Raw genomic sequence first — 57,353 nt, forward strand, 5'->3', positions numbered from 1 at the left:
GCCGTGGGTGGGGGGATTTACGCCTGATAAGCTGGGGTACTATTTCACTAAAGATATGTACATCAAAAAACATTAACCACAGCCAGCCCGATTGACGTTGATTTTTTGCGCGAACTGACTGAATTTCAGACGAATAACACGGTTTTGTTTATTTTTAAGGCGGTTGAACAAATTCGTGCTTTACAGCCTGAACAGAGGTGTTTATAGTGCGCCCCATACCGGAAGCGTGGCCGAGCGGTTGAAGGCACCGGTCTTGAAAACCGGCGACCCGAAAGGGTTCTAGAGTTCGAATCTCTACGCTTCCGCCAAATAAAAAAAGGGGTTACCGAAAGGTAGCCCCTTTTTGCTTTGGGCTCCTGGTATAGTGTTGGTATATTCGCTTGGTATATTTCCCGCTTTGGCACTCCTGATCACTCGTCTTTCTGCAGCGGTGGAACGTTGAGAGTCGGAGAAATTTTCACCTTCCTGTCATATGTTGCCACCTGCAGTTCGGTCTTGTGTCCACTAAATAACTGCTTATCTTTGCTGCTCCCTTCAAAGTCTGATATCGCCTTTGCCTTGATGTCGTGTAAGGTGCCGGGGATCTTTAGCCCACTTCCCGCTTTGCATCATGCCACCGTTTGCCTGATAAGCCTGCTAGTCGCTGAGGTTGTCGCGACAGGACACTCTTCTCCCGCGCGGCAGAGGCCATTCCAGCGGTGGCATTCACTTCTGCCATTGAGATAAGCTTTGAGACAGGGATTCGGCGCTTTTACTGGCAGGGCGGTTTGTCTGGTACAATTTCGATACTGGAGCATCCGTAGCCGATCCAACCGCTTATCCCACGAGAAACCGCGGCTCTGCGTACCAGCAGTCACCTACGAGGAGAACATTGCGCGACCTTGAAACAAGCTGAGGTTGTGACTAATTTCTAAAATGGTTACGCGTTGTCAATCAATGGTTATCACGCTAAGCTGAAAACATGACTAAGAATATGAACGTCCCACCATCACGTGGTCCACTTGATCACAGCGTGCGAGAGCAAATTGTCGAAGCTGCTTTTGCGCATTTCGGCCATTACGGCTATGAAAAAACCACCGTGGCAGAACTTGCTAAATCTATAGGTTTTTCAAAGTCCTATATCTATAAATTTTTTGATTCCAAACAGGCTATCGGCGAGGTGATCTGTGCTAACCGCCTGTCGTTGATCATGGAGGTGGTCGATTCCGCAATCGCCGATGCGCCGTCAGCCAGCGAGAAACTCCGTCGTCTCTTCGGGGCACTCACCGAGGCGGGGAGTGAACTGTTTTTCCACGATCGCAAGCTTTACGACATAGCCGCCGTAGCCGCGCGGGAAAAGTGGCCTTCAACGGAAAAGTATGCAGCGCATCTGCTGAAACTGATTGAGAGCATTCTGGCTGAAGGCAGGAAGAACGGGGAGTTTGAAAGGAAAACGCCGCTGGATGAGGCCACCAATGCGGTATATCTGGTGATGTGTCCTTTCGTTAACCCCGTGCAGCTGCAGTTCAATCTCGAAGCGGCTCCCAAAGCAGCGGTACTGCTTTCCTCACTGATTTTAAGAAGCCTCGCCCCCTGATTTGTGACCATTGACTTTATTGGTCACTAGTCTGAGAATGCGGATCCCATCCTGATAATTCACAAAGGTTCCCATGCTCAGGCTTAATTCAGCCCGTTTTGCCGTTTGCCTCCTGCCGTTCATCCTGGGGGCCTGCGGCGACAATTCCGCGAATGACGATCCGCGCACGCGGCCGCCGCTCGTCAGAGTCGCGGCCGTAGAACTTGCAAACAAGACTTCTCGTACCTTTACCGGCGTGGTCGTCGCAAGAACGCAAAGCGATCTTGGTTTCAGGGTGCAGGGTAAGATCCTCGAACGCGTTGTTGATACCGGCCAGACCGTTAAACGCGGTCAGCCGCTGATGCGGCTGGACCCTGCCGACCTGAAGCTGCAGGCACTGGCTCAGCGCCAGGCCGTTGATGCCGCCAGGGCGCGCGCAAGAAAAGCCACCAGCGATGAGGCACGCTATCGCGGCCTCGTTGCCTCCGGCGCCGTCTCCGCAGCTGAGTATGACCAGATTAAAGCGACGGCCGATTCTGCTACAGCGGATCTCAGCGCCGCCCAGGCTCAGGCAAACGTGGCGCAAAACGCGACGGGCTATGCTGTACTGCTGGCCGATTCCGACGGCGTGGTAATGGAGACGCTCGGCGAACCCGGCCAGGTGGTCAGCGCCGGGCAGGCGGTGATCCGGCTGGCGAGAGCGGGGCAGCGCGAAGCGCTGGTGCAACTGCCGGAAACGTTGCGTCCCGCCATCGGTAGCGAAGCGCAGGCCACGCGCTATGGCAACGAAACACAGCCTGTCGTCGCCAGGCTGCGGCTGCTGTCCGATTCGGCCGATGCGGCGACCCGCACATTCGAGGCGCGATATGTGCTGGAGGGCCCTCTGGCGAACGCCCCGCTGGGAGCCACCGTGACGCTGCAAATCCCAAAAAATAGCGAGGAACGCCCGGTGATGCAGGTGCCGCTGGCTGCGCTTTACGATGCGGGCAAAGGGCCCGGCATCTGGCGAATTACCGCGCCGCCGACAACGGTCGTCTGGCAGCCCGTCAAGGTGCTTAGCGTGGGTGAGGAAGCGGTGCAGGTGACCGGCGATGTGCAGCCGGGCGAGCAGATTGTGGCGTTAGGGGCACATCTGCTGCACGAAGGCGAAGCCGTCCGCCTGGCTGAACAACACGATGCTGTTCAGGCCGGGAGCAAACCATGAGCGAAAAACGCTTCAATCTGTCAGCGCTGGCGGTACGCGAGCGCTCGATCACCCTGTTTTTGATTATTCTGCTGACGATTGCCGGTATTTACGCGTTTTTTGGTCTCGGGCGAGCGGAAGATCCGCCCTTTACGGTCAAGCAGATGACCATTATCAGCGTCTGGCCCGGAGCGACGGCGCAGGAAATCCAGGATCAGGTTGCCGAGCCGCTGGAAAAACGCCTGCAGGAGCTCAAGTGGTATGACCGCACGGAAACCTATACCCGCCCCGGCATGGCGTTTATCACGCTGTCATTACAGGACAGCACGCCGCCGTCTCAGGTGCAGGAAGAGTTCTATCAGGCGCGAAAAAAGCTGGGCGATGAAGCCAAAAATCTCCCCGCCGGCGTGCTGGGGCCGATGATCAACGATGAATTCTCCGACGTGACCTTCGCGCTCTTTGCGCTGAAAGCGAAAGGAGAGCCGCAGCGTCTGTTAGTTCGTGATGCCGAACGATTACGCCAGCAGTTTCTGCACGTCCCTGGCGTGAAGAAAGTGAATATTATCGGCGAGCAGGCTGAACGGATTTATATCTCCTTCTCGCATCAGCGTCTGGCGACGCTGGGGCTCTCTGCGCAGGATATTTTCAATGCGCTGAACAGCCAGAACACCTTAACCCCGGCGGGTTCCATTGAGACTCGCGGCGCGCAAATTTTTATCCGCCTCGATGGCGCTTTCGATGAATTGCAGAAGATCCGCGATACGCCATTGATCGCTCAGGGTAAGACGCTCAAGTTGTCCGATGTGGCAACGGTTGAGCGAGGTTACGAAGACCCTCCCACTTTGCAGATTCGTAACCAGGATCAGCCGGCGCTGCTGCTGGGGATTGTCATGCGCGAAGGCTGGAATGGCCTGGCGTTAGGGAAAGCGCTGGATGGCGAAGCGGCAAAAATCAATGCCAGTATGCCGCTGGGGATGACCCTGACGAAAGTCACCGATCAGGCGGTGAATATCAGCGCGTCGGTCGACGAATTCATGATCAAGTTCTTCGCCGCCCTGCTGGTTGTGATGATGGTCTGTTTTGTCAGCATGGGCTGGCGCGTGGGCGTCGTGGTTGCGGCGGCGGTCCCCCTGACGCTGGCGATTGTTTTTGTGGTGATGGAAGCCGCCGGGATCAACTTTGACCGCGTCACCCTCGGCTCGCTCATTCTGGCGCTGGGGCTGCTGGTCGATGACGCCATTATCGCCATCGAAATGATGGTGGTGAAAATGGAGGAGGGCTACGACAGAATTAACGCTTCGGCCTACGCCTGGAGCCATACTGCCGCGCCGATGCTGGCCGGAACGCTGGTGACGGCCATTGGCTTTATGCCTAATGGCTTTGCCCAGTCCACCGCCGGGGAATACACCAGCAATATGTTCTGGATTGTCGGCCTCGCCCTGATCGCCTCGTGGCTGGTTGCCGTTGTTTTCACGCCGTATCTGGGGGTGAAGATGCTGGCGGATATTGCCAAAGTGGAAGGCGGCCATAGCACCATCTATGACACGCCGCGCTACAACCGCTTCCGCCGTATGCTGGCCCGCGTTATCGCAAGGAAATGGGGCGTGGCCGGTTCCGTCGTCGCTATTTTCGTTCTGGCCATCCTCGGAATGGGGCTGGTGAAAAAACAATTTTTCCCCACCTCTGACCGGCCGGAAGTTCTGGTCGAAGTGCAGATGCCCTACGGTACCTCTATTGGCCAGACCAGCGCCGCAGCGGCCAAAATAGAGGCGTTTTTGCAAAAACAGCCGGAAGCGAAAATGGTTACCGCCTATATTGGCCAGGGCTCGCCGCGTTTTTATCTGGCGATGGCGCCCGAGCTACCCGACCCGTCGTTTGCAAAGATAGTGGTGTTGACGGACAGTCAGCAATCACGCGATGCGCTCAAACTCCGACTGCGGGAAGCCGTGGCCAACGGGCTGGCGCCTGAAGCGCGCGTGCGCGTGACGCAACTGGTGTTTGGCCCCTATTCACCGTTCCCGGTGGCATGGCGAGTGATGGGGCCCGATAGCGATAAATTGCGCGATATCGCCGATAAGGTTAAGGCCGTGCTGCAGGCAAGCCCGATGATGAGGACCGTCAACACCGACTGGGGGTCGAAGGTCCCGGTCTTACATTTCACCCTCGATCAGGACCGTCTGCAGGCAACCGGTTTAACCTCCAATGCCGTGGCCCAGCAGCTCCAGTTCCTGTTATCGGGTATTCCCGTGACCTCGGTACGGGAAGATATTCGTTCGGTTCAGGTGATGGGGCGCGCCGCGGGCGATATCCGTCTGGATCCGGAGAAAATTGCGGGTTTGACCCTGGCAGGCAATGCCGGACAGCGCATTCCTCTGGCTCAAATCGGGGAGGTTGAGGTCACAATGGAAGACCCGTTGCTGCGCCGTCGCGATCGCACGCCCACCATTACCGTGCGGGGCGACATTGCCGATAATCTTCAGCCGCCGGACGTTTCCGCCGCCATCATGAAGCAGCTTCAGCCGATTGTGGATTCGCTCCCGCCCGGATACCGCATCGACATGGCGGGCTCGATTGAGGAGTCGGGCAAAGCCACTCAGGCGATGATGCCGTTGTTCCCCATAATGGTCGCCCTGACGCTGCTGATCATCATTTTGCAGGTACGTTCCATGTCGGCCATGGTGATGGTGTTTCTTACCGCTCCGCTCGGGCTGATCGGCGTGGTTCCTGCGCTGCTGCTGTTCAATCAGCCGTTTGGCATCAATGCTCTTGTCGGTCTGATCGCGCTTTCGGGCATCCTTATGCGTAATACGCTGATTCTTATCGGCCAAATCCATCATAACGAGCGGGAAGGTCTCGATCCGTATCATGCGGTGATAGAAGCTACGGTACAGCGGGCAAGACCCGTACTCCTGACGGCAATGGCCGCGGTGCTGGCGTTTATTCCCCTGACCCATTCGGTGTTCTGGGGAACCCTTGCCTATACGCTGATTGGCGGAACGTTAGGAGGCACCATCATGACGCTGGTCTTCTTGCCGGCGATGTATGCGATCTGGTTCCGGATCCGCCCTGAGATTCAGCCCCATGCGGAACAACGGGCATAACTTCGTAGCGCGCGGGATGAACAACGCGAGCAGAGTTCCCCCCCGAACTGGGGGGTGACGTTTTTGTGATGGACGTCATAAAATAACGCCCGGTTATTGTGATGTTATTTGCACGCAATGGATTTGTATTTGAATCAACCCGCCCTATCTCTGCGGGTTTTTTTTCGTTCCGCGCTTGCTGAGTGGTGACCGGCTGCGCCGCAGGCGGAGTCAATCAACAGGAGGACACGACACCGAATCCATACATCTTTCAGCCAAAGCGTTCATGCCGGTGGCAGCGGGGATTCACTCACCCATCGCCGGGCTATCGCTGACAGGTCTGACTGGGTAAAACCCGTTGGGCTGCCTCTCCACACCCTGCAACGCCTGGTCGATTCCCCTGATGAAAACCGCATATCTTGAACAAACCAGTTTGAACGGCCTGAACATATCCGTCACTCAAAACAAGCGCTGCGCTCCCAACACTCGTCACAGCTTGGCGAGCGGCAGGTAACTTCTCCTTGCTGCAGCAGACAGCGTTGACGATAAAAGAACTTTTTCCAGCGCATATTGTGTTCGTTCATCACCACCAGCTGCGGAAAACAGTCGCTCATCAGCAGGCGCAATTCGGCGCGCGACGCCAGGCCAAGGTCCTGCCAGAGATGGTTAAACGCCAGCGAAACCTCGGCGATAATCTGCGCCATCGGTCCGGCTCCCTGCTGCATCCAGTCCGCCAGCCATGCGCTCAACTGCTGACGTTCCTCTTCGCGGGTGGCATTCAGTTCCGCCATCAGGCGACGGCGGAGTAGCACCTCGCCATCCAGCGGCGTTTCCTCCTCGCCCAACCGTCGCCTCAGCGCCTGCCAGTCGTGCGCACTCAGCCCCATGCGCAGCGGAAAACTGCCTTTGCCCGCGTGATACAGTAGCCACAGGCGTCTTAGCCAGTCGCGCGGTGCCATCAGGCGACCCCCTTGTGCGGCAACGCGGCAGGCCAGCTCCCGCGGCGCTGTTGCCACCAGTCGGGCAACACCTCGGAGACCGGCCGCCATGCCCCGTCAACGCACGGCTCAATGCCTTGCTGTTCCAGCTTTTGCCACGGCGTGTGGCCGATACGCACGCAAAATACGGCTTTCACGTCCGCCAGCAGGTCGAGGATCGCCGCAAATCTGGCATCGTTATCCTGCGGTTCGCAGTCATCGCGCCCCTGGCAATATTTCGGCGTAAACCGTTCGTTGACCAGCACCATGCCGGCGGCCGACAGGCTGTAAATAGAGAACCGGTCGGCGTGGCCAAAGTGACAATCAATCACATCCCCGCGGCTTGACGCCACGGCGACCAGGCAGGCGTCATCGGCTTCCGATTCGCCGCGGGTCGCAATGCTGGCGTGCAGCTGCGCGCGCTGGTGGAGGATCGGCAGCCAGGCCGGGAGGCTCTCTGGCGCCGGAAGCTGGGTAAACTGCTGGCTGCGGTCTTCGCCGAGCATTCCGATGGCATCGGCGCGGCACTGGTGGCAGTGGGTCATCTGCGGCATCACCTCTGCGCACCGGCTGCGGGTCGCGGCGAGCAGTTCTGCGTCCGGCTCCGGCTGGCCGTTGAGGCCAAACACCGTGCCGTGCTCCGGTCGGGCAATGAGCGGCATAATGTTATGGATAAACGCGCCGCGGCTTCGCAGTTCGCGGCTGACGTCGGCCATGCCGCTATCGTTAATGCCGGGGATCAGCACCGAGTTTATTTTCACCAGCACGCCTTTGGCGGTCAGCCTGCGCACACCCTCAAGCTGACGGGCAATCAGGATTTCTCCCGCTTCGCGCCCGCTGTAGCGTTCGCCGTCCAGCCATAGCCAGGCGTAGATTTGCGCGGCAATCTCCGCGTCGAGGGTATTAATGGTGACCGTGACGTGGTCAACGCCGACATCCAGCAGGCGATCTACCGCGTCAGGCAGCATCAGTCCGTTGGTCGACAGGCATAATTTCAGGTCCGGTAGCTGTTCGCGGATCAGCTCCAGGGTGCGAAAGGTGCGGGTGATGTTGGCGAGCGGATCGCCGGGCCCGGCGATGCCCACCACCGAAAGCTGCGGGATCGCCTGCGCGACCTGACGCACTTTCACGACCGCCTGTTCAGGCGTCAGCAGCGTTGACGATACCCCGGGGCGGGACTCGTTGCTGCAATCAAATTTGCGATTACAGTAGTTGCACTGCAAATTGCAGGCGGGCGCGACCGGCAGATGCATCCGTGCAAAACGGTGATGCCCATGACGAGAGTAGCAGGGATGCGCGGCGACTTTATCGGCAACGATCGGCGTGAGTGCGCCATCGTCCGCTGAGTGGCAGGCTGTGCCGCGAGGAAAAGAAGAGCAGGAAGTCATAGTCGTACCTTCGTGGTTGGGCGATACCTTCCTGCTGCAAATGCTATACCAGCGGTGAATTTTGCAACTCTATGAAACATAAAATCTTTAACCAGTAACCCGTCGCCCTGAATTGTCGTAATTCCGCCGTGCTGGCGACAATGTTCACAACCTCACACAAGGCTCACAGTCGCGGCATGGTGATATCCATTATCTGAATCCGATACGCTACCTGGCGCGGCGTCATCCCCAGCAGTCGCGCCGCTTTGGCCTGCACCCAGCCGGCTTTTTCGAGGGCCGCAATCAACCGCTGGCGCTCGTCAAGGCTGTTATCGAGCCAGCCGTCCTCCGCCGGACCGCTGATGGGTTGCGCTTTCGGCGGATTATCGCGATGGTTGAACAGGATCACGTCACGGTCTATCAGGCCGCTCTCCGACATCACCGCCGAACGCTCAAGGCAGTTTTCCAGTTCGCGGACGTTGCCCGGCCAGCTGTACTCCATCAACAGGCGAATGGCCCCATCGCTGATACGCAGCGTTCTCCCCTGGTGCTGAGCGATTTTACGCACCAGAAAGTGCGCCAGTTCGGCGATATCCTCCTGACGTTCGCGCAGCGGGGGCAGGGCGATGGGCATCACGTTCAGGCGATAGTAAAGATCCTCGCGGAAATGGCCCAGCCGCACCTCTTCTTCCAGATGGCGATTGGTCGCCGCGATGATGCGCACGTTGACGCGCAGGGTTTCATCGCCGCCGACGCGCTCCATTTCTCCCTCTTGCAGAATTCGCAGCAGCTTAGCCTGAAACGAGGCGCTGCTTTCGCCGATCTCATCCAGAAACAGAGTCCCGCCATCCGCCAGTTCAAAGCGGCCTTTCCGCTGGCGCACCGCGCCGGTAAACGCGCCTTTCTCATGACCGAACAGCTCGCTCTCCAGCAGAGTATCCGGCAGCGCCGCGCAGTTGAATTTGACGAAAGCCGCAGCGGCGCGCGGTGAATTATGGTGAATGGCATTGGCGATAAGCTCTTTCCCGGTACCGCTTTCGCCGCGTACCAGTACCGTGGTATCCCAGCGCGAAACCTGACGAATAATCTCCATAATCTGCCGCATCGCCGGGCTTTTACCGACCATATTCTCGAGGCCGAAACCGCGCGATGGCGTACAGGCGCGCGGCCGCTCAATTCTGGCGGCCTGCGGCTGCTGTGAGGCAGAGGCCGGCAGGATCATCAGGCGAATCGTCTGGGCTATCAGATTGGCGACAGTTTCGAGAAACCGGGTACAGGCCGGTAGCCGCTCTTCCTGACGAGCCATCGGTTGCGCCGCCAGTACGCCGATAGGCCGGGAATGGGGGCCCATGAGCGGTACGGCAATAAACGGCAGGTCATAATCGTACAGACTGAGACGGTCGAGAAACCGCTGATCGTCGGCCACGCGCGGTAGTACCAGCGACTGGCCCTGCGCCAGCACGGTACCAACCAGGCCTTCCCCGGGCCGGTAGCGAATTTGCGTACTGCCGGGCAGCGTCTGATTTTCCGTTTGCTGCAGTGCTTCGATGCTCAAAATCTCCTGCTGACTGTCGTACAGGCAAATCATCCCGTGTTGCATAAACGCGTCGTTATGTAACACGCTCAATACCTCCTGCAGCGTTTTACTCGCTTCGGTGGCGCGGCTCAAAATGACGCTTATCCGCTGCATGGCGGTAAATTGCTGGGAGAGATCGAAGCGCCTGACGGTGGTATCCGAATCGAATTTATGGCTCATTGCTCACCTCTGGCCAGGGTATTGAAGAGCGGGAAACGCATGACGAGGCTGGTCCCCCCCTGCGGGCGCGAAGCCAGTTCAATCGCGCCGCGATGGTAGGCGACCAGGGTTTGGATCAGCCGCAGTTCCATCCCTTTGCCGGGAGCGTTCAAGGCATCGGGGGAGTGGGTATAGCGCACCTGTAGCAGCGGCACATTGTCGTTGAGATACAGCGAGAGCCAGCCCTCATCCTCTTCGGCATAAAGCGCTATCTCCAGCGGTACGGAGGGCAGCTCGGCGGCGAGGGCCAGCGTGCGGTCGAGCCATAAACTTAAGCAGGCCAGCAGCTGCGTGCGTTGGCCAAAGCCCACCAGATGCGGCGACGCCATATCAATATGCAGTTTCGCGCGGTGGTCAAAGCGGGTGCGGTATAGGGCGCACAGGTCGTCAAAGAAGGGCTGCAGCGGCCAGACGGCGTTGCTTTCCAGCTCGAGGGAGGGGCGGCAGCGCTGCAGGCGCGCCATGGCCTCTTCGCCTTCACGCCACGCCGCGTCCAGCGCCACGTTGCCGCTGCCTTCACCGTTCAGCCGACGGGCCGCTGCCAGCATATTGATCGGGCAGTTAAGCTGGATCAGCGCGGCGTCCAGCGATTCGCGGATGGCGGCCAGCAGCTTTCCGGCGGTCATCTGCTGTTTCAGTCGGTCGAGGCGGCCCTGCTCCTGCTGCTGACGCTGCTGGGTGCAGTCGGCGATCACCACCAGCGTTCGCGCCGGGGCGCTGTCGACGAAATAGCGGCTGGCTTCTTCGCTGACGCCGGGCAACCCCCAGCAGGTCACTGACAGCCAGCGGACCGCGCCGCGGATAACCACCGGCAGAATTTGCTCTGCGCCGGGCCCCATCGCCTGCGGGGAAACCCGTAGCTCAACCAGCAGCTCTTTCCCGCCGCAGTCCGCGCAGAAGGTTTTGTAGGCGAGGTTATCCATCACCACCCGATCGTGCTCATCCACCACCACCACGGCGGCGGGGATATTATTCAGCACCGCTTCCATCAGCGTCATATGATTGCGCAGCCGCTGTTCCAGGGTATAGCTGACGCTAATATCCCGCTGCATCGCCAGATAATGTTCCAGCTCGCCCTGCGGATTCAGCACCGGGGTGATGTCGATATCCACCAGATACAGGCCGCCGTCGCGGCGCTGGTTAATCAGCTGACCGCGCCATGGCTGGCGCTGAAGCAGGGTGTGCCACATCTCCTGGTAGATTGCTCGCGGCGTCTGGCTGCTGGCCAGCAGGCGCGGGTTTTGGTTTAACAATTGCGCCAGCGAATAGCCGGTCTGACGGCAAAAAGCCGGGTTGGCGTAAATAATATTCGCCCGGGCATCGGTGAGGGAAATCGCCACCGATGCCTGTTCGACCATCGTAAAAAACAGCCCCGGATGTTGTTGAGTCAGCACGCCGGCAATCGCCTCCGGCACGGCGTTATCGCGCATCATATTCAGGGTCATCGCAAACTCCTGTGTCGCAGTTATGACAATTTGTCCGACACCGCGACAGGGATCGCGCGGTTTTATCCGAACCCCGATAACCATGCAAACCGTGCGCCCTTATCGAAGCGACCGGCAGAAACATTGATCCGGCAGGGGTAAAAGCGGCGTTTGCGTCATACTTCCCGGCTTACCAGGCCCGCCGCGCGCGGCGGAACGGCGCTGGAGCGATCGTGATGGGGCAGGGATGAACTGTCGCAGGGCAGTGAAACCTGGCATAGCCTTCGCAATACCCCTGCGAGAACGCGTATTTTCAACCCCCTTTTCCGACAGGAGCGCAACATGGCGAACATTGGTATTTTCTTTGGCACCGATACCGGTAAAACCCGCAAAATCGCGAAAATGATCCACAAGCAGCTCGGCGAGTTGGCGGATGCCCCGGTCAACATTAACCGCACGACGCTGGACGACTTTATGGCCTATCCGGTGCTGCTGCTGGGCACGCCGACGCTCGGCGACGGCCAACTGCCGGGGCTGGAGGCCGGATGCGAAAGCGAATCATGGAGCGAATTTATCAGCGGCCTCGACGACGCCAGCCTGAAAGGGAAAACCGTGGCGCTGTTCGGCCTCGGCGATCAGAGAGGCTATCCGGACAACTTCGTCAGCGGCATGCGCCCGCTCTACGACGCCCTGCGCGCACGCGGCGCGCAGATGATTGGCAGCTGGCCGAATGAGGGTTATGAATTCAGCGCCTCTTTGGCGCTGGAAGGGGAACGCTTCGTTGGGCTGGCACTGGATCAGGATAACCAGTTCGACCAGACCGAAGCGCGGCTGGCGAGCTGGCTTGAGGAGATTAAACGCACCGTGCTGTAGGCGTTAACGGGTAGCCGCCGAGGCTACCCGCACAGTCCCGGTTGACGGGAAATCATCTGTTCCAGCCACTGGCGCTGGCGGCGCTGCTGGCTCTGCTGCCAAAGATAATCGCGCGCGCTCTCCAGCGCCTGCTGCTGCGCCATCGGCGTGGCGGGGCGAATCGCTTCACACCATAAAAGATGCCAGCCCAGTTCGCTGGCGACGGGCGGACTCAGCGCGTTTTCCGCCAGCGCAAACAGCGCACTCTCGAGCTGCGGATAGAGTAAACCCCGGCTAATCCAGCCTAAACGCCCGTCTTCCAGGGCGCTCGGACACTGAGAATGGCGGCGGGCTAGCGGGGCGAAAGCGTCCCGGGAGGCGTTAATTTGCTGATAGAGGCCGAGGATTTTCTGATGAACGGCTTCACGGTCATTCTCGACGGTCAGCAGCAGATGGCGGGTCAGACGCTGTTCCGGGCGCATAAACTGCGTCTGGTGGCGCAAATACCAGGCCTGGACCGTGGCGAGATCCGGCTGCGGCGCCTGACGGGCGATATCGGCAAAGGCGATTTCCAGCCGGGCGTGATGCAGCACGATAGCCGCGCGTTCTGGCGGCGTAAAGTTACCTTCAGCAAGCCAGACGGCAAGGGAGGCGGCGATGTTATCCCTTAACGTCGGCGGAACAGCGCCTTCCGGAACCCGCGCGACTATCGTCTGCTCCATCTGGCACTGGCGTTGCCAGGCCTGCTCAAAGGCCAGCGTATCGGCAGCATTCAATGTTGCCGGATCGCTGTCCCAGCGCGTGCGCGCCAGCCGTTGCCGACCAAAACGTTGCCATGCGTTCACTGTTCTCTCTCCTCTGTAAGGGCGATGGCCTGTGCCGGGACTCTGAACCAGCGGCCGCTAAAATCGACGGTGTAGCAGTCGCCGGACTCACCCCGATCGGTAGCCTCAATGCGTCCCCGCTGGCCTGCGGTCACGACCACATCGCCGTTGACCGAGAGCGCCATCAGGCAGGTGACGCTATCGCCATATTGCAAGTTCCCGGCCAGCCACGGCTGAGCGATGGGGATCAGCTCCTGTTCGCGGCAGCCGATGATCCGATCGCTCTCCGGGAAGTGAATTTGATAGATAATCTGATCCTGCAAAAAAACGCCCCAGTCGCGGACAAATCCGCGGCTACCGCGCCTGACCAGCAGCGCGCCGGGTGCGAAGCCCGCGACGGTACCGTCGTTACGAATCGCGCGTACCACGCGAACCTCTTCACTAAAGGTGAATTTAGGTCTCATGTTCCGCTCTCCTGAAACTGTTGCTGATAGCTCTCCGCGAGCAGTCTTCGCGCCAGCAGCCAGGGGGCGCGGGCGTTTTCTTCCAGTTGGTTTTGCAGCGGTACCGCAGCGCGCAGTTTGCGGTGAAACGTTGCCAGCACCGGCAGGCTGCAGCGGCCAAGCAGATCGGGCTGATAGGGGACGGCGAAAAACTGAAAAAAAGATTCGGCGCAGTGAAGTTCCTCCACGCCGGGAATGTGATAAAACCACTCCATCATTACCCCCTCGCCCGCAGGGCGGATTCAGCGCACAGCTCGTCGTAGATAGCCACCAGCTCGTAATCTTTCGGACTGCGCTTCCAGTTCTCGGCGAAGCGGCGGATGGCGGGCAGCAGCTGGTTAATCTGCGCGGCGTTGAGATGATAGCCCATCTGGTCAAAAACGCCGTTGACCGCCTGACGTCCTGAGTGTTTGCCCAGCACCAGCCGATAGCTACGCCCCATCAGGGAAGGGGCGATGGACTGGTAGCTCTCGCTATCGCGCAGTAGCGCCGCCACATGGACCCCTGATTCATGGGTAAAAACCAGCTCGCCGACCAGCGGCTGCTGTGGGTCAATGGCGCGCTGTGCGGCTTCCGCGACCTTCTGACAAAGCGCGGGCAGCGCGGCAAACTGCACGCCGGTCTCCAGTCCGAGGCAGCGCTCAAGGCCCAGCGCGACGGTTTCCAGCGCCGCGTTGCCCGCCCGTTCGCCGAGGCCGAGGATCGTGGTATTGACGCTGGTGGCTCCGGCGCTGACCGCCGCCAGCGTATTGGCGGTCGCCATGCCCAGATCGTTATGGGCATGCATCTCGATTTCTGCGCCCCAGACTTCACGCAGGGCCGAGATTTGCGTCGCGGTGGTGAAAGGATCGAGTATGCCGAGCGTATCGGCATAGCGCAGGCGAGCTGCACCGCATTGCTGCGCTACCCTGGCGATATCGCGCAGAGTCTGCCCGCTGGCCCGCGAAGCATCCTCGCAGCCGATGCATACCTTCAGGCCGAGGCTATGCGCCAGGTGGATAAATACTGCCAGCCGCTCCAGCAGAACCGCTAACGGTTCACGCAGTTTGTACTGGCGCAGCTTATCCGACGCCGGAATCGAGATATCCACCCAGTCGATGCCCAGATCGGCGCTCTGGCGGATTTCCTGCGCGTTCATCCGACACCAGGTCATCAGCGTCGCGCCAGGCAGCTGGCGGCGTACCAGTTGGATCCGCGCGATCTCCTCATCGCCCATCGCCGGGGTGCCGACTTCCAGCGCCGTAATTCCGGCGGCATAAAGCGCCTCGGCAATGGCGACCTTTTCACTGGTGCGAAAGGCGACGCCGGGGCTCTGCTCGCCGTCGCGCAGGGTGGTATCGTTAATCAACACGCGTCCCATCAGCCACCTCCGCCTTAGCCGTAAACCGGCGCGAAGACGGCATCCGCCGGGCGCGGTTTGCCGTTGTGCCAGTAGGGCGACAGCGCGCGCAGCCGGTCAATAATCGGCGGCAGCATGGTGACGACATAATCGATCTCTTTCTCACGGGTGTAGCGCGAGAGGGAAAAACGGATGGTGCCGTGGGCCGCGGTATAGGGGATATTCATCGCCCGCATGACGTGGGAGGGTTCCAGCGAACCTGACGTACAGGCGCTGCCGCTGGAGGCGGCGATCCCGGCCTGGTTGAGCAGCAGGAGAATGGCTTCGCCTTCAATAAACTCAAAGGCCAGATTCACCGTGCCGGGCACCCGCGGTTGGCTACCGCCCATCACCATCACCGACGGCACGCTGGCCAGCAGGCGCTGCTCGAGGCTATCGCGTAGCTGGCCGATATGCGTCATGCCCGGCAGGTGAAGACTCGCCAGCTCGCAGGCCGCGCCCATACCCACGATTCCGCTGATATTTTCCGTCCCGGCCCGCCGACCGTACTCCTGATGACCGCCGCGCAGCAGCGGGCGAAAGCGCGTTCCCCGCCGTAGATAGAGGCAGCCGACTCCTTTCGGCCCGTGGAACTTATGCGCCGAGCAGGAGAGCATATCGATGCCGGTCTGGCCCACCGCAATCGGTATTTTCCCCGCCGCCTGCACCGCATCGCAGTGAAACAGCGCACCTTGTTCGTGGGCCAGCTCCGCCATTTCGACGACCGGGAAAAGCACCCCGGTTTCGTTATTCGCCCACATGACGCTGACCAGCGCGACGCGCGGGCCGAGCGCCGCGCGGTACTGCGCCATGTCCAGCGCCCCCGCGCTATCCACCGCGATGCGATGAATCAGATAGCCCTGGCGCTCGAGGTGCTCGCAGGCCGCCAGCGTCGCCGGATGTTCGACCGCGCTGGTGATAATTTCGCGCCGTTCCGGCAGCAGGGCGATTGCCGAGGCGATGGCGGTGGCGGAGGCTTCGGTGGCGCAGGAGGTAAAGATTATCTCGCTGGGATACTCCGCGCCCAGCAACGCCGCTGCCTGCTGATGCGCGCGCTCCAGCGCCGCCTGGGCCGGAATGCCGAAATCATGTATCGACGAGGGGTTGCCGTAAAAATCGGTCAAAAAGGGCATCATCGCTTCCAGAACCATCGGGTCCAGACGGGTGGTGGCGTTATTATCGAGATAAACCTGTTTCATCTTGTCCCCCTTGGGTCAGTTAACCGCGGCTCAGGCCGCCACCACTTCCATATAACAGCCGGTACGTTCCATCAGTTTTTGCTGCAGCCAGGCCAGGGTCATATCGGTCATCATGCAGCCGCTACAGCTGCCGGAGAGACTGACGGTCACCTGGTGGTTGGCGACGCTGAGCAGCGACATATCGCCGCCGTCGGCCTGAATATGCGGGCGCAGTTCAGCGATGGTCTCGACGACGCTCTGCCAGTGCGGATCTTTGCCGCTGGCCGCGGCAGGCGGCGTCTGCGGCTGCTGGGCGAGGATCTCCGCCAGTGCCAGCTCGATTTTTTCATGGCAGGAGGTACAGCCGCCGCCCGCTTTGGTGTAGTTGATCACCTCTGTAAGGGTGGTCAGGCCGTTATTCAGTACCGCGCGGCGAATATGCCCTTCATCGACGCCGAAGCATTTGCAGATAAGCTTGCCTTCGTCATGTTCTTCCTCAAGGCTTTCGCCGCGAAAGTTAGCGATCGCCGCGCGCAGAGCCTCCTGGCCCATCACCGAGCAGTGCATCTTCTCCGGCGGCAGTCCGTCAAGATAGTCGGCAATCTGTTGGTTAGTTATCTGCCCGGCTTCGGTCAGGGTATGGCCGATAATCAGCTCCGTCAGCGCGGAAGAGGAGGCGATGGCGCTGCCGCAGCCGAAGGTCTGGAAGCCCGCTTCCTCGATGACTTCGCTTTGCGGGTCAACCCGCAGCATCAGGCGCAGCGCATCGCCGCAGCTTAACGAACCCACATCGCCTACCGCGTTGGCGTTGTCCACCACGCGCGCGTTGCGGGGATTAAAGAAATGGTCTTTCACTTTCTCGGAGTAATTCCACATGCTGTCAGCTCCAGGGATGATGACGGAAAACGCCGGGGCGCGGTTCACCGCAGGAGTGCGGCGGTAATGATGAACTAGCAAATGCAATACCAGGGGGTAAAATTAATTATTTTCAATTGGTTATGTTTTTAACCTGACAAGACTCGCCCGACAGTGTCGCGATGTTTTGTGGGCTTTGTCACAGAAACGACACGACTAATGCCGCGAATCCAGATCCTCATGCCACTCCTGTTCCTGAAGCAGACGGGCAAAGCGATCCGGGTCGCGCTGACGTGTGCTTTTACGCTGCTCTTTGTCGTACCAGTAGAGCTGGATCTCCTGCAGTAAGCCGACGATGGTGGTGTCGGCCGGGACGCGTTCGGCACGCACGCCGACCTGCAACAGCTGGCGAAAAACCGCCTCGCCGATCGCCACGCAAAACAGCGTGACGCAATCCTCAAGGGCGTGGATCCTCCGGGCTATTTTCTCCGCCTGATGGCCGTTTTCGACCGAGAAATCCACCACCCGGATCAGCGTGACCCGATCTGCCCTGACGCCGTACACCACCAGCCGCGGCGTGGCGCCAAAATGCTGATCGACATGACGATAATCGGAACTGGCGAAGGCGACCTTCATAGACCAGTCATCGGAATGGACCATCTCAAACTGACGGTTAATCGGCGGCATATGCGCCTCCTGTGGAGAGTGACGATTCTGTGCTCTGGCGCAGCGGCGATCGGTAGCGGGCGAGGTGGTGATGGCGCTCGCGCAGCAGATTCGCCAGCTCAAACAGCGTATCGCGCATTCCGCAATACCCCTGGCGTACCCGGCGAAATTCGCCGAGCTTGTCAAAGACAGGAAACCCCGCGCGCACCAGCGGCAGCGCGAACTGCTCCGCCAGGTCGCAGGCGTGCGAGTTGGCCACCAGCAGGTCGGCGGGATGGGCGCACAGCAGGGTTTGCAGATCCTCCAGATCCCCAGGCACCACGCGTTCGACCGGCAGCTGGCGCAGGCTGGGGTGGCTGGTGGGAGCGACCAGCGGGCCGGGTTGCATCCCCTGGCTATTGGCGAAATCACACCACGCCGCCAACAGATCACCTTCCGCTGCTATCGCCATGCGCCGGCCCTGGAGCCACATATGGCAATCGATCATCGCATCCTGCAGCTGGCCGCGCTGGCGTTCCAGCCACTCGGGAACGCCGCGACCGGAAATTTTCGCCAGCTGATGGATAAAAGTGTCGCAGCGTTCGAGGGTCATCAGATGCGGCAGGGAAATAACCTCCCCCCGGCAGCGCTGGGCCAGCAGCGTCGACGCGCGATGCACAGAGACGCCAATGGCGACGCTGCACAGACTTTGCCCCATTTGCTCTATCTGGCGCAGCGGCGTTCCGCCCTGGGTCAGCGGCGAAAAATCCCCCGCCGCCAGGTGCCCATCCATCGATTGCGCCAGGTCCGGCAGAATTATCGGCTGCAGGCCAAAGGCTTCAACGCAGCGGCGCAGCCATTCGATATCGCCCGGCGAGCAGAGGTGACTGACCAGCAGGTTGACCCGGCGGTTACGCGCAGCGGGGCGCGGCGCTGGCGCCACCCATTGTTCAATAATGCTCTCCAGCACCGCGCTGAAGCCGTTTTCCATGGAGCCATAAAAATCCGGGGTGTTAACCGTCAATATCGCCACCCCCTTGTGGCGGGGATACTCTTCGCGAAACTGGCGAACCACGCGGGAGAGATCGCTGCCCTGGGCTTCAGACAGCCCGGTGCTGAGCAGTACGATAGCCTGCGGATTAATGCGCTGGCACAGGGTATCCAGGGCGGTAAAAATATTGCCATCCGCGCCCATAATCGTCGAGGTGGGGTCCATCGCCGTCGACTGCAGGGGAACCGGGTCGTGGAAATGTTGAATAAAAAAGACTTTGGCGAAGGCGCTACAACCCTGGGCGCCGTGGACCAGGGGGATACTGTGGGCGATCCCGAGGCTTGCGAGGATCGCGCCGAGCGGCTGGCCGGTTTTGATCGGGCTGACCGCCAGCGGTTTATTGGTGCGGAAGATGTCTGCCATGGTTTACTCCTGGTGCCAGGGGGCGCGGGAATGGGTTTGTGGCCAGATCGGGCTGTTGATGGTCTGACAGAGCTGGCGAGCGAGGGTGACGATGCCCTGATAGCCAGCGTAGGCGTGCTCGCGCTCCTGATTAATATCGAGAAACGGCAGCCGGGCTTTATAGGCGGTGTACATATTGCGTCCGCCGGCGATCAGCAGATCGGCCTGATAGCGATACACCACGTCCAGCAGGATGCGGGCGTTACCTTCCTCCAGCATCACCGCCTCGTCGCCCATCAGCTCGCGGATCCGCTGTTTATCCTCTTCGGTGGATTTACGCGTGCCGGTTGCCACCACGGTCATACCCAAATCCTGCAGCGCCGATACCACCGACCAGGATTTCACCCCGCCGGTATAGAGCAGCGCTTTGCGGCCGCGCAACTGTTCGCGCCACGGTTGTAGCGCCAGTTCAGCCGCCTGCTCCTCCCGCGCAATCAGCGCTTCGGTGCGGTGGCGCAGGTCGTCATCGCCGAGCAGCGCCGCCAGCTGGCGCAGGGCGTCGGAGGTGGCGCGAATCCCGTAAAAGCTGCCCTCGAACCACGGCGTGCCGTAGCGCAGCTCCAGCGCTCTGGCGACGTTAATTAACGCCCGCGAGCAGACCAGCATATTGGCCTGCGCCCGGTGCATGGTCTGGATCTCGGTAAAACGGCCATCGCCGGAGAGGCTGCCGAGCACGCGGATCCCCAGTTCATCGAGCAGCGGCTGAATATGCCAGAACTCGCCGGCAATATTGAACTCGCCAATCAGGCCAATATCGTGACGCTGTTGTGGCGCAAACGGCGAGGTTTCCGGCCAGGGGGCCGGTTCGCGCTGGCCGATGACCCGGTTCACCATGACTTCGCCCGCCAGCCGGTTGCCGAGATTTTTACTGCCGTAAAAACCGGCGGCATCAATAGCGATAACCGGTACGCCGGTAGCGGTCTGCGCGGCCTGGCATACCGCTTCCAGGTCATCGCCCTCCATGGCCGGGACGCAGGTGTTGTAGATAAAGACCGCCGCCGGATGATAGCGGGTGACAATATGGCGCACGGCGTGAAACAGGCGGCGTTCGCCGCGGCCCATGATCACATCCTGTTCGTTGAGATCGGTGGTGAACCCGAGTCGGTTAAGGGTGGGCCCAGAGCTGATGCTGCCGCGGTTATCCCAGGAGCTTCCGGCGCAGCCGATGGGGCCATGGACCAGATGCGCCACGTCGGCAATGGGCAACAGGGTTATCTGCGCGCCGTCGAACGCGCAGCCGCCGGCGGTGGCACCGGGTTTGGGCGCTCTGCAGCCGGATTTTTGTTTATGGTTGTGTTCACAGGCCGGTTCATCCAGCAGCGCCAGAATCTCATTTCCCTTCATAGTGACCTCATTGACGATGGGGGGATGAGGGGAGGATGCAATTCGCGCTCCATAAGCGGAACCTTGATTTTTAAAGAAAAGATGTTGTTGGTTTTGCGACAAAGGTAACAATCGGACAATGTAGCTACTGGGTTAAAAAGGAGGGAGAATGCACGATGTATCGGTCCGTAACGTGTTTTGACGCCATTGCCATTAAGGGGGAGGCGTCGGGCTGCATTCATCCTGGCAACTCCTGTGGCTTTATGCATGGCGCCGCTTAGCTAAAGGCCCGGAGTCATGCCACAAGTCTGGCGCTGATCGCGAAAAGCGCCTGATGAGGTGGCTTCTGTTTGCTTATAATTGAAATGAAAATCGTTCTCAATTAAAGTGTGATAAAAATCACTCAATGTGGAAGCCTGAGAACCTGATATGTCCGCCATCGATGCCTCATTTTCATCGGAAATCGATCAATTATACCTGCATCATCACAGCTGGTTGCGAGGGATTCTGCGTAAACGGTTAGGCAACTTTAGCGATGCCGCCGATCTGGCCCACGATGTCTTTATCCAGCTGCTACTGAAACCCCGAAGTTTTGACAGCAACGAAGGCGCGAGGGCCTATTTGAGCGTGATGGCGCACGGTATGTGCGTCGATCTGTGGCGGCGAAAAGAATTAGAAAAAGCGTGGCTTAACACATTGCAGCTCCATGCGGGCACCATCGTGATTTCCACCGAACATAAAGTGTTGATCCTCGAAACGTTGTATCAGATTGACGCCATGCTGCGCAGCCTGTCGGAAAAAGTGCGCGCCGCTTTTATTATGTCGCAGCTCCAGGGGATGACTTACGCACAAATCGCGTTGGCCTTACAGGTTTCCGAACGAATGGTGAAGAAGTATATGGCGCAAGCGATGCTCCACTGCGTGTTACTGGAAGCGGAACTGAGCGATGCCACGGCATATGATCCCTCTGCGGCTCCCCGTTAACGCCGCTATGCCAAACGCCTTCGTCCATAAACCCGGTTATCAGGCGCTGCAGCAAGCCGCAGACTGGTATGCGCAGCTGCTTGAGGCCGAACCGCAGGCTGAAATCCATCTGCGCTGGCGCGCCTGGCTGGAGGCCAGCGAAGAACACCGCCATGCCTGGCGCTATGTGCAGACCGTCAGCCAGCGTTTTCAGCCGCTAAGTGGCGGACTTGCATCCGCCGCCGCCGATACCCTGTTGCGACCTTCCACGGTTATGGGACGGCGACGCGTACTGAAACTGACCGCGTTGTTTGCTTCCGGCACGCTGCTTTCATGGCTAACTTACCGCCATACGCCACTGCGGGAATCGCTGCTTGCCGCCAGCGCGGACTACCGCAGCACCACCGGCGAAATAAAGCAGCTGACGCTGCAAGATGGTACGCGGCTCTGGCTGAACACCGCCAGTGCCGTTGATGTGCGCTATGATGAACGGCGTCGGCAAATTATCCTGCTGTCAGGTGACCTGTTAATCGATACCGCCCGCGATTCGCGACCCTTTTTTGTCTCAAGCGCTCAGGGCCAGATGCAGGCATTGGGTACCCGTTTCAGTGTCGAGCAACAGGAAGGTCTGACTCATCTGGCGGTTTACAACGGTACGGTGGAAGTTTCTGCGCAACGTGGGCACGTTTTGCGCCGGGTGAATGCCGGTCAGCAACTGGGGTTTGATCGGGACGGCAAGGGCGAGCTGTTAGCCAATGCGTTCCCTGACGCCGATTGGGCGCAAGGCATATTGCAAGCGAATAACGTTCCGCTGGGCGAGATCATCAGGCGTCTGGCGCGCTACCGCCGCGGCTATCTGGCCTGCGATCCGGATGTTGCCGATCTGCGGGTGATGGGCGCTTTCCCGTTGACCGATACCGACAAGTCGCTGGCGATGCTGGCGCGCGTTTTTCCTGTCCGTATCCATCGGCGTTTCTCCTGGTGGGTGACGGTGGAAAAGCGCTGAACACAAATTTTTTTATTTTTCAGGTTCCCTTTTTGCCTTTCTCCTTCGATTCACCAGAAAACCTCCTTGTTTTTCTCTCTGGGTAGAAGGTAAATCGGTATGTCGCTGACATCATTAATCTCATTATCCGGCGCAAGCCGAACCCCCGTCTCACTCGCCGTTGCCATCCGGTTGTTACTGTGTGGTACACCGCTGCTGGTCGCTCCTGGTTTGGTGCAGGCGAATAGTCCTGCATCGCACGCCTACGCCATTCCGGCCGGACCGTTGAACCAGCAGCTTAGCCAGTTTGCCGCCCAGTCAGGGGTGTATCTGGCAGGGGACGCCAGCCTGGCGACCGGCAGCGGCGCGGCATTGACGGGCAACTATGGCGTAGAAGAGGGGTTCGGCATTTTGCTGGCCGGCAGCGGCCTGCAGGCAGTGCGCCAGCCCAACGGCTCCTACCTGTTAGGAGCCGTTCCTGAGGGTGATGAGATGGTGGTGCTGGCGACTGTCGATCAGAATGGCGTCACTGAAGGCTCCGGCTCCTACACCACGCGCAATATGAGTACCGCCACGCCGCTGAATCTGTCGCCACGCGAAACCCCGCAGTCGGTGAGCGTGATGACGCGGCAGCGCATGAACGACCAGAATATGACCTCGCTGGACGAGGCGATGGGGCAGACTACCGGGGTTAACGTCGTCAATCAGAATGGTTTTCAGGTGAAATACGAATCGCGCGCGTTCGTGATGGACAACATCAAGGAAGATGGCGTCAACACCTCCACCCAAAGCAGCGTGATGAACTCTTTTCAGGCGTCGAGCGAATCGCCCGATATGGCGATTTATGATCGAGTGGAGATCCTGCGAGGCGCGTCAGGCCTGACGCAGGGAAGCGGCGAGCCGGGCGGTACGGTTAATCTGGTGCGTAAGAAGCCCACCTATCAATTTCAGGGTTCCGGCAGCGTCAGCGCGGGAAGCTGGGACAACTACCGCGGCGAAATGGACATCTCCGGACCGTTAAATGATGATGCCAGCCTGCGCGGCCGCGTGGTTGGCGTTTATCAGAACAAGCAAAGCTTCGTGGACTATCTTCACAACGAACGCAATGTGCTGTATGGCGTACTGGCCTACGACCTGACACCCGACACCGTTGTGACGACGGGCCTCAACTGGCAGAAGACCCGCTCGGTGCCTGATATCTATGGCGTGCCGTTCGCTAGCGACAAGAGCAGTCTGCATCTGCCGCGAAGTACCTATCTGGGGGCCAGCTGGAACCGCATCAACTTCGAAAAAATCAATCCGTTCGTCGAGTTTGAACACATATTTACCAACGACTGGATGCTGAAAAGCGCCCTCAACTACACCCACTCCCGCTCCGATGGCCGGTACATCAGCGCATGGGGCAACGGTACGACGGGGGTCGATCCGGCCGTCGGCACCGGTAGACTCAACAATAATCTGCGCTACGACAACAAGGGCGAACAGTGGGGCTACAACCTGAGCATGAGCGGCCCGTTCGCGTTACTGGGACGCAGCCACGAACTGGTGTTCGGCGGGGATTACCAGAAAGAGAATTTCGACAACCAGTTTGGCAGGATAGCGAATACCTCCACGGTCGATATCTTCAACTGGCAGCCGAACACCGTGGCTGAACCCGACTGGTCGAATCCCGGTCTTTACAATAGCCGCTACAACGAACGTTACAACGTATATCAGCGCGGGCTGTTCGCCACGACACGCCTGGAGCTGGCGAATGACTGGAAGCTTATCCTGGGTGGCCGTTACAGCGCTTATAGCTATGACTACTACTATGACAACCACCGCAATAGCGCCTCCAGCGAGCATAGCCGCCTGCATGTGCGCGATAAATTCGTGCCCTACGCTGGCCTGCTGTGGGATTTCGCTGACAACTACACCTGGTATGTCAGCTATACGGATATCTACAAGCCGCAAAGCGAACGGGACCGCAATAACACCATTCTGCCCGCCATCACCGGCGTCAACTATGAAACGGGGGTGAAAGGCGAATTCCTGAATGGCAGTCTGAACACTTCGCTGGCGCTGTTTCGCATCATTCAGTCCAACCGCGCGTTTTCCGAGGCGGACAGCTCTGTATGTATCGATTCCGACAGCGGCTGCTACAGCGCTGAAGGCAAGGTTCGCAGTCAGGGCCTGGAACTGGAAATCGCCGGTAAACTCGCCGAAGGCTGGCAGATACAGTCAGGCTATACGCTGACCAACAGCAAATATCTTGAGGCGACAGAAAGTCAGAAAGCCGCTGGATTCAGTCCGCGTACGCCGAAGCATATGTTCAAGCTTTACAGCAGCTACACGCTGCCTGGCGCGTTAAACCAATGGACCATCGGTGCTGGCCTGACGGCGCAGACCGCCACGGCAACCTACATTAACCGGGCTTACGGACTGTCTCAGGGTGGGTACACTCTGCTGAACGCTAACGTGAACTACCGCTATAGCGATAATTTGAGCTTTAACCTGGTGGGCAACAACCTGACTGACAAGGTCTATTACCGCAATCTGATCAACCGCCACCTCGGCGCCAACAACTTTTACGGCGATCCGCGCAACTTTATGCTGACGGCGAAATATACGTTTTGATCGCCGGTTCTCTCTCGACGGAATGCGGTCTGCCATTGGCAGGCCGCTGGTTTGATGCCTGATGCAGACACTTAAACGTTTTTATCAACTGATTTCCCCTTTCTGGTTTGTTCGCAGCGCAGCCCTTCACTGGCTTTTATTCCTGACCATCGTCGGCCTGACGCTATCTGTTGTGGGCATTAGCGTTTTGTATAACAACTGGAGTAAAGATTTTTATGATGCGCTGGCCGATTATTTTCAGCACGCCAGCGTGGCGACATTAGCGCTGCGCTATGCGGGATACACCATGCTATTCGTATTGACTATCGCCTGCGGCAACTGGCTGAAAAAGCTGTTGCTCATTCGTTGTCGTCGGGACATGGCGCAGCGTTTCGAGCAGATGTGGCTGATGGGCAGCGCCCACTATCGGCTCAGTATGACAGGCGAGCCAGATAATCCGGATCAGCGTATTACCGAAGACATTAAGCTGCTGATTGAGCAGAGTCTGGAATTATTGCTTTCCCTGGTAAAAAATATCGCCCGCCTGTTTTCGTTCATCGCGATTCTCTGGCAACTGTCCGGCGTACACACACTGCACATCAGCAACGGTTACGCCGTGACTATCCACGGCTATCTGGTGTGGATAGCGCTGGGCTATGCGGCAGTGAGCAGCGTACTGGCCCATCTGTTTGGCCGCCGTTTACACGGACTCAACGTCGCGCAACAGCGCGCTGAAGCGGACTACCGCGCCACGCTTTTGCGGGTACGGGAACATGGCGAGTCAATCGCTTTCTATCGCGGGGAAGAGACCGAGAAAATGCGAATGCAGCAATGTTTCCTGGCCATCGCCAGAAACTGGCGCCGCCTGATGGGACAGGAGTTCCGGCTGGACACCTTTACCACGCTCTACTTCCGCTTTAGTCTGATGATCCCGGTATTCGCCGTTCTGCCGCTTTATTTGTCGCGTTTGGTCTCTCTGGGAGCGATCATGCAGGCCAGGGCCGCCTTCGGCTACGTGCTGGACGCCTTTGGCTGGTTCATCGACTCCTATCGCCAGTTGGCGCGCTGGTCCGCTACCGTTGAGCGGCTGTGGGAATTCCAGCGCAGCCTGCAATGTTTACCGGCATCGCCGGCAATTCCCTGCGCAGGCGATGCCCTGAACATCTCCAGGCTTACTGTACGCCACTGCGATGGTTCAGCATTATTTCCCCCCTTTACCGCCTCCCTCTCGCCGGGGGAGTGGGCCATACTCTCGGCCCCCAGCGGGAGCGGCAAGACCACGCTGCTGCGTACGCTGGCTGGTCTATGGCCTGCCGCATCGGGCCAATGGAGTCTTCCTGCGGGAGACATACTGTTCCTGCCGCAGAAAGCCTATTTGCCACAGGATACGCTGCGTCGCGTGCTGAGCTACCCGCTGGCGCAAACGCCGGATACGCCGCAGCTACGCCATGTGTTGACGCTGGTCGGTCTGCCAGCACTCTACGTTCGCCTGGATGAGGCACATGACTGGAGTCGGATATTATCAGGCGGCGAGCAGCAGCGTCTGGCGCTGGCCCGGGCCCTTTTATTACGGCCTGCGCTTTTGTGCCTGGACGAGGCGACCAGCCATCTGGACGACGCGGCCGCGATTGACCTGCTCGGGCTGTTGCAACAGGCGCTGCCAGAGACGATAGTACTGGCCATCAGCCACCAACCTGCGGTCTTCGAACTCTTTGAACATCATTGGGTGTTAGCGCCGCGGCACTAGCATCGGGTATGTGCCAGACCAGCCCTCAGACAATGGCATCACGCTAACCCGCGGCGAATGATGTCACGGCCAGAAGCCATCCTCCAGGGAAGGGGGCGAAAAAAAGCCCGCGGGGTCAGCGGGCAACAGGCACAAAACAGGGATTAAAAAACGCGTTCCTCCAGAGGGTTATCCCTGTTAAGCCGCTTCGCCAGCCACGGCGGCAAACGCCCGGCCAACAGCGTACTGAGCGCCTTGCACTGGGCCTGAATGGGAGTGCCAGGCTGCGCCTTCATCGGGTGGATTCGATGACGGATCAGCCGGGCGGCGGCGGGCCCGCCGATCTCCTGGCAGAACAGCAGCTGGCAATCCTCAATAAGCCGGGCCCGCACCTCGTTGGCCTCCTGCGACTGGGGCGCGGACGGATAGCGCCGCAGATCGTACAGCCAATCGCCTTGCTCATCGAATGCATAGATAAAAAACAGCCGCCCCTGGCCAAAATGGCCGTTAATCGCCAGGCCATCCTGGGAGCAAAATGCCGCCAGTAGCTGCGGCGTCCGCTGGGCGGGGCGAATGATGCGTAAATGGTCAGGCAGCATGCCCTGCAGGCTTGCCATCACCCGTGACCAGCGGGCGGGAGACATGACTGCCGTTGTCGAGGGAAAGCTGGCGGCCAGTCGGGACTGCGTCAGGGTAGCCAGCCGCGCCGGGGTCAGGGTCTCGCCGCTCTCCTGCGCCAGCCAGTCTAAGATTTGCGCCGGCTGCAGGTCCGGCAGGGACTGAAACAGCGCCAGCAGACGCCAGAAAAGGGTATCGTTGTCGGACATCTCCTGCTCCTTATATCAGCGTGTCGCGCGTCGCGCGCAGACTTATCGGGAAGACGGGCCGCCCCGGCTGCGGATTCACGTAGTAGCGGCGTCCTCCTTCCAGCGAAATCGCGCCGCCCCAGCGTTCAGTGTCGTTATGCTCAATCTGTATCACTCGCGCTTCCAGATCCTGTTTGGCGATATAGGCGTACAGGTCCGCGCCGCGCTCACGGAAAATCACGATGGGCATACTCCCTCCTGGCCCCGCTTGACGCGGGGCACCTGATGGTTAACGGACAAGATCGAAGCTGTAATCGGTTTTACCCAGCTGGCTGGTATCGCTATCCAGTTTCTCCAGCACGGCGTTCACCAGCGTCGTCACAATGTTCATCGCCCCTTCATAACCCCAGGTGGTCTGGCGGTGGAGATGGTGGCGGTCGAACAGCGGAAAGCCGAGGCGGATAAGCGGTACTTCAAAGGCTTTGCCCTTCGCCAGGGTATCGCGCTGGATAAACTTGCCGTAGGAGTTGCCTATCATAAAGTCCGGTTGACGGGTGAACATCAGCGAACGGAAGTGCCACAAATCGCAGTTGATAAACACTTCGCTGTCGCGCCCGTACGGCGAGGCATCGAGCATTTTCTTCATCGCTTTTTGCCAGCGCTTGTTGGCGTTATGGCTCAGGATCACCGTCGGCTCACAGCCCAGCTCCAGCAGGAAGCGGGTCAGGCCCATCACGAAGTCCGGGTCGCCGTAGAGGCCAAATTTCTTACCATGCAGCCAGGTGTGGGAGTCGAGCATCATGTCAACCAGCCGGCCGCGCTCAAGCGTGAGGGCGTCGGCGATTGGCTTGCCGCTGAGCTCACTGACGGCCATCAGCAGCTCATCGGTGGCGGCCAGACCCAGCGGAACCGCCACCTCGGTGGCGGGCTGGTTCCACATCTCCTGCACCACTTTTTTGCTCTTCAGTAACTGCCACGGCTGCAGAAGCAGCGTATCGATGGCGTCGGGAGCCTCTTTCATCTCCTGCTGCGTTGTGCCGCCGGAATACATCCGATAATGGCCATCGGCGGGGGTGTCGAGAACCTCTGACGGATCGGAGAGCAGGCTGCACGGTACCGCCATCTGTTCCATCATCCGCTTTAATACGCGGAAGTTGCCGAGATAGGTTTCAAAGCCGGTGACCAGATTGAGCTTCTGCAGTTTGCCCGGCTGCCCCTGATAGTCGGCGGTAAAGGTTCTGGCGAACCCTTCAAACATATTGTCCCAGCCGGTGACGTGGCTGCCGATAAAGCTTGGCGTATGGGCGTGCGGCACGGCGATGCTGCCATCGACAAAGCCATCTTTTTTGGCATTGGCGATAAACGCCTGCAGGTCATCGCCGATAACTTCCGCCATGCAGGTGGTGGAAACGGCGATAATCTCCGGTTTATACAGCGCGCTGGCGTTCTGCAGGCCCAGGTTCATGTTGTTGTTGCCGCCGAAGACCGCCGCGTCTTCGGTCATCGAGTCGGAGACGCAGGCGATCGGCTCTTTGAAATGGCGGTTGAAATAGGTGCGAAAGTAGGCCACGCACCCCTGGGAGCCGTGAACATAGGGCAGGGTGTTAGCGAATCCCAGCGAGCAAAGCACTGCGCCAAGCGGCTGGCAGGCTTTCGCCGGATCAACGGTCAGCGCCTCGCGCTGAAAATTCAGCGCTTCATACTCGGCGGTGGTGGTCCAGGCAAAGACCTCCCGCACGCGCTCTGCATCGTGCGCCTCTTCCAGCTGCCGCTTATTGCGGAACAGTTCCTGATATTCATCCTGTTCGAATAGCGGATAACAGCTATTAATTTTATCAATCGTTTGGCTCATGGTGTTCTCCTCCCGCGCCACAAATCGGTGAACAGACGGGACAGTGAGTGGGCAATCACGCAGACTTCAGCCACGGAGCGGTCAGTTCGCCCCACGCCGGGTTGTTGAGGGTCATATCCATATCGCGGGCGAAAATGGCGAAACCATCGTAGCCGTGATACGGGCCGGAATAGTCCCACGAGTGCATCTGGCGGAACGGTACGCCCATTTTCTGGAAGACATATTTTTCCTTGATGCCGGAGCCGATAAGGTCGGGCTTCAGCGCTTTGACGAACGCCTCCAGCTCGTAGCTGCTGGCGTCATCAAACAGCAGGGTCCCCTCTTTGAGATCCGGTAGGGTACGGTCGTAATCATCGTTATGGGCAAACTCATACCCGGCGGCGATGATCTCCATGCCGAGATCTTCATAGGCGCCAATGACGTGGCGTGGTCGCAGGCCGCCCATATAGAGCAGCACTTTGCGCCCCTCCAGGCGCGGGCGATATTTGGCGATAACCGCCGCCATCTGCGCCTCATACCTGGCGATCACCGCTTCGGCGTTAGCGCGAATAGTATCGTCGAACTGGTCGGCGATTTTGCGCAGCGATTCGGCGATTTTGGTCGGCCCGAAGAAGTTGTACTCCATCCACGGAATCTGATGTTTCTCCTCCATGTGACGGGCGATATAGTTCATCGAACGGTAGCAGTGGACCAGGTTCAGCTTGACGAAGGGGGTATTCTCCATCTCCACCAGCGTGCCGTCGCCGGACCACTGCGCCACCACCCGCAGCCCCATCTCTTCAAGCAGAATACGCGAGGCCCAGGCATCGCCGCCGATATTGTAGTCGCCGATGATTGCCACATCGTAAGGGGTGGTTTCAAACGGTTGTCCTTCGCGATTGTTAAGGATCCAGTCGCGGACCACGTCGTTGGCGATATGGTGCCCCAGCGACTGCGATACGCCGCGAAAGCCTTCGCAGCGTACCGGGATCACCGGTTTATCCAGCGCTTTGCTGCTGGCGTTGGCCACCGCGCTGATATCATCGCCAATCAACCCCACCGGGCATTCCGACTGAATGGTGATCCCTTTGGTGAGCGGGAACAGCAGCTCCATCTCTTCAATCAGCTTGCTGAGCTTTTTATCGCCGCCGAAGACGATATCGCGTTCCTGAAAATCAGAGGTGAAGTTCAGGGTGCCGAAGCTATCGACGCCGCTGACTCCGGTGTAGTAGTTGCGGCGTCCGGCGCGCGAATACTGGCCGCAGCCGATCGGCCCGTGCGAGATGTGGGCCATATCCTTGATTGGCCCAAATACCACCCCCTTGGAACCGGCGTAGGCGCAGCCGCGCACGGTCATCACGCCGGGTTGCGATTTGCGGTTAGAGATAATGCACTTGCCGACGCTCTCCATTTCCGGATCGCTGACCATCATGTGCTTTCTGCGCTCTTTTCGCGCGGTTTCCGGGAACACCTCCAGGACTTCCTGGATCAGCGCCAGATTGCGTTCGCCTGTTGCGTTGGTCATCATAATTGTCCTGTGCTCAGGCCGCGTTTTCTTCGGCGGCGGTTTTACCAATGATGCTGGTGTCTTCCTCTTCCATGATACCGAACTCCATCAGCAGCGATTCCAGCTCATCCATGGTGCAGGGCGTCGGCACCACTTTCATGGTGTTGTTGACTATCTTCTGCGCCAGCGTGCGGTATTCGTTGGCCTGTTGGCAGGTGGGATCGTACTCGATAACCGTCATCCGGCGGATCTCCGCGCGCTGCACGATGTTGTCGCGAGGCACAAAGTGAATCATCTGGGTACCGAGCTTTTCCGCCAGCGCCATAATCAGTTCGTCTTCGCGGTCGGTCTGGCGTGAGTTACAGATCAGGCCACCGAGGCGCACCTTGCCGGATTTGGCGTATTTAACGATCCCTTTGGAGATATTGTTGGCGGCATACATCGCCATCATTTCGCCGGAGCAGACGATGTAGATCTCCTGGGCTTTGTTTTCGCGGATAGGCATAGCGAAGCCGCCGCAGACCACGTCGCCGAGCACGTCATAGAAGACGAAGTCGAGATCGTCTTCGTAGGCGCCTTCTTCTTCCAGAAAGTTGATCGCCGTAATCACGCCGCGCCCCGCGCAGCCGACGCCTGGCTCCGGGCCGCCGGATTCGGCGCAGCGCACGTCGCCGTAGCCGATTTGCAGAACGTCTTCAAGTTCGAGGTCCTCTACCGAGCCCACTTCAGCTGCCATCTCCATAATGGTGTTCTGTGCTTTAGCGTGCAGGATCAGACGGGTGGAGTCCGCCTTCGGGTCGCAGCCGACGATCATCACTTTCTTACCCATCTCCGCCAGCGCGGCGACGAGGTTCTGCGTGGTGGTGGATTTGCCGATACCGCCTTTACCGTAAATAGCGCATTGACGCATGGTCATGGTGACTTCTCCTGTTGTTGAGTGTTTGCCAGCAGAGAAGTGCAGGGAATATACCAGCCGTGCCGGTTTGTTTAATGTGTTGATTTATATGTAATTTACTTTGATCTGCTGCGACGGGCGCAAAACAAAACGGCACAATAGGGCGACCAAATGTGGGAAACAGAACAATTCTGCTCGCCGCGGCCATGGTGGCGCTTTGTCGCCTGTTCAACAGCTTGTCGCGCTCAGTGTCTTATTTCACGCAATCTCTCCGCGCGATATGCGGCACATTCCTCTCTAATGTATTGAATTAACGCTAATTATTTTGTGATTCGCGAGCTGGCACAGGCTGTGCTTGAGGCAACAACTGGGTTTGCCGCTTTTTTGTGGCGGCGAAGATGCCTCTCACCTTCGAGGATTGAACAATGTCCGGAACAATGAAAACAATGGATGGCAACGCCGCGGCGGCCTGGATCTCCTATGCCTTTACCGAGGTCGCGGCGATTTATCCCATTACCCCCTCCACGCCGATGGCGGAAAACGTCGATGAGTGGGCGGCGCAGGGGAAAAAGAACCTCTTTGGCCAGCCGGTGCGTTTAATGGAGATGCAGTCGGAAGCCGGGGCGGCAGGCGCGGTACACGGCGCGCTGCAGGCCGGGGCGCTGACCACTACCTATACGGCGTCGCAGGGGCTGCTGCTGATGATCCCCAATCTGTACAAAATCGCCGGTGAACTGCTGCCGGGCGTCTTTCACGTTAGCGCCCGGGCGCTGGCGACCAACTCGCTGAATATTTTTGGCGATCATCAGGACGTGATGGCGGTTCGCCAGACCGGCTGCGCGATGCTGGCGGAGAACAACGTCCAGCAGGTGATGGATTTGTCGGCGGTGGCGCATCTGGCGGCGATTAAGGGGCGCATCCCGTTTGTTAACTTCTTCGACGGTTTTCGTACCTCGCACGAAATTCAAAAAATCGAGGTGCTGGAGTATGACCAGCTGGCGACGCTGCTGGACCGGTCGGCGCTGGACCGTTTCCGTCGTAACGCGCTGCATCCGGATCACCCGGTCATCCGCGGCACGGCGCAAAACCCGGATATCTACTTTCAGGAACGGGAGGCGGGCAACCGTTTTTATCAGGCGCTGCCCGACATGGTCGAAAGCTATATGGCGCAAATCAGCGCGCTCACCGGGCGGGAATATCATCTGTTTAACTACTCCGGCGCGACGGATGCCGAACGGGTGATTATCGCCATGGGGTCGGTCTGCGACACCATCCAGGAAGTGGTAGATACGCTAAACGCGGCGGGAGAGAAGGTTGGGCTACTCAGCGTGCATCTGTTTCGCCCTTTTTCGCTGGCCCACTTCTTTGCTCAGTTGCCGAAAACCGTACAGCGTATTGCGGTCCTCGACCGTACCAAAGAGCCCGGCGCTCAGGCCGAACCGCTGTGCCTGGATGTGAAAAACGCGTTCTACCATCACGACGATGCGCCGCTGATTGTCGGTGGCCGCTATGCGCTGGGCGGCAAGGACGTTCTACCCGACGATATCGCGGCGGTGTTTGACAATCTGAACCAGCCGCTGCCGATGGACGGATTCACGCTGGGAATTGTCGATGATGTGACCTTTACCTCACTACCGCCGCGTCAGCAGACGCTGGCGGTCTCTCATGCCGGGATTACCGCCTGTAAATTCTGGGGCATGGGCTCGGACGGCACCGTCGGGGCCAATAAAAGCGCGATTAAAATTATCGGCGACAAAACCGCGCTCTATGCGCAGGCCTACTTTTCCTATGACTCGAAGAAATCCGGCGGCATTACCGTTTCGCATTTGCGCTTCGGCGACCGACCGATCAATTCGCCCTACCTGATCCATCGCGCCGATTTTATCTCCTGCTCGCAGCAATCCTACGTTGAGCGTTATGACCTGCTGGATGGGTTACAGCATGGCGGGACTTTTCTGCTCAACTGTAGCTGGTCTGATGCCGAGCTGGAGCAGCATCTGCCGGTCAGCTTCAGGCGCTATCTGGCGCGGGAAAATATCCGTTTTTATACCCTCAACGCCGTGGACATCGCCCGCGAGCTCGGGCTGGGCGGGCGGTTTAATATGCTGATGCAGGCGGCGTTCTTTAAACTGGCGGCGATTATCGACCCGCAGACCGCCGCAGATTACCTCAAGCAGGCGGTTGAAAAAAGCTACGGCAGCAAAGGGGCGGGGGTGATCGAGATGAACCAGCGGGCGATTGAGCTGGGCATGGCCTCGCTGCATCAGGTGACGATACCCGCCCACTGGGCGACGCTGGATGAACCCGCGGCGCAGGCTTCAGTCATGATGCCGGATTTCATCCGCGATATTTTGCAGCCGATGAACCGCCAGTGCGGCGATCGGCTGCCGGTGAGTGCCTTTGTCGGTATGGAGGACGGAACCTTTCCCTCGGGAACCGCCGCCTGGGAGAAACGCGGGATCGCGCTGGAAGTGCCGGTCTGGCAGCCCGAGGGTTGCACGCAGTGTAATCAGTGCGCCTTTATCTGCCCGCATGCGGCGATCCGCCCGGCGTTGCTTAATGACGAAGAGCAGGATGCCGCCCCGGTCGGACTGCTGAGCAAGCCCGCGCAGGGGGCGAAGGCGTATCACTATCATCTGGCTATCTCGCCGCTGGATTGTTCCGGCTGTGGCAACTGCGTGGATATCTGTCCTTCGCGCGGAAAGGCGCTAAAAATGCAGCCTCTCGATAGCCAGCGCCAGATGGCGCCGGTCTGGGACTATGCGCTGGCGCTGACGCCGAAGCACAATCCGTTTGCTAAAACGACGGTCAAAGGCAGCCAGTTTGAAACCCCGCTGCTGGAGTTTTCCGGTGCCTGCGCGGGCTGCGGAGAAACGCCTTATGCCCGGCTGATAACCCAGCTGTTTGGCGACCGAATGCTGATCGCTAACGCCACCGGCTGCTCTTCTATCTGGGGGGCCAGCGCGCCGTCGATTCCCTATACCACTAACCACCGCGGTCACGGCCCGGCATGGGCGAACTCGCTGTTTGAGGATAACGCGGAATTTGGACTCGGCATGATGCTGGGCGGCCAGGCAGTGCGTCAACACATTGCCGATGATATCACCGTCGCGATGACGCTGCCGGTAAGCGAGGAACTCCTCGACGCGATGCGCCAGTGGCTGACGCTGCAGGACCAGGGCGAGGGCACCCGCGAACGCGCCGACCGGCTCAGTGAACGGCTGGCGGCGGAAAAAGAGGGCGTGCCGCTGCTGGAGCAGCTGTGGCAGAACCGCGACTATTTTGTCCGCCGTTCGCAGTGGATTTTCGGCGGTGACGGCTGGGCCTACGATATTGGTTTTGGCGGGCTCGACCACGTGCTGGCGAGCGGCGAGGATGTGAATATTCTGGTGTTTGATACCGAGGTTTACTCCAATACCGGCGGGCAGTCGTCTAAATCAACCCCGGTGGCGGCGATCGCGAAGTTTGCCGCCCGGGGTAAACGCACGCGGAAAAAAGACCTTGGCATGATGGCGATGAGCTACGGCAATGTTTATGTGGCCCAGGTCGCCATGGGCGCCGATAAAGATCAGACTCTGCGGGCTATCGCCGAGGCCGAAGCCTGGCCGGGACCGTCGCTGGTGATTGCCTATGCTGCCTGTATTAACCACGGTCTGAAAGCCGGGATGCGCTGTAGCCAACGTGAGGCGAAACGGGCGGTTGAAGCGGGATACTGGCACCTGTGGCGCTATCATCCGCAGCGCGAAGCCGAAGGTAAAACGCCGTTTATGCTGGATTCCGAAGAGCCGGAAGAGAGCTTCCGCGACTTTTTGCTTGGCGAAGTACGCTATGCCTCATTGCACAAAACGACGCCGCATCTTGCGGATGCGCTTTTCAGCCGAACCGAGGAGGATGCGCGGGCCCGCTTTGCGCAGTATCGGCGGTTGGCCGGTGAGGAATAGCCGGAGTAGAGGACCAGATGAGGGTGCCACACTGTCAAATGGCCATGATGCGCTCACGAATAATGACAGGAGCAAAATATGTTTACCGGTATTGTAAGCGGCACCGCTGAGGTCTTGTCTATCGACGAAAAGGACAATTTTCGTACTCATGTGGTGAAGTTACCTGCACAACTGCTCCCTGGGCTGGAAACCGGTGGATCGGTGGCACACAACGGTTGTTGCCTGACCGTTGCCAGGATCGATGGGGCGAGAGTCAGTTTTGACTTAATGCAAGAGACGCTGCGCGTGACCAATCTGGCAACGCTTCGCCTGGGCGAACACGTCAACGTCGAGCGTGCCGTTAAATTCAACGATGAAATAGGCGGCCACCTGATGTCGGGCCACATTATGACCACCGCAGAAGTGGTGCAAATTCGGGTTACGGAAAATAACCACCGGATTGGATTTAAGGTCCGGGAGCCGACATTAATGAAATATATCCTCTACAAAGGATATATCGGCGTTGATGGAATCAGCCTCACCGTCGGGGAGGTCGCGGCGGACGGTTTTTGGGTACACCTGATTCCGGAAACGTTGCAACGCACGACGCTGGGCACCAAAAAACGGGGCGACCGGGTAAATATTGAAATTGATCCGCAGACTCAGGCGGTAGTCGATACCGTAGAACGCGTGCTGGCCCGGAAATAACCGGCGCGCAGCCATGTTCGGGAAATACGCTATCCCCCGTCCTGCGGGGGGTTGCGGTCTGGTAAGAAGGTATTGTCTTTACGCTGTCAGGGGGGGCGTTATCACTCCCGAGGTCAGAAGATCAATCATAGCCCGCGTGGCTGTCGATTGGTGTCGATGGGGGGCATAGATAACGGAGAAAGGTCGGGAGCGCCCACGCAGTTGTGGCAGCACCTCGACTAACTGCCCGCGTTGTATCCGCTGATGGACGATGAACTCATAGCTCTGGCAGATGCCAATACCCTGTTCAGCCAGTGATACTACGCCGAGCACATCATCTGACGTTTCAATATATGAAACGGGAAGCCAGTCGACTTCGCGACCGGCATCACGAAACACCCAGGGCGCGCGACGTCCTGTTCGGGGCATGACAAAAGGCAGACAGACGTGCCGTTGCAGCTCTTCCAGCGTCTGAGGCGTTCCCATTTGCCGAAGATAATCGGGTGATGCCACCAGCAGCAGTCCGGCATCCTCTGGCTTGCGTGCAACCTGGCCACTGTCAGGCATCTGACCCAGGCGGATCGCCAGATCGAACCCTTCAGCGACCAGATCGACATTACGATTGGTGATGTTCAGTTCTACCTGAACCTGCGGGTACTGTCGGGGAAAGCGTGCCAGCAAAGGGGGGAGCCGGTAGTGGCCATAGCTTGTCGGGACGCTCATTCGTACACGCCCCGTCAGTTCTCCTTCCTGGCCCTGAACTTCGCATTCCGCCTCATCGAGTAGGGTAAAGGCTGAGCGTGTCTGCTCGAAATATATCCGTCCGGCTTCCGTCAGACTAATACGCCGCGTGGTTCGCTGTAAGAGCTGTCGGCCAGGACGCGCCTCAAGCCGGGAGACCGCACGACTTAAAACGGATGGGGTGGTTGCAAGAGCGACGGCGCCCGCGGTAAATGAGCCGTGTTCAACAACGGTAATGAAGACCTCAACATCTCCCAGATAATCGAATTTCCGGCTTATTTTGCTCTTCAAGGAACAAATGTTTTTCAGTTTCGCTAATTTATCTCCACTCTGGCGATGAGCAAAGTGACCCGCAGGCATCACCTGGAGGGCGTCGGGAGGCGCGATATTTGCGGCTAAGCGCCTGTCCACGTACTGACAACGCATGGCGCCTGGGGCCGCGATGTGGGATGTCCTCTCCGGGTTTCAATGAGCGCAACGTTATCGCGACTTCACATGAACCGGTTGCCCGCATTCTGCTGGCTTTTAACTTCCCCCTTTAATTAACGGAGCATATTCATGTCCAACTCAATAAATCGCCTGCCCGCCATGGCGATGGCGGCGTTGCTCTCTTTCGCAACGGTGGCTAGCGCGGCAGAGGGTACGCCGCTCGAACGCTGGCGCAGCTATGCTGGCGTGAGCTGGGAGGGCGCGGAGGTCTTTTCTGGATACCACGATTCCGTCAGGGCCGGCGCGTCTGAGCGCATTCCCGTCCCGCCGGGGAAATGCGCTGGATGCGGCCCCCGATAAGAGCCTGCGCAACGTCCTCGGATTCTATATCGATCGCAAAAACGGCTGGCTGTGGGCGCTGGACATGGGCTTTGTCGCAGGTGAAACCGAATCACCAGTCGGGGCGCAGAAACTGATGGTTCTGGACCTGAAGTCTGGCAGCACGATAAAAAGCATCCCCCTGGATGGGGTGGCAGACCGCAAGGCAAGCTTCCTGAATGATGTCGTGGTCGATTTCGCCACCGCGACGGCCCGGCGCGTACTCGACGGCGCCCGGGGCCTGCAAATTGAGCCAGGCGTCAAGGTGGTGGTGCACGGAGCGGAAGTCTGGCCGGGGAAACCGCTGCAGATCGGCATCAACGGTATTGCTCTGTCCCCGAATGCAGACACGCTGTACTGGACGGTGACCACGGGAACACACGCGCATGCGCTGCCTACTGCCATCCTGCGAGAAGCGAGCGCGACCCACCCACAGATTGCCGATCGGATAGAGGATCTGGGGTCGGTAGGAGGTAACACCGACGGCCTTGTCACGGATAGCGCTGGCAATCTCTACATCACGGATGTCACCCATAACGGCATCGTCAAATATGACCCCCAAACCAGGTCGATGACATTGGTGGCCTCCAGTACGCAGGTTCACTGGCCCGATACGCCAGCCATCCGGCCCGACGGGGATCTGGTCTTTACCTCAAGCGGACTCAATGATCACTTCGCGGGAGTGATCAACGCTGGACAAGAGCGCTACGATCTGTGGCGTATGCCATTGCACCGTCAGTCTGAAAACAAGTGACTGACCGACTTCCCACCCTGAAGGACGGGGAGTCTTGTTTTATCGCGTGCGCTTTGCTCCACAAGCCGCTCAGGATTGACTGACCGCGTAGCGTGGCGGAATGGGCTTTCGGCAGCGGGCAGGATATCGGAGCAGAGGTGGGATTTTTGTCGGCGCAGAAATGCAACCGGGATCATATTTTTTATATTCTCAGCGGAAAATGATCTTTTCTTAAGGTTATTTTAACCTTTCATTTTATCTTGTTTTAAATAAAGCATTTTCAGATAAGAAAACTTTTCAAGGCAGTGTTTTTAACTGTTTTCAGTTTATGGTAATTGTTTTCATTATCATTACCATTTCTCTATGCTTTAATCCTTTTCGGCCAGGTTATCGGCGGCCATTTGTCTATCAATACTAAGGATTAGCACATGAATTTTCGCCTGTCGTCATACTGCTCCGCCGCGCTCGTCGCCGCTTCTGTGTTCCTTGCCCCTCAGGCCCTGGCGGCCGAAAGCGCTGAAGGCATCGTGGTCTATAACGCGCAGCATGAAAATCTGGTCAAGTCGTGGGTGGATGGCTTTACCAAAGAAACCGGTATCAAAGTGACTCTGCGTAACGGCGGCGACAGCGAGCTGGGAAATCAGCTGGTGCAGGAAGGCGCGGCTTCGCCGGCTGATGTTTTCCTGACGGAAAACTCCCCGGCAATGGTCCTGGTCGACAATGCGAAATTGTTCGCACCGCTTAACGCCGACACCTTAAGCCAGGTGGCGCCGGAATTTCGTCCTGAGCATGGCCGCTGGATCGGCATCGCCGCGCGCAGTACCGTTTTTGTCTATAACCCGGAAAAGATCAGCGAATCTCAGTTGCCGCATTCTCTGATGGATCTGGCGAAACCGGAATGGAAAGGGCGCTGGGCCGCTTCGCCATCGGGCGCGGATTTCCAGGCCATTGTCAGTGCGATGCTGGCGCTGAAGGGCGAGAAAGCCACGCTGGACTGGCTCAAAGCGATGAAAACCAACTTCGTGGCCTATAAAGGCAACAGCACCGTGATGAAGGCCGTCAACGCCGGGCAAATTGATGGCGGGGTGATTTACCATTACTACCGCTTTGTCGATCAGGCCAAAACCGGCGAGAACAGCAAAAACACCAAACTGTACTACTTCAAACATCAGGATCCGGGTGCCTTTGTCAGCATCTCCGGCGGCGGCGTGCTGGCGTCCAGCAAACATCAGGAGCAGGCTCAGGCCTTCATCAAGTGGATCACCGGCAAACAGGGTCAGGATGATCTGAGAACCAATAATGCCTTTGAATATGCCGTGGGCGTTGGTGCCGCCTCTAACCCGAAACTGACGCCGCTGAAAGAGCTGGATGCGCCGAAAGTGGAACCCTCTTCACTGAACAGTAAAAAAGTTATCGAACTGATGACGCAAGCTGGCCTGCTGTGATCCCTCCGGTGAAGTGAATACCTTATGTCTGGTCTGAGTCTTACACTCGGAAAAAAAGTACGACGCCTGCCTGAGCGCAGGCGTCCTGCATTTCCGATGGTTGCATTAGCGATACTGTTTTCATTATTGGCGCTTCTCCCGCCGGGTTTTGTGATTGCCGTGGGGATTGATACTGGATGGGAGGCCATTAAAGCGCTGGTATTCCGTCCGCGCGTCGGGGAGTTGCTCAGCAATACGCTGTGGCTCAGCGCCCTGACCGTCCCGACGTGCATTGCGCTTGGGGTGACGGTCGCGTGGTTGACCGAACGCACGACCCTGGCGGGGCGACAGATCTGGTCAGCGCTGGCGGTTGCTCCGCTGGCGATTCCGGCGTTTGTCCAGAGCTATGCCTGGGTCAGCGCGGTGCCATCAATGCACGGCCTCTCCTCCGGCGTGTTCCTTTCGGTGCTTGCCTACTATCCCTTTATCTATATGCCGGTCGCGGCGGTGCTTCGCCGCCTGGATCCAACGCTGGAAGACGTTGCCGCCTCGCTGGGCACGCCGCCATGGAAGGTTTTTTTCCACGTGGTATTACCGCAGCTGAAGCTGGCCATTTGTGGCGGCGCGCTGCTGGTGGCGCTGCACCTGCTGGCGGAATACGGCCTGTATGCGATGATCCGCTTCGATACCTTTACGACCGCTATCTATGACCAGTTCCAGTCCACCTTCAGCGGTCCGGCGGCCAATATGTTGGCCGGCGTGCTGGCGCTGTGCTGCCTGGCGTTCCTGCTGCTGGAGAGCATCACCCGGGGGAAAGCGCGCTATGCCCGTATAGGCGCCGGGGCCGCGCGCGAGCAGAAACGCAAACACATGAACGTGATGGCGACCGTTGCTGCGCAGTCGCTGCTGTGCGCGCTGCTGCTGCTGGCGCTGGGAGTACCGCTGATGGTGCTGTGCCGCTGGCTTTGGTTGGGCGGCCTCGGGAGCTGGATGAACGCCGATCTGTGGCTCTCGCTGCGTCAGACGATCATGCTGGGGGCCAGCGGGGCGCTACTGACGACCGCCTGCGGTATCCCCATCGCCTGGCTGGGGATTCGCTATCCGCATCGCCTGTTTCGCCTGCTCGAAGGGTGTAATTACATAACCAGTTCGCTGCCGGGAATCGTGACCGCGCTGGCGCTGGTCACGGTGACCATTCACTACGCCCGCCCTATTTACCAGACCGAAGTGACGCTGTTTCTGGCCTATCTGCTGATGTTTATGCCCCGCGCGCTGATCAATCTTCGCGCCGGGATCGCCCAGGCACCGGTGGAGCTGGAAAATGTCGCGCGGAGTCTGGGAAGAAGCCCGGGGCGGGCGCTATGGAGCATCACACTGCGTCTCGCCGCGCCGGGTGCGACGGCCGGGGCCGCTCTGGTCTTTCTCGGCGTCAGCAACGAACTGACGGCGACGCTGCTGCTTTCACCGCTGGGAACCCGCACGCTGGCCACCGGCTTTTGGGCATTAACCAGCGAGATAGATTATGTCGCTGCGGCGCCTTACGCGATGCTGATGATCGCGATTTCTCTACCGTTGACCGGTGTGCTTTATCACCAGTCGAAAAAAATTGCGGGTTTGTAAATGCTGGAATTAACCTCGATCTCAAAATCTTTTGCCGATGTTCAGGTGCTGGATAACCTTTTTCTGTCGGTAGCCCCCGGCAGCCGCACGGCCATCGTCGGGCCGTCCGGCTCGGGAAAAACAACGCTGCTGCGTATTCTCGCCGGGTTTGAAACGCCGGATGCCGGACGCATCGTGATGCAGGGCAGAACGCTGTTTGATGAGGGGACTTTTATTCCCGCCCATCAGCGCGGCATCGGTTTCGTCCCGCAGGAAGGGGCCTTGTTCCCGCACCTTAATGTCGCCGACAATATTGCCTGGGGTCTGGATGGCTCCCGGCAGGAGAAGCGCCGTCGGGTTGCGGCATTGATGGAGATGGTGTCGCTGGATGGCCAGTTGGCCACGCACTGGCCGCATGAAATTTCCGGCGGCCAGCAGCAGCGCGTGGCCCTCGCCCGGGCGCTGGCGCAGCGGCCATCGCTGATGCTGCTGGATGAACCCTTTTCCGCCCTCGATACCGGGCTTCGCGCCACCACGCGAAAGGCGACGGCAGACCTGCTTGCCCAGGCTGGCGTCGCCTCGATTCTGGTGACCCACGATCAGAATGAAGCGCTGTCGTTTGCCAGCCAGGTCGCGGTGATGCGTCAGGGGCGCTTTACCCAGGTGGGCTCCCCGTTTGAGGTCTATTCGCGGCCCGCCGATGAAGCCACGGCGCTGTTTCTGGGCGATGCGCTGGTGCTGCCCGCTGAGCTTCAAAGCGGACGGGCGCAGTGCGCGATTGGCGCGCTGCTGACCGATAATGACGATGCTACGGGGCTGGGGCGGGTTATGCTGCGCCCGGAACAGCTAATGATTACGCCGTGCCAGAATGAGGAGAGTGCCGTCACCATCCTCGACGTCGATTTTTCCGGCCATCTGTCGACCTTAACGCTGGCGATCGCGCAGCAGACGTTGACCCTGAAAACCGTCAGCCGGGCTGACTGGACGCCGGGACGGCGGGTGCATATTGCGGTCAGCGGTAAAGGGCGGGTGTTTATTCCTTAATACACGGAAATCGCGCCAGGAGGTGCAGGCGCGACGGCGGTATTCTGGCGGCGAAAAAAAGCCAGCCAATGGCTGGCTGGCAAAGTTTCGGATACAACTCCATATTATGGTTGGTGTTTCGGGGGATCCTGGACACCTGTCTGGGCACGGCGCTATACGCTGCAATACCCAGAAAGCTGGCCAGCTATCGTCGCCTCGTACGGCTATTCTCCGGCCAGCAGCTTTTTGCAGCTGTAGATAAACGCACTGGAACGCCGCGTTAACCCTTCAATTTCCCGCGGTTTCAAACCGTGACGCAGATACGTCAGAATGCATTGCCGATCGGCCTCGACATGGGATCGGCAGTGATATTTCGCAGCCTCTTTCTCTACTTTTTGCTGCGCCAGCAGGTCGGCAATCTCCTGTTGCTTGTCCCGGGCTACCGGCATCAGCTCGCTGTCATCGGATCGCGCTATTTCGTTCCACAGCGCCAGGGCGCGGCGCAACAATCCCCGCTCCTGCAGGTTTTGTGCCTGAATCTGTTTCTCTTGCAGTGTCGTTACCATGATATTGGCGCGGCCTGTTGCTGTGAATTAATTTGTCATACAAATATGGCGATGATTGATTCAGAAAGGAAATGAATAATTTTTATCTTAATTATGAATGAATGGCATAATTTTGTATCTTTTTGATTTAAATGAGTTTTATTTGATGAGCAGGAAAGGGGGAAGACCCGGCGTCTGAGATCCTGCTGTGCGCTGTCATCAGACCCCGGAGAGGCAAAAAAATTACAAATCAATCAGTAAGTTGGCCGAGTGGCTGCGGGAGCAGCACAGGGCTATCTGCTGCACGGCAGCAGATTTCTCGGCCTCGGATTGAACCGTATCACGATGATCGGCCTGACCGGCCATCAGCGGGGTCAGACAGGCGCCGCACATCCCCATTTCGCAAGAGAGCGGCACGGCGACGCCATTTTCCTGAAGCACCTGGGCAATGGTTTTATCGCCCGGGACCGGCCACGTCTCGCCCGACGACGCCAGGGTAACGGTAAACGTATCCTGATGTTCGCTCGCGGCGGCCTTCAGCGGCTGGAAGGCTTCGCTGTGAACCTGCGCCTCGGGCCAGTTTTTCTCCGCCGCGATCCGCCGGGCGGTAGCCATAAAACCCGACGGGCCGCAGAGATACAGATGGTGCCCGGCGTGCGCATCGCCCAGCGTATCTGCTAACGACGCGCGCGGACTTTGCCCTTCGTCTGAACAATGGACCACCCAGCTGCCACGGCTGAAAGTTTTTGCCATTTCGCCGACAAAGGCCGCATTTTCCTGCCGTTTAACGTAATAATGCAGCTCAAATGGCGTGCCTGCCGCCGCGAGATGCAGCGCCATGGTATACAGCGGCGTGATGCCAATGCCGGCGGCCAGCAGCGTGACTCGTCGCGCAGGCTGCAGCGTAAACAGATTGCGCGGCGGGGAGATAAGCAGCGTCTGACCCGGACGCAGCGTCTCATGGATATAGCGTGACCCGCCGCGGGAAGCGCTCTCCCGGCTAACGCAGATCAGATAAGCGTCGGCGCCCGCTTCGCCGTGGGGACCGGTCAGCGAATACTGGCGAATGATCCCGCAGGGCAGGTGAACATCAATATGCGCCCCCGGCAGCCAGCCGGGAAGCGGTTTGCCGTCCTGCGCTAACAATCTGATGGCGAGACTTCTGTCCCCCTCGCGCCACAGGCCATCGACAACCACCTTCAGTACGTCACTCATCATTCTTCTCCCTTTACACCAGGAAAAACTCACCAAAGCCCATTTTCTTCAGGCTACGACGATAGGCGATTGAACTGCGATCGGCGGGAATATGCGCCTCCAGCGTTAAGTCCAGCGGCAACCGCTCCGGACGCTGGGTCTCCACCATCAGACGGTCCTCTTCGAACACGCGCAGGTTGAAGGCATGCACCTCTTCGACCGGCACATGCAGGTCAAAATTGCGCGCAATGGGGGCAAACATTCGGGTTACCCGCGATGAGACCGGTGAGGCGGCATTCATGATAACCAACCGGGCCTCGCCGGGGAAATGGATGGTCAGGGTCGCCGTAAAGGGCAGGTGCAACTCAAAATGGCGCAGCCACTGGAAGCCGTCCGGCGCGCGAAATTGAGAACTGGCCGGGTAATTGCCGACCGAACTCCAGTAATCGGCGGTAAAGCCAAAGGGGGTCTCCTGCGGGATATAGTCGGGAACCAGCTGATTATCGGGATCTGCAAAGGTGTCGGTATGGATCCAGGCGAAGTGGGCAACATCGAGAAACCCCTCGACCTGGCGACCGGCAAAGCCGTTGACCTCAAAGGCCGGGCAGTTGATCTGCTGAAAGCCTTCATCGTCCCAGTGGGGAAGGGTGGGCAGCGGCAGCGGGTTTTCCGCATCGAAAGCCAGGCAGGTCCAGATCAGCCCGTAGCGCTCTTCGACCGCGTAGCAGGTGAGGTTAAGCTTCGCCGGCACCGGTCGATCGGGGCTGGAGGGAATGCGGTTGCAGCGGCCATCTTCCCCGAAGCGCAGGCCGTGATAGGGGCAAACGATCCCTTCTTCATCATGGAAGCCCAGCGTCAGCGGCACGCCGCGGTGCGGGCAGACGTCACGCGCGACCACGACCTGGCCCTTAATGCGATAGATAACCAGCGGTTCATCCAGCAGCACCGCTTTCACCGGCGCGGCGCCAATATCTTCGGCGCGGGCGACCGGATGCCAGCAGCGGGCCAGGCGTAGCCAGTCTTCAGGATCGAAAGTGCAATGGGCGGGGGGCGTTGGCGCGGCTCTGGTCATGATTTTCCTTCCTGCTCACAAAATTCATTTGTTTAATTGTTGTGAGTTTATTGTTGTCATATTAGGGTGTTGACATCCATAAGCATTAATTCACTCACCCGTTGCAAAAAAGAGGACAGGGTCGGCATGAGTCCGTTTTCGCGTTTTGCGCTCTATTTCGCCGAAGTCGCCCGCAGCGGCAGCCTGCGTCGGGCCGCTGAAAAGCTGCATATTTCGGCTTCGGCGATCAATCGCCAGATCCTGCAGGCCGAAGAGGAACTGGGGACGCCGCTGTTCGAACGGCTGCCGGAAGGATTACGGATGACGACCGCCGGCGAGTTGCTGTATGACAATCTGCTGCGCTGGCAAAAAGAGTTTCGCCTGACCCGACAAAAGTTTGACGAGCTGCAGGGGCTTAAGCGTGGAACGGTCAGCGTCGGAATGGTGCAGGCGTTGGCGGAGGGGAGTTTTGCCGCGTCGCTGGCCGATATCATCAGCACCTGGGACTGGCTGGAGCTGGTTTTACAGGTGGCTGACAGCCATACGGTCAGTGAAAAAGTCCGCCAGGCCGATCTTGATTTCGGCCTGATTCTCGACCCGGAAGGCCAGGCGGGACTGAGCGTGCTGGCGTTTGTTGAGCTGGAAATGGGCATCGTCATGCGCCCGGATAACCCCCTGGCGAATGCGCCCGCGCTCTCCCTGGGGGAGCTTAGCCAGCAGCGCCATATCGTCCCCGGCGCGCCGTTGATGATTCACGAACGCGTTGGCATGCTCTATCGCCATTATGACTTTAGCCCGGCCAACAGCATCCGCTGTAACGATATCCGGCTGATTAAATCGCTGGCGTTGAAAGGCAGCGGCGTGACCGTTCTGAGCCTGCTGGATGTGCTGGATGAGGTGAAAAGTGGTCAACTGGCGTTTATTCCGCTGCGCAATAAGCTGCTGCGGCCGCTGACGCTGGCGCTGTGTACGGCGCCATCGCGCCAGCTGTCTCGCCCGGCGCAAATGGCGATTCAAAAATTGACGGCGGTAATGGAGGAGATGCAAACCGTCGGCGGAGGTTAGCCCAGCGGGCCGCCCTGGATGGTTTCGCACAGGCCATTGATAATCCGCTCCCCGGTCTCCTCTTTGAGCTCCTGATACCACGCCTGGGTCAGGGCCATATCTTTCCCGTGCGTGATATCGCAGCGCTTGCGCGCCTTCAGTATCAGGTCGCGCACGCGCGCGCAGCGCAGCGCTTCGTACTGGCGCAGCGCGGAAACAATCTCGCGATTTTCCCGGAAGATATCGCCAAGCACCACCGCATCCTCCATCGCCGCGCAGCCGCCCTGACCAATGTCCGGGGTCGTGCTGTGTCCGGCGTCGCCGAGCAGCGCGACCTTGCCGCGAACCAGGGTATCGAAGGGCTCAATGTCATGGATTTCAACGCGATTGGTTGTCTGCGGATCGAGGGCGGCAATCAGTTTTTGTACCGCTGGTGCCCAGCCGCTGAAGTAGCGGCGAAGATCGTCGCGCAGGGTGTGCCGGTCTTCGGCCAGACCGGCGGGCAGCGGAACATCAAAGAAGAAATAGAAACGCCCCTGCGCCACCGGCATCAGCGAGACGCGCTTGCCTTCGCCGACGAAGGTGGTCCATTGATCCGCTGGCGCAATGCTCTCATCGATATCCACCAGTCCGTTCCAGTTGACATAACCGGCATAACGGCGTTCGGGCTTATGGCCAAGTACGTAGGGGCGCAGCGCCGAGCGGCTGCCGTCGGCGGCGATCAGAAAATCACCGTGGGCCGTGGTTCCGTCGCTAAACCAGACGGTGACGCCGTCGGCATTTTCCTGCGCACGGGTTACCCGTTTACCAAACTGCACCGCCTCGCGCCCCCAAAAATTGAGCATCTCCCTTTGCAGTTCGCTGCGTGACACCGGGCAGGGGCGGCCGCCGGTGCGTTCAACCAGCGGAGCAAGGCTAAAGCGGGTCAGGGTTTCTCCGTCCTGGTACTCTTTATAGGCTAAAAAGTGCATCGGGCCGCCGTAGGTTTCGATGATCTCGCCCATGCCGAGATTTTTCATGCACTTCACGCCGTTTGGCCAGATGGAGATCGCCGCGCCGACCGGTTTAATCTCTTTCACCGCCTCAAACACTTCACAGGTGATTCCCGCCTTCTTCAAGGCCACCGCCGCGCTCAGGCCACCGATACCGGCGCCAATCACTAATGCTTTCATGCTGTTCTCCTTACATTGCGTCGTAAAGGAGGCGAGCAATTTACGTACCAGCTTGCGCAAAGCACCAAAATCGGCGTTGCGGCGACAAGAGGGTGACGTTTCGCACCTATCTGGTGCGTCAGAGGGTGGCAACCGCCAGTTTATGAACTAAAAATTTCTTAAGGGTGATGATGGAACCGAATGTTTCATCAGCGGTGGACGGCAGAGGAGCGGGGAAGCAGCAACGATATGAGATGGCTATCATTAATAAACAATCGGTTATTGAACTTAGCGGGCCCCACGGCGCGACTCTGGCCTGCTTTGTGCACTGTGCAGACAACGTTGATGTGAAACGGAGGAATGATGATGTCGCAAAACAAAAACAACCGTCAGTTTGCGGCCCGGCAGCGTGGGGCGACGGCCTGGAGGGACGATGATTCCGCTCAGCCACTTTAATCAACTGCCTCGCGACGAGGCCGCGCGTCTGCTGGAACCGTGCGTGGCGATTGACGACTGGGTGACGGCGCTGGTGCAGGCCCGGCCCTACCCGAACCTTGCGGCGCTGCACGCCATGGCGCAGCAAACCTCGCTGACGTGGGGCGAGCCGGAGCTGGATCTGGCGCTGAGCGCACACCCGCGAATTGGCGAAAAACCCGCCGCCCGGCACGGGCATGCCGCGCTGTCGCGGCAGGAGCAGGCGGCGGTCAACGATCGGGACGCTTCGCTCATCCAGGCGTTAACGGAGGGCAACGCTCGCTACGAGGCGCGCTTTGGCCGGGTGTTTCTGATTCGCGCCAAAGGCCGCAGCGGGGAGGAGATACTGCAGGCGCTGACGCAACGGCTGAACCACAACCCGGCGCAAGAGGTTGCGTCGGCGCTGGCGCAGCTCCGTGAAATTACCTTATTACGACTAACGGGAGTCATTGGCGAATGAATACGTTAAGTACCCATATTCTGGATATTTCCAGCGGCAAGCCTGCGCAGGGGGTGGCGGTCAACCTGCTGCGGGGAGGGCAATCCATCGACAGCGGCATCACCGATGAAAATGGGCGCATTGCGTCGCTGGCGCCGGGCAAACTGGCCGCCGGCCGCTATCGGCTGGTGGCGGAGACGGGCGACTGGTTCACCCGCGGCGGCCTCGAAACGCTGTATCTGTGCGCGCAGATTGATTTTGTTATTGCCGAGGAGGCGGATGAGCATTTCCATCTGCCGTTCCTGATTGCCCCGGGCGGCTGGTCAACCTATCGGGGAAGCTGAGCGCGCCGACGCCCGGCAGCGGGCCGGGCTTACTCACTGCGCCTGTGCCTGCCAGACGCACTCGCCGTTGACCCAGGTCTGGTGAATATTGCGTTCGTCGCCCAGCGTCATCAGGACAAACAGCTGTTCGTAAATATCCTGACAGCGGGAGAGGCGCAGGCGCTGCAACGGCGTCACTCCCAGGGTGATGGCGACAAAGTCGGCCTCTTTTCCCGGCTGGAAGTTGCCAATGTTGTCATCAAGACACAGCGCGCGGGCGCCCCCCAGCGTGGCATGATAAAAAGCTTCGCTGGCGCGCAGACGATAGCTTTGCAACTGCGCCACTTTATAGGCTTCACCCAGAGTACGTAGCATGCTGAAGGTCGTTCCCGCGCCGACGTCGCTGCCGATGCCGATGCGCACTTTCCGTTGCCAGCTGGTGGGCAGGCGGAACAGACCGCTGCCGAGAAACAGGTTTGAGGTCGGGCAGAAGGCGATCGCCGAGCCGGTCTCGTGCAGACATTGCCACTCGGCGTCGGCGAGGTGGATGCCGTGAGCAAATACGCTGCGTTCGCCGGTCAAGCGATAGTGGTGATACACATCAAGATAGTGCTCATGTTCCGGCCACAGGCTTTTCACCCACGCAATCTCGTTGAGGTTTTCGCTCAGGTGGGTATGCAGCCAGGTATCCGGGAACTCTTCCCGCAGGCGCTGGACCGCCGTCAGCAGCTCCGGTGTCGACGTAGCGGCAAAACGCGGCGTGATGGCGTAGCCGAGGCGACCCTGATGGTGCCAGCGCTGAATAAGCTCGCGGGTTTGCCGGTAGCTCTGCTCCGCCGTTTCGCTCAGATAGTCCGGGGCGTGGCGGTCCATCATCACTTTACCGGCGAGCAGGCGCATATTCAGCCGCAGGGCTTCGCTAAACAGCGCCTCGACGGATTCGGGATGCAGGGTACAAAACACCAGCGCGGTGGTGGTGCCGTGGCTCAGCAGCTGGTTGATAAAGAACTGCGCGATCTCCGCGGCATACGCCGCATCGCCAAACTGACTCTCCACCGGAAAGGTGTAGGTGGTCAGCCACTCCAGCAGCTGCTCGCCGAAGGCGCCAATCATCTCCGTTTGCGGATAATGCACGTGGGCATCGACAAAACCGGGGAGTAGCAGCTGTCCGCGCAGATCGAGATAGCCGGTGTGCGGATCCAGGTGCTGCTCGCCCTCCTGCCACGGCAGCAGCGCCTGAATTTTTCCCTGCTGGATAAACAGCACGCCATCATCAAGATAGCGCGCATGGCGAGCGATATCGTCGGCGCTGTCGGCGACCGCGGCGATATCGAAAAAGGCGCCGCGAACGGCGGTATGGTACTCAATCATCAGGACAACCTTCTTTGTTCCAGAGAGGGACATTAATATTGAGCAATATTAATGCCAGTTTGCCGGAGAGGATATGCCGCGGTGCTCCGCCGCGGCACAGGGGAGGGGTTACTCTTTCTGGGCAAGCGGTCGGGCGCTAAAACGCGATGCGGTGGGGGCGCGATCGTCGCGGGCGATCCAGCGGTAGGCCGCGCCGCTCAGGAAGACGCCGATAAACCAGCTAAAGTTCGCCACTTCATGCAGGGCCGGGATAAAGCTAATCACCAGGCCGATTGCCACCGACGGGAGCAGCGCCGCGATGGCTTTCGGGTTAAAGCCGTTGCGGTACCAGTACTGGCCCTGCGGCGTGTCATCAAACAGGTCGTCGACAGACACCTGGCCGCGCTTAATCAGGTAGAAGTCGACAATCAGAATGCCAAACAGCGGGCCGATAAAGGCGCCCAGCACATCCAGCGTATAGTGAATCAACTCCGGGGAGTTAAACAGGTTCCACGGCGTCAGCAGAATGGAACCGACCGCGGCGATCATGCCGCCGGTACGGAAGCTGATTTTCTGCGGTGAGCAGTTGGAGAAGTCGAACGCCGGTGAGACAAAGTTGGCGACAATATTGATGCCGATGGTGGCGGTAATCATCGTCAGCAGACCAATGGCCACCGCCAGATCGTTCCCCACGCGGCTGACGGTTTCAATCGGGTCGGTGATCATCCGGCCGAACAGCGACTGGGTGCCGGAGACAATCACCACGGTGACTATCGAAAACAGCAGGAAGTTAAACGGCAGACCCCAGCGATTGCCGCGACGGATTTCGCCCATGCTCTTGCCATAGCGCGAGAAATCGCCGAAGTTCAGCAGCGGGCCGGAGAAGTAGGAGACCACCAGCGCGGTGGCGGTGATCATCTGCCAGGTCTGTTCGCCGGCGGTCAGCGATTTGCTGGCGAGAGTAAAGGAAATACCGTCGAAACCGGTTTTGTATACAATCCAGCCCGCCAGCGCCAGCATTACCACGTAGACCGCCGGACCGGCGACATCAATAAAGCGCTTAATGGCGCTCATCCCGTGCCAGAAGACCATCGCCTGCAGCAGCCACATGGTGGCGAAACAGAGCCATCCGAGATGCGACAGACCAAGGAAGGTGGCTGCGGTTAATGTTGTCAGCGAAGGCCAGAACTTGAGCAGCACCAGCATCAGCGCGTTGGCCGCCAGATAGGTCTGAATACCGTACCAGGCGAAGGCGATAAGACCGCGGATCACCGCCGGGATATTGGCACCAAAGACGCCAAATGCCTGACGACAGATGACCGCATAGGGTACGCCCGCCATCTGGCTCGGCTTCGCCACCAGGTTGGCGCACAGCTGGACGATACAAATTCCCACCAGCAGGCAGAGAAGCACCTGCCAGCTGGCCAGCCCGAGGGTGAAGAAGCTCGCCGCCACCACGTAGCCCCCCATGCTATGGACGTCGGACATCCAGAAAGAAAAGATGTTGTACCAGCTCCAGTTCTGGTCGCGCGTCGGCGCCAGATCCTCGTTACACAGTCGTGGACTGTAGCCGACGGTGGAGTCAGCGGCCTTAACCTGATGGGTATGTTGTCTGTTTGGCATGAAACCTGCTCCTCTGAATGAAAACCCTTTTACGTTACTGGTTGAGGTTGTTGCAGGATTCAGGCCAGAATCATTAATCTTGTATACAATAAATTTATTTTATGTGTACGATTGGCTATCGAAAAGTGAAATTCGGAGTGGGTGAATGCGTAATGAAAATCGTCAGCAGGCCGCAGAAGCGCCGCATGACAAGGATGAATCCATCTATCAGGCCCTGATGACCGCCATCGTCGAACATCAGCTGCTGCCGGGCAGCAAGTTGCCGGAGGAGGCACTGGCCGAGGTCTTCGGCGTGAGCCGGACCGGGATCCGCAAGGTGCTGCAACGACTCAATGCTGTGCAAATGGTGACCTTAACGCCCAAACGTGGTGCACATGTCGCCAGTCCGACGGTGGAAGAGGCGCGGGAGATCTTCCGTACCCGCACGCTGCTGGAGGTGGCGAACCTGCCCGATGTCATCGCCCACTGTCAGCCGCCGCACCTGGCGGCGCTGGAGGCGATTATTCGCCAGGAGCAACAGGCGCATGAAACCTGTGATGGCCCGGCGGCGATTCGCTTTTCCGCCGAATTTCATATTCAGCTGCAGGCTATTTCCGGCAATCAGGTCCTCACCGACATGGTGACGCGCCTGAGCCAACGCTCTTCCTTAGTGATAGCGGCATGGGGCGCGCCGTGGCGCCAGGGTTGCCGCTGCGACGATCATCAGCAGCTCGTCCAGCTGCTGCGCGAGAAAGCGCTGCCGCCCCTGAGCGCGGCGTTAACGCACCATTTTGAACATATCGTTGCCAGCCTCTGCTTTGAGCGGGCTGGCGAATGCCTGCCTGATTTTGCCCGGCTCTTTGCCGGCGACAAGGAGTCCTGATGACCGCTATTTGTATACAAGTGATTAATCCCAACACCAACGCCGGGATGACCGACACCATCGCAACCGCCGCCCGTATGGCGGCGGCGCCGGGGACCGAGATTATGGCGGTCTCTTCACGGGAGGGCGTGCCATCGATCGAAGGCCATTTCGATGAGGCCATTGCCGCCGTCGGCGTGCTGGAGCAGATTCAGGCCGGCCGTCAGCAGGGCGTTGCGGGCCACGTGATCGCCTGTTTCGGCGATCCGGGATTGCTGGCGGCCCGCGAGCTGGCGCAGGGGCCGGTGATCGGCATTGCCGAAGCGGCGATGCATATGGCGACGCTGGTGGCCACGCGCTTTTCGATAGTGACTACGCTGCCGCGTACGCTGATTATCGCCCGCCATCTGCTGCATCAATATGGCTTTTACGACCACTGTGCCGGGCTGCACGCCATCGATCTGCCGGTGCTGGCGCTGGAGGACGGTAGCGGCGTGGCGCAGGAGCAGGTGCGCGCGCGCTGTATCCAGGCATTAAAAGAGGACGGCTGCGGCGCCATCGTGCTGGGCTGCGGCGGAATGGCGACCCTGGCCCAGGCGCTCACGCGGGAACTGCAGGTGCCGGTCATCGATGGCGTCAGCGCGGCGGTGAAGATGGTGGAGTCGCTGGTGGCGCTGGGTCTGTCGACCAGCAAACGCGGCGACTTAGCGTTCCCGGAAGGCAAAGCCCTGAGCGGTAAATTTCAGACATTCAATACATTTGCAATTTAAGGGGTGGGAGATGACGTCAGCAGCACAGGATTACCCGCGCGACCTGCGGGGATACGCCGGTCAGCCGCCGCACGCGCAATGGCCGAACCAGGCGCGGATTGCCGTGCAGTTCGTCCTCAATTATGAAGAGGGGGCGGAAAACCATGTTCTGCATGGCGACGCCGGTTCCGAGCAGTTTCTCTCCGATATTATCGGCGCCGCGAGCTACCCGGACCGGCACATGTCGATGGACTCGCTGTATGAGTACGGCAGCCGCGCCGGGTTCTGGCGCATTCATCAGGAGTTCAGCCGACGCGGGCTGCCGCTGACGGTGTTCGGCGTAGCGATGGCCCTCGCGCGTCACCCCGATATCGTCGCGGCGATCAAAGCCGCCGACTACGACGTCGTCAGCCACGGCTGGCGGTGGATCCACTATCAGCATATGGATATCGACACGGAGCGCGAGCATCTGCACAAGGCGGTGCAGGTCTTAAGCGATCTGTTCGGCAAGCCGCCAACCGGCTGGTACACCGGGCGGGACAGCCCCAACACCCGGCGGCTGGTGGTGGAACACGGCGGCTTCGATTACGACAGCGACTACTATGGCGATGATTTACCCTTCTGGACCGAAGTGCAGTGCGGTGACGGTTCGCGCAAGCCGCATCTGATAGTCCCCTATACCCTCGACGCCAACGACATGCGCTTTGCCACCGCGCAGGGCTTCAACACCGCCGAGCAGTTTTATACCTACCTCAAAGATAGCTTTGATGTGCTGTATGAAGAGGGGGAAGATGCGCCGAAGATGATGTCCATTGGCATGCACTGCCGCCTGTTGGGGCGGCCGGGGCGCTTCCGCGCCCTACAGCGTTTCCTCGATTATGTCCAGCAGCATGAGCGGGTGTGGGTCTGTACGCGCCAGCAGATAGCCGGACACTGGCGCGAAGTTCATCCATTCCGGGGGTAGTGCGTTCCCCGCGAGCCCGGCTCAGCGCCGGGTTAGCTCATCAGACTCACCTGCGCGGCGACAATCCGCCAGCCATAGGGAAAGCGGACCCAGGTTTGCTGCTGGCGGCCAATCCGCTCGCTCCCGTCGCGGGTGAACTCGGTGCTGCATACCGCGTAATCCTCGCCGAAGGTGACTATCTCGGTGTGGCGTAATTCGCGCTGTAACCCCGCCGCCGGACGGGCGGCGCGAAAGGCGCGAATTTCGTCAATACCGTAGAGATTCTCGCCAGCCCCCAGGCGCACCGTTCGTTTATCGTGCCAGAAGAGCTCATCCAGCACCGCAATGTTGTTGCTGATCAGCGCCTCTTCGTAGCGATAAAAGGCGGCCGTGACCTCGGCCAGCACGCGCGGCCGGTTAATATTATCCTGATTGATCATACTGCTCTCTCCGCAGGGCGGGCCTCGGTGATGCCCGCTTGTTCGAGGGCGCGCGCGGCGCGCAGACAGGCCAGTTCATTAAACGGCGCGGCAATCAGCTGCACGCCAATGGGCTGGTTGGATGCCGTTCGCAGCGGGACCGTGACCACCGGCAGGCCGAGGAACGAAATGGGTTGGGTGAGCATGCCCATACTGGCGCGAACGGGCAGCATCTCGCCGTTGATCGTCATGGTTTGCTGGCCGATAAGGGTGGCGCTGCACGGCGTCGCCGGGGCGATGAGCACATCGGCGTGGCGCAACAGCGATGTTATCGCCTCCCGGGCATGGCGGCGAAAACGCTGCGCCTGCAGATACCACGCCGAAGGAATCATCGCCCCGGCCAGCAGGCGCTCCCGCGAGTTCGGTTCAAAGCGTGCCGGTTCACGCCGCAGCGCCGGCAGATAGTGATTGCCCCCTTCGGCGGCGCTGATGATAAACGCCGCCGAACGGGCAAGCTCCGCCTCGGGGAACACATGCTCTTCGCGGGCCTCAAGGGCCTGCGCCACGCGCGCCACGGCGGCGCGGGCGTCGTTATCGCACCAGTCGCTGAAATAGCCGCCAAGTACCGCGCAGCGCAGACCCTCCGCCCCGCGTTCCAGTCGCTGGCGAGTAGGGGCAATGGCTGCATCCGCCTGGGCGTCATCGTCGGGGTCGTGTCCCTGTAAGGCATCGTACACCGCCGCCAGATCGTCGACGCAGCGGGCAAACGGGCCAATGTGATCGAGGCTGGCGACGAACGGATGGCTGCCCGCGCGCGACAGGCGGCCAAACGTCGGTTTCAGGCCAAAAATACCGCATAAGGAAGCCGGGACGCGGATCGAGCCGTTGGTATCGCTGCCCAGAGCGAAGTGAACCAACCCGGCGGCGACCGCCGCTGCCGACCCGCCGGAAGATCCGCCGGCGATGCGCTGCAGATCGTGCGGATTATGGGTGGCGCCGTAGTGGCTGTTTTCGGTGGTGAACCCGTAGGCGTAGGCGTCCATATTGACCATTCCGCTAAGCAGGCCGCCTGCCGCGCAGATCTGCCGCACCGCCCAACCGTCGTTGGCGGCAGGCGGGCGCTCGCTGAACAGCCGGGCGCCGGCGAGGGTGGTTTCCCCGGCAACGTCGAACAGATTTTTTACCGCGTAGGGGACCCCCGCCAGCGGCGGTAACGGCTGGCCGGTTCGACGCAGCGCATCAATCTGCCCGGCTTCGGCGAGCATCCGGCGTTCGGTGATCTGCGTCCAGGCATTAATCTGCGGGTTGACCTGCGCCATGTCGTCCAGGGTGCGGCGGGCAATCTCTCTGGCGCTCAGCTCGCCGTCGGCCAGCGCGCGCTGAATATCAGCAATCGTCATCTCAGTCAGCGTCATGCTTTGTATACTCCGGCAATCTCCAGGCGTTCATCCAGCGCAAAGGCCATCAGCGGCTCAGCCATGGCGGCAATGCGCGCGAACTGGAGCTGAAGTTCGCTGCGCCGGGTGTCGTCCAGCTCCAGCGCCAGCAGGTGTTCCATTTGCGCCAGATAAGCGTGCCAGTCATTTACGTTATGCTTCATCTTCGTCTCCTAATAACCGGCGGCGGAGCCGTTGCTGCGCGGATCGGCAGCCCCTTCAAACAGCCCGTTGGGATGGCGGACGATGGCGCCGGCGTGACCCATCGCTTCGCTATAATCGGCCAGCACTTCCACGTCATGACCCAGCGCCCGCAGGCGGGCGATGCTCTCTGGCGTGAAGCGGCCTTCCAGCTTCAGTGAGTCTGAGGTTTGTCCCCAGGTTCGCCCCAGCAGCCAGCGCGGGCGCGAAATACTCTCCTGTAGCGGGACGCCCTGCAGGATATAGCGGGTGAAAATGGCCGCCTGAGTTTGCGGTTGGCCGTCTCCGCCCATTGAACCGTAAACCATGACCCGGCCGTCGTTGAGGCGTGCGGCGGCGGGATTGAGGGTATGAAACGGCTGTTTGCCTGGCGCCAGCGCCAGCAGATGCGCGGGGTCGAGACTGAACGAGGCGCCGCGGTTTTGCCAGACGATCCCGCTATCCGGCAGCACCACGCCGCTGCCAAATTCGTGATACAGGCTTTGAATAAAGGAGACCGCCAGCCCGCTGCTGTCCATCACCCCCATCCAGACGGTATCGCCGGGACCTTTTCCCGCCCCCCACGGAGCGGCCTGCCGATCGTCGATGTTATCGGCCATCCCCTGGAGCGCCTGCGGGTCGAGCAGACTCTGAATATCCACGTCGAGATGGCGGGGGTCGGTAATGTGGGCATCGCGAAGGCCGAAAGCCTGCTTGGTAGCCTCGACGATACGGTGCACGGTCTGCGCGTCATCGGCATCGTGCATCGCCAGCCGGTCGGTAATCCCGAGGATCGCCAGCGAGACCAGTCCCTGCGTGGGCGGCGCCAGGTTCCACAGTTCGCCGTGCTGGTGCTGAAGCTTCAGCGGCGCAGGGCGGCGGGCGCGATGCTGTTGCAGGTCGGCAAGGGTAATGGGCAGGCCACAGGCCGCCATCCCGGCAGCCAGACGCCGGGCC

51 protein-coding genes, 1 tRNA gene and 1 pseudogene (2 of these 53 only partly in view) are annotated in these 57,353 nt (G+C 59.4%); 23 read left to right on the forward strand and 30 right to left on the reverse strand.

Features of this window, described 5'->3' with window-relative positions; all coding sequences use genetic code 11:
- Together FNY10_RS04060 and FNY10_RS04065 are read left to right on the forward strand one after the other, a co-directional pair.
- Positions 1-76, forward strand: partial view of an ABC transporter substrate-binding protein gene (locus tag FNY10_RS04060; RefSeq protein WP_160703941.1) — the final stretch only. 1,553 nt of this gene lie to the left of the window's left edge; only the last 76 of its 1,629 coding nucleotides appear in the window; its start codon lies beyond the left edge, outside the window; its stop codon occupies positions 74-76.
- Between the two features lie 144 nt (positions 77-220).
- A tRNA-Ser gene (locus FNY10_RS04065) sits at positions 221-308 on the forward strand.
- Between the two features lie 102 nt (positions 309-410).
- Here FNY10_RS04065 and FNY10_RS04070 read toward each other — a convergent pair.
- Positions 411-575: pseudogene (locus tag FNY10_RS04070) on the reverse strand (integrase); the annotation flags it as partial.
- Positions 576-961: 386 nt separating this feature from the next.
- Between FNY10_RS04070 and FNY10_RS04075 the strand changes: the two are divergent.
- The 3 genes from FNY10_RS04075 to FNY10_RS04085 all read left to right on the forward strand — a co-directional run bounded on the left by FNY10_RS04075 (position 962) and on the right by FNY10_RS04085 (position 5,839).
- Positions 962-1,576, forward strand: a complete 615-nt coding sequence (locus FNY10_RS04075; protein WP_141964978.1) for a TetR/AcrR family transcriptional regulator — start codon at positions 962-964, stop codon at positions 1,574-1,576.
- Positions 1,577-1,649: 73 nt separating this feature from the next.
- A complete protein-coding gene (locus FNY10_RS04080) occupies positions 1,650-2,759 on the forward strand; it encodes an efflux RND transporter periplasmic adaptor subunit (protein WP_160703939.1) in 1,110 nt (369 codons plus the stop codon).
- Positions 2,756-5,839, forward strand: coding sequence for an efflux RND transporter permease subunit (locus FNY10_RS04085; protein ID WP_160703937.1), 3,084 nt, complete (start codon positions 2,756-2,758; stop codon positions 5,837-5,839). The genes FNY10_RS04080 and FNY10_RS04085 overlap by 4 nt, the downstream gene beginning before the upstream one ends.
- 434 nt (positions 5,840-6,273) lie before the next feature.
- On the opposite strand, the gene FNY10_RS04090 is transcribed toward FNY10_RS04085, so the two are convergent.
- The 4 genes from FNY10_RS04090 to nifL form a co-directional block, all read right to left on the reverse strand.
- Positions 6,274-6,777, reverse strand: a complete 504-nt coding sequence (locus FNY10_RS04090) for a nitrogen fixation protein NifQ (RefSeq protein WP_160703935.1) — start codon at positions 6,775-6,777, stop codon at positions 6,274-6,276.
- Positions 6,777-8,183 (reverse strand): nitrogenase cofactor biosynthesis protein NifB, encoded by a 1,407-nt coding sequence (gene nifB / locus FNY10_RS04095; protein ID WP_160703933.1) that lies wholly within the window; start codon positions 8,181-8,183, stop codon positions 6,777-6,779. Before nifB ends, FNY10_RS04090 begins: the two co-directional genes overlap by 1 nt.
- Positions 8,184-8,346: 163 nt before the next feature.
- Positions 8,347-9,918: a nif-specific transcriptional activator NifA gene (gene nifA / locus FNY10_RS04100; protein WP_160703931.1), complete on the reverse strand. Its 1,572-nt coding sequence runs from the start codon at positions 9,916-9,918 to the stop codon at positions 8,347-8,349.
- Positions 9,915-11,402 carry a nitrogen fixation negative regulator NifL gene (nifL, locus tag FNY10_RS04105; RefSeq protein ID WP_160703929.1) on the reverse strand — a complete coding sequence of 496 codons (1,488 nt, stop codon included), beginning with the start codon at positions 11,400-11,402 and terminating at the stop codon, positions 9,915-9,917. The genes nifA and nifL overlap by 4 nt, the downstream gene beginning before the upstream one ends.
- Positions 11,403-11,723: 321 nt before the next feature.
- On the opposite strand from nifL, the gene FNY10_RS04110 reads away from it, so the two are divergent.
- The gene (locus FNY10_RS04110; RefSeq protein WP_131048375.1) at positions 11,724-12,254 is read left to right on the forward strand and encodes a flavodoxin; all 531 of its coding nucleotides are present in this window, start codon (positions 11,724-11,726) and stop codon (positions 12,252-12,254) included.
- 23 nt (positions 12,255-12,277) lie between these two features.
- Here FNY10_RS04110 and nifM read toward each other — a convergent pair whose 3' ends face one another.
- The 9 genes from nifM to nifE form a co-directional block, all read right to left on the reverse strand.
- Positions 12,278-13,078 carry a nitrogen fixation protein NifM gene (gene nifM / locus FNY10_RS04115; RefSeq protein ID WP_160703927.1) on the reverse strand — a complete coding sequence of 267 codons (801 nt, stop codon included), beginning with the start codon at positions 13,076-13,078 and terminating at the stop codon, positions 12,278-12,280.
- Positions 13,075-13,521, reverse strand: a complete 447-nt coding sequence (locus FNY10_RS04120) for a nitrogen fixation protein NifZ (RefSeq protein WP_131048377.1) — start codon at positions 13,519-13,521, stop codon at positions 13,075-13,077. The genes nifM and FNY10_RS04120 overlap by 4 nt, the downstream gene beginning before the upstream one ends.
- The gene (locus FNY10_RS04125) at positions 13,518-13,778 is read right to left on the reverse strand and encodes a nitrogenase-stabilizing/protective protein NifW (protein WP_131048378.1); all 261 of its coding nucleotides are present in this window, start codon (positions 13,776-13,778) and stop codon (positions 13,518-13,520) included. The genes FNY10_RS04120 and FNY10_RS04125 overlap by 4 nt, the downstream gene beginning before the upstream one ends.
- Positions 13,778-14,920, reverse strand: coding sequence for a homocitrate synthase (nifV, locus tag FNY10_RS04130; protein ID WP_160703925.1), 1,143 nt, complete (start codon positions 14,918-14,920; stop codon positions 13,778-13,780). Before nifV ends, FNY10_RS04125 begins: the two co-directional genes overlap by 1 nt.
- Positions 14,921-14,934: 14 nt before the next feature.
- Positions 14,935-16,137, reverse strand: coding sequence for a cysteine desulfurase NifS (gene nifS, locus FNY10_RS04135; protein ID WP_131048380.1), 1,203 nt, complete (start codon positions 16,135-16,137; stop codon positions 14,935-14,937).
- Between the two features lie 30 nt (positions 16,138-16,167).
- A complete protein-coding gene (nifU, locus tag FNY10_RS04140) occupies positions 16,168-16,992 on the reverse strand; it encodes a Fe-S cluster assembly protein NifU (RefSeq protein WP_141964972.1) in 825 nt (274 codons plus the stop codon).
- 195 nt (positions 16,993-17,187) lie between these two features.
- Positions 17,188-17,658 (reverse strand): NifB/NifX family molybdenum-iron cluster-binding protein, encoded by a 471-nt coding sequence (locus FNY10_RS04145; RefSeq protein WP_141964971.1) that lies wholly within the window; start codon positions 17,656-17,658, stop codon positions 17,188-17,190.
- A complete protein-coding gene (gene nifN, locus FNY10_RS04150) occupies positions 17,645-19,030 on the reverse strand; it encodes a nitrogenase iron-molybdenum cofactor biosynthesis protein NifN (RefSeq protein ID WP_160703923.1) in 1,386 nt (461 codons plus the stop codon). Before nifN ends, FNY10_RS04145 begins: the two co-directional genes overlap by 14 nt.
- A 3-nt stretch (positions 19,031-19,033) precedes the next feature.
- Positions 19,034-20,413, reverse strand: coding sequence for a nitrogenase iron-molybdenum cofactor biosynthesis protein NifE (nifE, locus tag FNY10_RS04155; protein ID WP_160703921.1), 1,380 nt, complete (start codon positions 20,411-20,413; stop codon positions 19,034-19,036).
- A 408-nt stretch (positions 20,414-20,821) separates the two neighbouring features.
- Between nifE and FNY10_RS04160 the strand changes: the two genes are divergently transcribed.
- The 4 genes from FNY10_RS04160 (at position 20,822) to FNY10_RS04175 (ending at position 26,682) form a co-directional block, all read left to right on the forward strand.
- Positions 20,822-21,376: a sigma-70 family RNA polymerase sigma factor gene (locus tag FNY10_RS04160; RefSeq protein ID WP_141964968.1), complete on the forward strand. Its 555-nt coding sequence runs from the start codon at positions 20,822-20,824 to the stop codon at positions 21,374-21,376.
- Positions 21,339-22,361 carry a FecR domain-containing protein gene (locus FNY10_RS04165; RefSeq protein WP_227699343.1) on the forward strand — a complete coding sequence of 341 codons (1,023 nt, stop codon included), beginning with the start codon at positions 21,339-21,341 and terminating at the stop codon, positions 22,359-22,361. Before FNY10_RS04160 ends, FNY10_RS04165 begins: the two co-directional genes overlap by 38 nt.
- A gap of 99 nt (positions 22,362-22,460) precedes the next feature.
- Positions 22,461-24,956, forward strand: a complete 2,496-nt coding sequence (locus FNY10_RS04170; RefSeq protein WP_160703900.1) for a TonB-dependent receptor — start codon at positions 22,461-22,463, stop codon at positions 24,954-24,956.
- Between the two features lie 61 nt (positions 24,957-25,017).
- Entirely contained in the window at positions 25,018-26,682 is a 1,665-nt protein-coding gene (locus FNY10_RS04175) for an ABC transporter ATP-binding protein/permease (RefSeq protein WP_160703898.1), read from the forward strand.
- 143 nt (positions 26,683-26,825) lie between these two features.
- Here the strand turns inward: FNY10_RS04175 and FNY10_RS04180 are convergent, their stop codons facing one another.
- Genes FNY10_RS04180 through nifH form a run of 5 tightly spaced genes read right to left on the reverse strand, consistent with a single transcriptional unit; the run spans position 26,826 to position 31,721 of the window.
- Positions 26,826-27,488, reverse strand: coding sequence for a NifB/NifX family molybdenum-iron cluster-binding protein (locus tag FNY10_RS04180; RefSeq protein ID WP_141964965.1), 663 nt, complete (start codon positions 27,486-27,488; stop codon positions 26,826-26,828).
- A 10-nt stretch (positions 27,489-27,498) separates the two neighbouring features.
- Positions 27,499-27,717, reverse strand: coding sequence for a putative nitrogen fixation protein NifT (nifT, locus tag FNY10_RS04185; protein ID WP_131048389.1), 219 nt, complete (start codon positions 27,715-27,717; stop codon positions 27,499-27,501).
- Between the two features lie 39 nt (positions 27,718-27,756).
- A complete protein-coding gene (gene nifK, locus FNY10_RS04190; protein WP_131048390.1) occupies positions 27,757-29,319 on the reverse strand; it encodes a nitrogenase molybdenum-iron protein subunit beta in 1,563 nt (520 codons plus the stop codon).
- Between the two features lie 55 nt (positions 29,320-29,374).
- The gene (gene nifD, locus FNY10_RS04195; protein ID WP_131048391.1) at positions 29,375-30,823 is read right to left on the reverse strand and encodes a nitrogenase molybdenum-iron protein alpha chain; all 1,449 of its coding nucleotides are present in this window, start codon (positions 30,821-30,823) and stop codon (positions 29,375-29,377) included.
- A 16-nt stretch (positions 30,824-30,839) separates the two neighbouring features.
- Positions 30,840-31,721, reverse strand: coding sequence for a nitrogenase iron protein (gene nifH / locus FNY10_RS04200; RefSeq protein ID WP_131048392.1), 882 nt, complete (start codon positions 31,719-31,721; stop codon positions 30,840-30,842).
- Positions 31,722-32,125: 404 nt separating this feature from the next.
- On the opposite strand from nifH, the gene nifJ reads away from it, so the two are divergent.
- Together nifJ and FNY10_RS04210 are read left to right on the forward strand one after the other, a co-directional pair.
- Positions 32,126-35,641: a pyruvate:ferredoxin (flavodoxin) oxidoreductase gene (nifJ, locus tag FNY10_RS04205; protein ID WP_160703896.1), complete on the forward strand. Its 3,516-nt coding sequence runs from the start codon at positions 32,126-32,128 to the stop codon at positions 35,639-35,641.
- A gap of 78 nt (positions 35,642-35,719) precedes the next feature.
- Complete coding sequence (locus tag FNY10_RS04210) at positions 35,720-36,328, forward strand: riboflavin synthase subunit alpha (protein WP_160703894.1); 609 nt, start codon at positions 35,720-35,722, stop codon at positions 36,326-36,328.
- 78 nt (positions 36,329-36,406) lie between these two features.
- Here the strand turns inward: FNY10_RS04210 and FNY10_RS04215 are convergent, their stop codons facing one another.
- Positions 36,407-37,327, reverse strand: a complete 921-nt coding sequence (locus tag FNY10_RS04215; protein ID WP_160704065.1) for a LysR family transcriptional regulator — start codon at positions 37,325-37,327, stop codon at positions 36,407-36,409.
- 279 nt (positions 37,328-37,606) lie between these two features.
- Between FNY10_RS04215 and FNY10_RS27285 the strand changes: the two genes are divergently transcribed.
- The 5 genes from FNY10_RS27285 to FNY10_RS04235 all read left to right on the forward strand — a co-directional run bounded on the left by FNY10_RS27285 (position 37,607) and on the right by FNY10_RS04235 (position 42,655).
- Positions 37,607-37,837: a hypothetical protein gene (locus FNY10_RS27285; RefSeq protein WP_227699345.1), complete on the forward strand. Its 231-nt coding sequence runs from the start codon at positions 37,607-37,609 to the stop codon at positions 37,835-37,837.
- Positions 37,838-37,901: 64 nt separating this feature from the next.
- Entirely contained in the window at positions 37,902-38,609 is a 708-nt protein-coding gene (locus FNY10_RS04220) for a major royal jelly family protein (protein WP_255493149.1), read from the forward strand.
- A gap of 407 nt (positions 38,610-39,016) precedes the next feature.
- Entirely contained in the window at positions 39,017-40,033 is a 1,017-nt protein-coding gene (locus tag FNY10_RS04225; RefSeq protein ID WP_100684993.1) for an iron ABC transporter substrate-binding protein, read from the forward strand.
- 24 nt (positions 40,034-40,057) lie between these two features.
- On the forward strand, positions 40,058-41,632 hold the full coding sequence (locus tag FNY10_RS04230; protein ID WP_160703892.1) for an ABC transporter permease: 1,575 nt from the start codon (positions 40,058-40,060) through the stop codon (positions 41,630-41,632).
- The gene (locus FNY10_RS04235) at positions 41,633-42,655 is read left to right on the forward strand and encodes an ABC transporter ATP-binding protein (protein ID WP_160703890.1); all 1,023 of its coding nucleotides are present in this window, start codon (positions 41,633-41,635) and stop codon (positions 42,653-42,655) included.
- Positions 42,656-42,858: 203 nt separating this feature from the next.
- Here FNY10_RS04235 and FNY10_RS04240 read toward each other — a convergent pair whose 3' ends face one another.
- The 3 genes from FNY10_RS04240 to hpxD all read right to left on the reverse strand — a co-directional run bounded on the left by FNY10_RS04240 (position 42,859) and on the right by hpxD (position 45,445).
- Positions 42,859-43,200, reverse strand: coding sequence for a hypothetical protein (locus tag FNY10_RS04240; protein ID WP_160703888.1), 342 nt, complete (start codon positions 43,198-43,200; stop codon positions 42,859-42,861).
- Positions 43,201-43,422: 222 nt separating this feature from the next.
- On the reverse strand, positions 43,423-44,394 hold the full coding sequence (locus FNY10_RS04245; RefSeq protein WP_141964961.1) for a PDR/VanB family oxidoreductase: 972 nt from the start codon (positions 44,392-44,394) through the stop codon (positions 43,423-43,425).
- A gap of 13 nt (positions 44,395-44,407) precedes the next feature.
- Positions 44,408-45,445, reverse strand: a complete 1,038-nt coding sequence (gene hpxD, locus FNY10_RS04250; RefSeq protein WP_131048399.1) for a molybdenum cofactor-independent xanthine hydroxylase subunit HpxD — start codon at positions 45,443-45,445, stop codon at positions 44,408-44,410.
- A 126-nt stretch (positions 45,446-45,571) separates the two neighbouring features.
- On the opposite strand from hpxD, the gene hpxR reads away from it, so the two are divergent.
- Positions 45,572-46,489, forward strand: coding sequence for a LysR family hpxDE operon transcriptional regulator HpxR (gene hpxR, locus FNY10_RS04255; protein WP_160703886.1), 918 nt, complete (start codon positions 45,572-45,574; stop codon positions 46,487-46,489).
- On the opposite strand, the gene hpxO is transcribed toward hpxR, so the two are convergent.
- The gene (gene hpxO / locus FNY10_RS04260; RefSeq protein ID WP_141964959.1) at positions 46,486-47,640 is read right to left on the reverse strand and encodes an FAD-dependent urate hydroxylase HpxO; all 1,155 of its coding nucleotides are present in this window, start codon (positions 47,638-47,640) and stop codon (positions 46,486-46,488) included. The genes hpxR and hpxO overlap by 4 nt on opposite strands.
- A 412-nt stretch (positions 47,641-48,052) precedes the next feature.
- Here hpxO and uraD point away from each other — a divergent pair, with 412 nt between their 5' ends.
- Together uraD and uraH are read left to right on the forward strand one after the other, a co-directional pair.
- Positions 48,053-48,553 (forward strand): 2-oxo-4-hydroxy-4-carboxy-5-ureidoimidazoline decarboxylase, encoded by a 501-nt coding sequence (uraD, locus tag FNY10_RS04265; RefSeq protein WP_141964958.1) that lies wholly within the window; start codon positions 48,053-48,055, stop codon positions 48,551-48,553.
- Positions 48,550-48,876, forward strand: coding sequence for a hydroxyisourate hydrolase (gene uraH, locus FNY10_RS04270; RefSeq protein ID WP_100684984.1), 327 nt, complete (start codon positions 48,550-48,552; stop codon positions 48,874-48,876). The genes uraD and uraH overlap by 4 nt, the downstream gene beginning before the upstream one ends.
- A gap of 33 nt (positions 48,877-48,909) precedes the next feature.
- Here the strand turns inward: uraH and guaD are convergent, their stop codons facing one another.
- Both guaD and FNY10_RS04280 read right to left on the reverse strand, forming a co-directional pair.
- Positions 48,910-50,226: a guanine deaminase gene (gene guaD, locus FNY10_RS04275; protein WP_160703884.1), complete on the reverse strand. Its 1,317-nt coding sequence runs from the start codon at positions 50,224-50,226 to the stop codon at positions 48,910-48,912.
- Positions 50,227-50,334: 108 nt separating this feature from the next.
- Complete coding sequence (locus tag FNY10_RS04280) at positions 50,335-51,828, reverse strand: NCS1 family nucleobase:cation symporter-1 (RefSeq protein WP_131048405.1); 1,494 nt, start codon at positions 51,826-51,828, stop codon at positions 50,335-50,337.
- Positions 51,829-51,973: 145 nt separating this feature from the next.
- On the opposite strand from FNY10_RS04280, the gene FNY10_RS04285 reads away from it, so the two are divergent.
- Genes FNY10_RS04285 through puuE form a run of 3 tightly spaced genes read left to right on the forward strand, consistent with a single transcriptional unit; the run spans position 51,974 to position 54,382 of the window.
- On the forward strand, positions 51,974-52,690 hold the full coding sequence (locus tag FNY10_RS04285) for a GntR family transcriptional regulator (protein ID WP_100684981.1): 717 nt from the start codon (positions 51,974-51,976) through the stop codon (positions 52,688-52,690).
- On the forward strand, positions 52,690-53,439 hold the full coding sequence (gene hpxA / locus FNY10_RS04290; protein WP_100684980.1) for an allantoin racemase: 750 nt from the start codon (positions 52,690-52,692) through the stop codon (positions 53,437-53,439). Before FNY10_RS04285 ends, hpxA begins: the two co-directional genes overlap by 1 nt.
- A 10-nt stretch (positions 53,440-53,449) precedes the next feature.
- Positions 53,450-54,382, forward strand: a complete 933-nt coding sequence (gene puuE, locus FNY10_RS04295) for an allantoinase PuuE (protein ID WP_131048406.1) — start codon at positions 53,450-53,452, stop codon at positions 54,380-54,382.
- Positions 54,383-54,414: 32 nt separating this feature from the next.
- Here the strand turns inward: puuE and hpxZ are convergent, their stop codons facing one another.
- The 4 genes in view from hpxZ to hpxW are tightly spaced (at most 9 nt apart) and all read right to left on the reverse strand, a layout consistent with a single transcriptional unit that may run on beyond the window.
- Positions 54,415-54,801 (reverse strand): oxalurate catabolism protein HpxZ, encoded by a 387-nt coding sequence (gene hpxZ / locus FNY10_RS04300; RefSeq protein WP_100684978.1) that lies wholly within the window; start codon positions 54,799-54,801, stop codon positions 54,415-54,417.
- A complete protein-coding gene (locus FNY10_RS04305) occupies positions 54,798-56,195 on the reverse strand; it encodes an AtzE family amidohydrolase (protein ID WP_100684977.1) in 1,398 nt (465 codons plus the stop codon). Before FNY10_RS04305 ends, hpxZ begins: the two co-directional genes overlap by 4 nt.
- A complete protein-coding gene (gene hpxX / locus FNY10_RS04310) occupies positions 56,192-56,380 on the reverse strand; it encodes an oxalurate catabolism protein HpxX (protein ID WP_131048408.1) in 189 nt (62 codons plus the stop codon). The genes FNY10_RS04305 and hpxX overlap by 4 nt, the downstream gene beginning before the upstream one ends.
- 9 nt (positions 56,381-56,389) lie before the next feature.
- Positions 56,390-57,353, reverse strand: partial view of an oxamate amidohydrolase gene (gene hpxW / locus FNY10_RS04315; RefSeq protein WP_160703882.1) — the 3' portion only. The gene runs 620 nt beyond the window's last position; 964 of the gene's 1,584 nt are visible here — the last part of the coding sequence; its start codon lies beyond the right edge, outside the window; the stop codon is at positions 56,390-56,392.

The organism is Klebsiella sp. Lac1 (genome assembly GCF_009825425.1).
Lineage (GTDB): Bacteria > Pseudomonadota > Gammaproteobacteria > Enterobacterales > Enterobacteriaceae > Klebsiella > Klebsiella electrica.

Coding starts and splice junctions, on each gene's coding strand:
- FNY10_RS04075 (WP_141964978.1), top strand. CDS start 962: ATGACTAAGAATATGAACGTCCCACCATCACGTGGTCCACTTGATCAC.
- FNY10_RS04080 (WP_160703939.1), top strand. CDS start 1,650: ATGCTCAGGCTTAATTCAGCCCGTTTTGCCGTTTGCCTCCTGCCGTTC.
- FNY10_RS04085 (WP_160703937.1), top strand. CDS start 2,756: ATGAGCGAAAAACGCTTCAATCTGTCAGCGCTGGCGGTACGCGAGCGC.
- FNY10_RS04090 (WP_160703935.1), bottom strand. CDS start 6,777: ATGGCACCGCGCGACTGGCTAAGACGCCTGTGGCTACTGTATCACGCG.
- nifB (WP_160703933.1), bottom strand. CDS start 8,183: ATGACTTCCTGCTCTTCTTTTCCTCGCGGCACAGCCTGCCACTCAGCG.
- nifA (WP_160703931.1), bottom strand. CDS start 9,918: ATGAGCCATAAATTCGATTCGGATACCACCGTCAGGCGCTTCGATCTC.
- nifL (WP_160703929.1), bottom strand. CDS start 11,402: ATGACCCTGAATATGATGCGCGATAACGCCGTGCCGGAGGCGATTGCC.
- FNY10_RS04110 (WP_131048375.1), top strand. CDS start 11,724: ATGGCGAACATTGGTATTTTCTTTGGCACCGATACCGGTAAAACCCGC.
- FNY10_RS04120 (WP_131048377.1), bottom strand. CDS start 13,521: ATGAGACCTAAATTCACCTTTAGTGAAGAGGTTCGCGTGGTACGCGCG.
- FNY10_RS04125 (WP_131048378.1), bottom strand. CDS start 13,778: ATGATGGAGTGGTTTTATCACATTCCCGGCGTGGAGGAACTTCACTGC.
- nifV (WP_160703925.1), bottom strand. CDS start 14,920: ATGGGACGCGTGTTGATTAACGATACCACCCTGCGCGACGGCGAGCAG.
- nifS (WP_131048380.1), bottom strand. CDS start 16,137: ATGAAACAGGTTTATCTCGATAATAACGCCACCACCCGTCTGGACCCG.
- nifU (WP_141964972.1), bottom strand. CDS start 16,992: ATGTGGAATTACTCCGAGAAAGTGAAAGACCATTTCTTTAATCCCCGC.
- FNY10_RS04145 (WP_141964971.1), bottom strand. CDS start 17,658: ATGCCGCCGATTAACCGTCAGTTTGAGATGGTCCATTCCGATGACTGG.
- nifN (WP_160703923.1), bottom strand. CDS start 19,030: ATGGCAGACATCTTCCGCACCAATAAACCGCTGGCGGTCAGCCCGATC.
- nifE (WP_160703921.1), bottom strand. CDS start 20,413: ATGAAGGGAAATGAGATTCTGGCGCTGCTGGATGAACCGGCCTGTGAA.
- FNY10_RS04160 (WP_141964968.1), top strand. CDS start 20,822: ATGTCCGCCATCGATGCCTCATTTTCATCGGAAATCGATCAATTATAC.
- FNY10_RS04165 (WP_227699343.1), top strand. CDS start 21,339: ATGCCACGGCATATGATCCCTCTGCGGCTCCCCGTTAACGCCGCTATG.
- FNY10_RS04170 (WP_160703900.1), top strand. CDS start 22,461: ATGTCGCTGACATCATTAATCTCATTATCCGGCGCAAGCCGAACCCCC.
- FNY10_RS04175 (WP_160703898.1), top strand. CDS start 25,018: ATGCAGACACTTAAACGTTTTTATCAACTGATTTCCCCTTTCTGGTTT.
- FNY10_RS04180 (WP_141964965.1), bottom strand. CDS start 27,488: ATGTCCGACAACGATACCCTTTTCTGGCGTCTGCTGGCGCTGTTTCAG.
- nifT (WP_131048389.1), bottom strand. CDS start 27,717: ATGCCCATCGTGATTTTCCGTGAGCGCGGCGCGGACCTGTACGCCTAT.
- nifK (WP_131048390.1), bottom strand. CDS start 29,319: ATGAGCCAAACGATTGATAAAATTAATAGCTGTTATCCGCTATTCGAA.
- nifD (WP_131048391.1), bottom strand. CDS start 30,823: ATGACCAACGCAACAGGCGAACGCAATCTGGCGCTGATCCAGGAAGTC.
- nifH (WP_131048392.1), bottom strand. CDS start 31,721: ATGACCATGCGTCAATGCGCTATTTACGGTAAAGGCGGTATCGGCAAA.
- nifJ (WP_160703896.1), top strand. CDS start 32,126: ATGTCCGGAACAATGAAAACAATGGATGGCAACGCCGCGGCGGCCTGG.
- FNY10_RS04210 (WP_160703894.1), top strand. CDS start 35,720: ATGTTTACCGGTATTGTAAGCGGCACCGCTGAGGTCTTGTCTATCGAC.
- FNY10_RS27285 (WP_227699345.1), top strand. CDS start 37,607: ATGTCCAACTCAATAAATCGCCTGCCCGCCATGGCGATGGCGGCGTTG.
- FNY10_RS04220 (WP_255493149.1), top strand. CDS start 37,902: ATGGGCTTTGTCGCAGGTGAAACCGAATCACCAGTCGGGGCGCAGAAA.
- FNY10_RS04225 (WP_100684993.1), top strand. CDS start 39,017: ATGAATTTTCGCCTGTCGTCATACTGCTCCGCCGCGCTCGTCGCCGCT.
- FNY10_RS04230 (WP_160703892.1), top strand. CDS start 40,058: ATGTCTGGTCTGAGTCTTACACTCGGAAAAAAAGTACGACGCCTGCCT.
- FNY10_RS04235 (WP_160703890.1), top strand. CDS start 41,633: ATGCTGGAATTAACCTCGATCTCAAAATCTTTTGCCGATGTTCAGGTG.
- FNY10_RS04240 (WP_160703888.1), bottom strand. CDS start 43,200: ATGGTAACGACACTGCAAGAGAAACAGATTCAGGCACAAAACCTGCAG.
- FNY10_RS04245 (WP_141964961.1), bottom strand. CDS start 44,394: ATGAGTGACGTACTGAAGGTGGTTGTCGATGGCCTGTGGCGCGAGGGG.
- hpxD (WP_131048399.1), bottom strand. CDS start 45,445: ATGACCAGAGCCGCGCCAACGCCCCCCGCCCATTGCACTTTCGATCCT.
- hpxR (WP_160703886.1), top strand. CDS start 45,572: ATGAGTCCGTTTTCGCGTTTTGCGCTCTATTTCGCCGAAGTCGCCCGC.
- hpxO (WP_141964959.1), bottom strand. CDS start 47,640: ATGAAAGCATTAGTGATTGGCGCCGGTATCGGTGGCCTGAGCGCGGCG.
- uraD (WP_141964958.1), top strand. CDS start 48,053: ATGATTCCGCTCAGCCACTTTAATCAACTGCCTCGCGACGAGGCCGCG.
- uraH (WP_100684984.1), top strand. CDS start 48,550: ATGAATACGTTAAGTACCCATATTCTGGATATTTCCAGCGGCAAGCCT.
- guaD (WP_160703884.1), bottom strand. CDS start 50,226: ATGATTGAGTACCATACCGCCGTTCGCGGCGCCTTTTTCGATATCGCC.
- FNY10_RS04280 (WP_131048405.1), bottom strand. CDS start 51,828: ATGCCAAACAGACAACATACCCATCAGGTTAAGGCCGCTGACTCCACC.
- FNY10_RS04285 (WP_100684981.1), top strand. CDS start 51,974: ATGCGTAATGAAAATCGTCAGCAGGCCGCAGAAGCGCCGCATGACAAG.
- hpxA (WP_100684980.1), top strand. CDS start 52,690: ATGACCGCTATTTGTATACAAGTGATTAATCCCAACACCAACGCCGGG.
- puuE (WP_131048406.1), top strand. CDS start 53,450: ATGACGTCAGCAGCACAGGATTACCCGCGCGACCTGCGGGGATACGCC.
- hpxZ (WP_100684978.1), bottom strand. CDS start 54,801: ATGATCAATCAGGATAATATTAACCGGCCGCGCGTGCTGGCCGAGGTC.
- FNY10_RS04305 (WP_100684977.1), bottom strand. CDS start 56,195: ATGACGCTGACTGAGATGACGATTGCTGATATTCAGCGCGCGCTGGCC.
- hpxX (WP_131048408.1), bottom strand. CDS start 56,380: ATGAAGCATAACGTAAATGACTGGCACGCTTATCTGGCGCAAATGGAA.